At 43.0% G+C, this 57,671-nt stretch carries 50 protein-coding genes and 1 pseudogene (2 of these 51 running past the window's edge); 30 read left to right on the plus strand and 21 right to left on the minus strand.

Annotated elements, in window-relative coordinates; all coding sequences use genetic code 11:
* Positions 1-47 carry the 3' end of an FKBP-type peptidyl-prolyl cis-trans isomerase gene (locus M1L62_RS21175; protein WP_254561625.1) on the plus strand. It extends 820 nt beyond the left edge of the window, so only the last 47 of its 867 coding nucleotides appear in the window; the start codon falls outside the window, past its left edge; its stop codon occupies positions 45-47.
* Positions 48-92: 45 nt separating this feature from the next.
* Here M1L62_RS21175 and M1L62_RS21180 read toward each other — a convergent pair whose 3' ends face one another.
* The 4 genes from M1L62_RS21180 to M1L62_RS21195 are packed head-to-tail and all read right to left on the minus strand — an operon-like array spanning position 93 to position 4,942.
* Positions 93-1,223: a DegT/DnrJ/EryC1/StrS family aminotransferase gene (locus tag M1L62_RS21180; RefSeq protein WP_254561626.1), complete on the minus strand. Its 1,131-nt coding sequence runs from the start codon at positions 1,221-1,223 to the stop codon at positions 93-95.
* A gap of 2 nt (positions 1,224-1,225) precedes the next feature.
* Complete coding sequence (locus tag M1L62_RS21185) at positions 1,226-1,873, minus strand: acetyltransferase (RefSeq protein WP_254561627.1); 648 nt, start codon at positions 1,871-1,873, stop codon at positions 1,226-1,228.
* Positions 1,874-1,876: 3 nt separating this feature from the next.
* Positions 1,877-2,476, minus strand: a complete 600-nt coding sequence (locus M1L62_RS21190; protein WP_254561628.1) for a sugar transferase — start codon at positions 2,474-2,476, stop codon at positions 1,877-1,879.
* A gap of 57 nt (positions 2,477-2,533) precedes the next feature.
* Complete coding sequence (locus tag M1L62_RS21195) at positions 2,534-4,942, minus strand: alpha-ketoacid dehydrogenase subunit alpha/beta (RefSeq protein ID WP_254561629.1); 2,409 nt, start codon at positions 4,940-4,942, stop codon at positions 2,534-2,536.
* A 209-nt stretch (positions 4,943-5,151) separates the two neighbouring features.
* On the opposite strand from M1L62_RS21195, the gene M1L62_RS21200 reads away from it, so the two are divergent.
* Positions 5,152-5,550: a DUF1573 domain-containing protein gene (locus M1L62_RS21200; RefSeq protein ID WP_254561630.1), complete on the plus strand. Its 399-nt coding sequence runs from the start codon at positions 5,152-5,154 to the stop codon at positions 5,548-5,550.
* 687 nt (positions 5,551-6,237) lie between these two features.
* Here the strand turns inward: M1L62_RS21200 and M1L62_RS21205 are convergent.
* Positions 6,238-9,120 (minus strand): putative LPS assembly protein LptD, encoded by a 2,883-nt coding sequence (locus M1L62_RS21205; RefSeq protein ID WP_254561631.1) that lies wholly within the window; start codon positions 9,118-9,120, stop codon positions 6,238-6,240.
* 75 nt (positions 9,121-9,195) lie between these two features.
* Here M1L62_RS21205 and M1L62_RS21210 point away from each other — a divergent pair, with 75 nt between their 5' ends.
* The 3 genes from M1L62_RS21210 (at position 9,196) to M1L62_RS21220 (ending at position 12,837) form a co-directional block, all read left to right on the plus strand.
* Positions 9,196-9,993 (plus strand): N-acetylmuramoyl-L-alanine amidase family protein, encoded by a 798-nt coding sequence (locus tag M1L62_RS21210; protein ID WP_254561632.1) that lies wholly within the window; start codon positions 9,196-9,198, stop codon positions 9,991-9,993.
* A gap of 122 nt (positions 9,994-10,115) precedes the next feature.
* The gene (locus M1L62_RS21215) at positions 10,116-11,084 is read left to right on the plus strand and encodes an MlaD family protein (protein WP_254561633.1); all 969 of its coding nucleotides are present in this window, start codon (positions 10,116-10,118) and stop codon (positions 11,082-11,084) included.
* A gap of 139 nt (positions 11,085-11,223) precedes the next feature.
* A complete protein-coding gene (locus tag M1L62_RS21220) occupies positions 11,224-12,837 on the plus strand; it encodes an acyl-CoA carboxylase subunit beta (protein WP_254561634.1) in 1,614 nt (537 codons plus the stop codon).
* Between the two features lie 68 nt (positions 12,838-12,905).
* Here the strand turns inward: M1L62_RS21220 and purB are convergent, their stop codons facing one another.
* Positions 12,906-14,261 carry an adenylosuccinate lyase gene (gene purB, locus M1L62_RS21225; protein ID WP_254561635.1) on the minus strand — a complete coding sequence of 452 codons (1,356 nt, stop codon included), beginning with the start codon at positions 14,259-14,261 and terminating at the stop codon, positions 12,906-12,908.
* Between the two features lie 159 nt (positions 14,262-14,420).
* Here purB and M1L62_RS21230 point away from each other — a divergent pair, with 159 nt between their 5' ends.
* The 3 genes from M1L62_RS21230 (at position 14,421) to M1L62_RS21240 (ending at position 16,208) form a co-directional block, all read left to right on the plus strand.
* Positions 14,421-15,161: an MIP/aquaporin family protein gene (locus M1L62_RS21230; RefSeq protein WP_254561636.1), complete on the plus strand. Its 741-nt coding sequence runs from the start codon at positions 14,421-14,423 to the stop codon at positions 15,159-15,161.
* A 19-nt stretch (positions 15,162-15,180) separates the two neighbouring features.
* Positions 15,181-15,669, plus strand: a complete 489-nt coding sequence (locus M1L62_RS21235) for a heme-binding domain-containing protein (RefSeq protein WP_254561637.1) — start codon at positions 15,181-15,183, stop codon at positions 15,667-15,669.
* 83 nt (positions 15,670-15,752) lie between these two features.
* Positions 15,753-16,208, plus strand: coding sequence for a hypothetical protein (locus M1L62_RS21240; protein WP_254561638.1), 456 nt, complete (start codon positions 15,753-15,755; stop codon positions 16,206-16,208).
* A gap of 2 nt (positions 16,209-16,210) precedes the next feature.
* On the opposite strand, the gene M1L62_RS21245 is transcribed toward M1L62_RS21240, so the two are convergent.
* The 3 genes from M1L62_RS21245 to M1L62_RS21255 form a co-directional block, all read right to left on the minus strand.
* Positions 16,211-18,394 (minus strand): FN3 associated domain-containing protein, encoded by a 2,184-nt coding sequence (locus M1L62_RS21245; RefSeq protein WP_254561639.1) that lies wholly within the window; start codon positions 18,392-18,394, stop codon positions 16,211-16,213.
* Positions 18,394-19,851 (minus strand): DUF1501 domain-containing protein, encoded by a 1,458-nt coding sequence (locus M1L62_RS21250; RefSeq protein ID WP_254561640.1) that lies wholly within the window; start codon positions 19,849-19,851, stop codon positions 18,394-18,396. Before M1L62_RS21250 ends, M1L62_RS21245 begins: the two co-directional genes overlap by 1 nt.
* 141 nt (positions 19,852-19,992) lie before the next feature.
* Positions 19,993-22,317, minus strand: coding sequence for a PSD1 and planctomycete cytochrome C domain-containing protein (locus M1L62_RS21255; RefSeq protein ID WP_254561641.1), 2,325 nt, complete (start codon positions 22,315-22,317; stop codon positions 19,993-19,995).
* Positions 22,318-22,598: 281 nt separating this feature from the next.
* Here M1L62_RS21255 and M1L62_RS21260 point away from each other — a divergent pair, with 281 nt between their 5' ends.
* From M1L62_RS21260 to M1L62_RS21270, 3 genes are all read left to right on the plus strand, one after another.
* Positions 22,599-23,510 carry a DUF1338 domain-containing protein gene (locus M1L62_RS21260; RefSeq protein WP_254561642.1) on the plus strand — a complete coding sequence of 304 codons (912 nt, stop codon included), beginning with the start codon at positions 22,599-22,601 and terminating at the stop codon, positions 23,508-23,510.
* 102 nt (positions 23,511-23,612) lie between these two features.
* Positions 23,613-23,786, plus strand: coding sequence for a hypothetical protein (locus M1L62_RS21265; RefSeq protein ID WP_254561643.1), 174 nt, complete (start codon positions 23,613-23,615; stop codon positions 23,784-23,786).
* Positions 23,776-24,147 carry a type II toxin-antitoxin system VapC family toxin gene (locus tag M1L62_RS21270; protein ID WP_254561644.1) on the plus strand — a complete coding sequence of 124 codons (372 nt, stop codon included), beginning with the start codon at positions 23,776-23,778 and terminating at the stop codon, positions 24,145-24,147. Before M1L62_RS21265 ends, M1L62_RS21270 begins: the two co-directional genes overlap by 11 nt.
* A gap of 13 nt (positions 24,148-24,160) precedes the next feature.
* On the opposite strand, the gene M1L62_RS21275 is transcribed toward M1L62_RS21270, so the two are convergent.
* Complete coding sequence (locus M1L62_RS21275) at positions 24,161-26,110, minus strand: SGNH/GDSL hydrolase family protein (protein ID WP_254561645.1); 1,950 nt, start codon at positions 26,108-26,110, stop codon at positions 24,161-24,163.
* 172 nt (positions 26,111-26,282) lie between these two features.
* On the opposite strand from M1L62_RS21275, the gene M1L62_RS21280 reads away from it, so the two are divergent.
* Positions 26,283-26,540: a hypothetical protein gene (locus tag M1L62_RS21280; RefSeq protein WP_254561646.1), complete on the plus strand. Its 258-nt coding sequence runs from the start codon at positions 26,283-26,285 to the stop codon at positions 26,538-26,540.
* An 85-nt stretch (positions 26,541-26,625) separates the two neighbouring features.
* Here M1L62_RS21280 and M1L62_RS21285 read toward each other — a convergent pair whose 3' ends face one another.
* From M1L62_RS21285 to proC, 6 genes and pseudogenes are all read right to left on the minus strand, one after another.
* Positions 26,626-29,175, minus strand: coding sequence for an adenosylcobalamin-dependent ribonucleoside-diphosphate reductase (locus tag M1L62_RS21285; RefSeq protein WP_254561647.1), 2,550 nt, complete (start codon positions 29,173-29,175; stop codon positions 26,626-26,628).
* Positions 29,176-29,801: 626 nt separating this feature from the next.
* On the minus strand, positions 29,802-30,302 hold the full coding sequence (locus M1L62_RS21290) for a hypothetical protein (protein WP_254561648.1): 501 nt from the start codon (positions 30,300-30,302) through the stop codon (positions 29,802-29,804).
* 115 nt (positions 30,303-30,417) lie between these two features.
* Positions 30,418-31,017 (minus strand): immunity protein Imm33 domain-containing protein, encoded by a 600-nt coding sequence (locus M1L62_RS21295; protein WP_254561649.1) that lies wholly within the window; start codon positions 31,015-31,017, stop codon positions 30,418-30,420.
* 129 nt (positions 31,018-31,146) lie between these two features.
* Positions 31,147-31,278, minus strand: a pseudogene (locus M1L62_RS29765) (pyrroline-5-carboxylate reductase dimerization domain-containing protein); the annotation flags it as partial.
* 223 nt (positions 31,279-31,501) lie between these two features.
* The gene (locus M1L62_RS21305; protein WP_254561650.1) at positions 31,502-31,999 is read right to left on the minus strand and encodes a YfbM family protein; all 498 of its coding nucleotides are present in this window, start codon (positions 31,997-31,999) and stop codon (positions 31,502-31,504) included.
* A 46-nt stretch (positions 32,000-32,045) separates the two neighbouring features.
* Positions 32,046-32,849, minus strand: coding sequence for a pyrroline-5-carboxylate reductase (proC, locus tag M1L62_RS21310; protein ID WP_254561651.1), 804 nt, complete (start codon positions 32,847-32,849; stop codon positions 32,046-32,048).
* Between the two features lie 376 nt (positions 32,850-33,225).
* Here proC and M1L62_RS21315 point away from each other — a divergent pair, with 376 nt between their 5' ends.
* From M1L62_RS21315 to M1L62_RS21335, 5 genes are all read left to right on the plus strand, one after another.
* The gene (locus M1L62_RS21315) at positions 33,226-36,657 is read left to right on the plus strand and encodes a transglutaminase family protein (RefSeq protein WP_254561652.1); all 3,432 of its coding nucleotides are present in this window, start codon (positions 33,226-33,228) and stop codon (positions 36,655-36,657) included.
* 32 nt (positions 36,658-36,689) lie between these two features.
* Entirely contained in the window at positions 36,690-39,245 is a 2,556-nt protein-coding gene (locus M1L62_RS21320) for a circularly permuted type 2 ATP-grasp protein (RefSeq protein ID WP_254561653.1), read from the plus strand.
* Positions 39,235-40,110: a transglutaminase family protein gene (locus M1L62_RS21325; protein ID WP_254561654.1), complete on the plus strand. Its 876-nt coding sequence runs from the start codon at positions 39,235-39,237 to the stop codon at positions 40,108-40,110. The genes M1L62_RS21320 and M1L62_RS21325 overlap by 11 nt, the downstream gene beginning before the upstream one ends.
* 223 nt (positions 40,111-40,333) lie before the next feature.
* Entirely contained in the window at positions 40,334-41,314 is a 981-nt protein-coding gene (locus tag M1L62_RS21330; RefSeq protein ID WP_254561655.1) for a pyruvate dehydrogenase complex E1 component subunit beta, read from the plus strand.
* A gap of 212 nt (positions 41,315-41,526) precedes the next feature.
* Positions 41,527-41,910 carry a TraR/DksA family transcriptional regulator gene (locus M1L62_RS21335; RefSeq protein WP_256527747.1) on the plus strand — a complete coding sequence of 128 codons (384 nt, stop codon included), beginning with the start codon at positions 41,527-41,529 and terminating at the stop codon, positions 41,908-41,910.
* A 96-nt stretch (positions 41,911-42,006) separates the two neighbouring features.
* Here the strand turns inward: M1L62_RS21335 and M1L62_RS21340 are convergent, their stop codons facing one another.
* Positions 42,007-43,227, minus strand: a complete 1,221-nt coding sequence (locus M1L62_RS21340) for a metallophosphoesterase family protein (protein ID WP_254561656.1) — start codon at positions 43,225-43,227, stop codon at positions 42,007-42,009.
* A gap of 107 nt (positions 43,228-43,334) precedes the next feature.
* On the opposite strand from M1L62_RS21340, the gene M1L62_RS21345 reads away from it, so the two are divergent.
* Positions 43,335-44,123 (plus strand): polysaccharide deacetylase family protein, encoded by a 789-nt coding sequence (locus M1L62_RS21345; protein WP_254561657.1) that lies wholly within the window; start codon positions 43,335-43,337, stop codon positions 44,121-44,123.
* 202 nt (positions 44,124-44,325) lie between these two features.
* On the opposite strand, the gene M1L62_RS21350 is transcribed toward M1L62_RS21345, so the two are convergent.
* The 4 genes from M1L62_RS21350 to M1L62_RS21365 form a co-directional block, all read right to left on the minus strand.
* A complete protein-coding gene (locus M1L62_RS21350; RefSeq protein WP_254561658.1) occupies positions 44,326-45,450 on the minus strand; it encodes an acyltransferase family protein in 1,125 nt (374 codons plus the stop codon).
* 12 nt (positions 45,451-45,462) lie between these two features.
* A complete protein-coding gene (locus M1L62_RS21355; RefSeq protein ID WP_254561659.1) occupies positions 45,463-45,990 on the minus strand; it encodes a KdsC family phosphatase in 528 nt (175 codons plus the stop codon).
* A gap of 62 nt (positions 45,991-46,052) precedes the next feature.
* Positions 46,053-46,859: a Rossmann-like and DUF2520 domain-containing protein gene (locus M1L62_RS21360; RefSeq protein ID WP_254561660.1), complete on the minus strand. Its 807-nt coding sequence runs from the start codon at positions 46,857-46,859 to the stop codon at positions 46,053-46,055.
* Between the two features lie 59 nt (positions 46,860-46,918).
* Entirely contained in the window at positions 46,919-47,635 is a 717-nt protein-coding gene (locus M1L62_RS21365; protein WP_254561661.1) for a 3-keto-disaccharide hydrolase, read from the minus strand.
* Positions 47,636-47,971: 336 nt separating this feature from the next.
* Here M1L62_RS21365 and rplM point away from each other — a divergent pair, with 336 nt between their 5' ends.
* The 12 genes from rplM to murG form a co-directional block, all read left to right on the plus strand.
* Positions 47,972-48,415: a 50S ribosomal protein L13 gene (gene rplM / locus M1L62_RS21370; protein ID WP_254561662.1), complete on the plus strand. Its 444-nt coding sequence runs from the start codon at positions 47,972-47,974 to the stop codon at positions 48,413-48,415.
* 38 nt (positions 48,416-48,453) lie between these two features.
* Positions 48,454-48,840 (plus strand): 30S ribosomal protein S9, encoded by a 387-nt coding sequence (gene rpsI / locus M1L62_RS21375; RefSeq protein WP_090340116.1) that lies wholly within the window; start codon positions 48,454-48,456, stop codon positions 48,838-48,840.
* Between the two features lie 154 nt (positions 48,841-48,994).
* Positions 48,995-49,810, plus strand: coding sequence for a 30S ribosomal protein S2 (rpsB, locus tag M1L62_RS21380; RefSeq protein ID WP_254561663.1), 816 nt, complete (start codon positions 48,995-48,997; stop codon positions 49,808-49,810).
* 203 nt (positions 49,811-50,013) lie between these two features.
* Complete coding sequence (tsf, locus tag M1L62_RS21385; RefSeq protein WP_254561664.1) at positions 50,014-50,850, plus strand: translation elongation factor Ts; 837 nt, start codon at positions 50,014-50,016, stop codon at positions 50,848-50,850.
* A gap of 134 nt (positions 50,851-50,984) precedes the next feature.
* Positions 50,985-51,626 carry an RNA polymerase sigma factor gene (locus M1L62_RS21390; protein ID WP_254561665.1) on the plus strand — a complete coding sequence of 214 codons (642 nt, stop codon included), beginning with the start codon at positions 50,985-50,987 and terminating at the stop codon, positions 51,624-51,626.
* A gap of 3 nt (positions 51,627-51,629) precedes the next feature.
* Positions 51,630-51,812 (plus strand): hypothetical protein, encoded by a 183-nt coding sequence (locus tag M1L62_RS21395; protein WP_254561666.1) that lies wholly within the window; start codon positions 51,630-51,632, stop codon positions 51,810-51,812.
* 51 nt (positions 51,813-51,863) lie between these two features.
* A complete protein-coding gene (locus tag M1L62_RS21400) occupies positions 51,864-52,691 on the plus strand; it encodes a mechanosensitive ion channel family protein (protein ID WP_254561667.1) in 828 nt (275 codons plus the stop codon).
* A gap of 23 nt (positions 52,692-52,714) precedes the next feature.
* Positions 52,715-53,677, plus strand: a complete 963-nt coding sequence (locus M1L62_RS21405; RefSeq protein WP_254561668.1) for a DUF3078 domain-containing protein — start codon at positions 52,715-52,717, stop codon at positions 53,675-53,677.
* Between the two features lie 38 nt (positions 53,678-53,715).
* Complete coding sequence (gene mscL / locus M1L62_RS21410; RefSeq protein WP_254561669.1) at positions 53,716-54,048, plus strand: large-conductance mechanosensitive channel protein MscL; 333 nt, start codon at positions 53,716-53,718, stop codon at positions 54,046-54,048.
* 144 nt (positions 54,049-54,192) lie between these two features.
* Entirely contained in the window at positions 54,193-55,539 is a 1,347-nt protein-coding gene (gene murD, locus M1L62_RS21415) for a UDP-N-acetylmuramoyl-L-alanine--D-glutamate ligase (protein ID WP_254561670.1), read from the plus strand.
* Positions 55,540-55,549: 10 nt separating this feature from the next.
* On the plus strand, positions 55,550-56,704 hold the full coding sequence (locus M1L62_RS21420) for an FtsW/RodA/SpoVE family cell cycle protein (RefSeq protein WP_254561671.1): 1,155 nt from the start codon (positions 55,550-55,552) through the stop codon (positions 56,702-56,704).
* A 7-nt stretch (positions 56,705-56,711) separates the two neighbouring features.
* Positions 56,712-57,671, plus strand: partial view of an undecaprenyldiphospho-muramoylpentapeptide beta-N-acetylglucosaminyltransferase gene (gene murG, locus M1L62_RS21425; RefSeq protein ID WP_254561672.1) — the 5' portion only. Its footprint extends 138 nt past the window's final position; 960 of the gene's 1,098 nt are visible here — the first part of the coding sequence; the start codon lies at positions 56,712-56,714; its stop codon lies beyond the right edge, outside the window.

Below are 57,671 nucleotides of genomic sequence, written 5' to 3' on the forward strand. Positions count from 1 at the left end.
GCATTCCTCCCTACTCTCCATTGCAGTATGAGTTAGAGGTATTGTAATAAGTTATTTACAGTACATCCCGAATACAAGCCCCCAAGAAGTGTCTAACTTCTTGGGGGCATTTTTATGGATGCTGTAATCGCTGAGATATCTGTTATCCCCAAATTGGATCCCGAAGGCAAACAAAGCCCAACCTCAAAAAGCCTCCAGGCCACATTTCCTCCAAAATAAAGTGCGTCTTTAAAAACAGGCTGCAAGTGCAGTGGTTTCCATAACGGACGTGATTCTATATTTTCCTTCTCAAGAAGCAAGCGAATGCTTTCCCGGTTATATCCATTGCCTGTTTTCGGATCGATCAGCATGCAGGTAAGCCATCGATTGGAAAAGCAATCAGCCGGTTCGTTTTGAAATGAAATACCGGGTATATGCCGCAGTTCCTGCTTATAAAACTCGAAGTTTTCCCGGCGCCGTTTTACACGATCTTCGATCACTTCCAGTTGCGCCAGCCCGATGGCGGCACAGATATTACTGAGACGGTAGTTATAACCAATTTCTGAATGCTGGTAATGTTGCGCTTCGTCTTTGGCCTGAGAGGCTAAAAATCTGGCTTTTCGTGTATACAATTCGTTCCCGGATAATAGGGCTCCTCCACCAGAGGTAGTAATAATTTTATTGCCATTAAAAGAGAAAATACTCATCAGACCAAATGCACCTGCTTTTTTACCCTTGTAAACGGATCCCAGCGCTTCTGCCGCATCTTCGATAAGAGGGATCTCATACTTTTGACATATCGTTAATATCTCGTCGAGCTGCATGGGCATTCCATAAATGTGTATGCCAATAACTGCTTTTGGTCTTTTCCCTTTTTGAATAAGATGTCTGATAGCGTCTTCCAAAACATTTGGACACATATTCCAGGTCGTTTCTTCACTGTCAATGAAAACGGGCGTTGCACCGAGATACGTGATTGGATTTGCACTCGCAGTAAAGGTGAAAGTTGGGCAAATGACAATATCGCCGGGACCAATATCCAGGATTTTTAATGCAAGATGTAATGCTGCCGTACCGGAGGAAAGGGCGGTAGCGTGGGTGACACCGGCATAACTTGCCAGTTTTTGCTCAAACGCGTCCACATGAGGTCCCAATGGTGCTATATAATTGCTTTCCAGTGCCTGTTGGATATACCTTAGTTCATTCCCGCTTTGATGCGGAGGTGAAAGCCATATTTTTTCCATCGCTAAAGGGTTAAGATTCTGGCCGGATTTCCTCGCACGGTAGACCCGTCGGGAATGTTTTTGGTAATGACGCTTCCCGCTGCTACGAAACAATTCTTGCCGATCGTCAGACCGGGAGCTACAATACTGCCAATACCTATCAAACAATTTTCGCCGATTTTTACATTGCCAGCCAGGATAACGCCCGGTGCGAGATGGACGAAATTTCCGATGAAACAATCATGGTCAACGGATGCGGAGGTATTGATGATCACATGATTGCCAATCGTTGAATCTGCCTGTATCACAGCACGATGCATCAGACAAGTTCCTACACCCACTTTTACACTTTGATCAACGATGGCTGAGGGATGTATAACGGTTCCAAAGGGATGATGGATCAAACCGGCTATTTTTCTCCGGATTCTATTATTTCCGATGGCAATGATCATTTTTTTGTCAGGGAAAGCCGATACCTCGTAAATACCCTTTACGGCGAGACCGGAGACGGTTTGTTTCGCCACATCATCATCATAAATACAACTGATTTCCTGCCCATTCGCTCTAAGAATGGAAATGATCACTTTTGCATGTCCGCCAGCGCCATAAATGAGCATCGAATTGGGAATTAAAAATGAAGAATTCAGAATAAGAGTTAACCAGAGTATCATCTGTTATCCGGTGAATTTTTCGGGTGTTTTGTTTTGAGTTGTATCGGGTTCAACATGAATTACTGCTTTTTTGAATGTTAAAAACAGAATGTTCAGATCCAGTTGAAAAGATTTGTGGTCGATATACCATAAGTCGTATTCAAACTTTTCAATCCATTCGATGTTGTTTCGACCGTTGATCTGTGCCCATCCGGTAATACCGGGCTTGGTATGATGCCGCCTCCATTGGGTTTTGTTGTATAATGGTAGATATTCTGTCAGTAACGGTCTGGGGCCAACCAGGCTCATATCTCCGATTAATACATTCCAAAGCTGAGGCAGTTCGTCGAGCGAAGTTTGGCGCAGGAATTTCCCAAAACGTGTTGTTCGTTGGAAGTCAGGGAGGAGAATCCCCTCCTTATCCCGTAAATCGCGCATTGTTTTGAACTTTGCAATGATAAAAATCTTTCCGTGCAGACCGGGACGTGGCTGATAGTAAAACGGGAATTGCTTATCCAGAAAGAGAACCAGCAGAGACAGAAAAAGAAATAGCGGAGACAGGATGATTAATCCCGCCGCCGCGAGTATAAGGTCAAAAAGTCTTTTACCAAAGCTGTTGTACATGTCGGAATTTATTAAGTGTGACTAATAAATTTCGGACAAGCAACTTTCAATCAATTGTTAATACAGCGCAGGAAAATGTGATGGATCTGTTTCCCGCATGATATTATAAGCTACTTCAACAACATCATCCATGTTCGGTTTGGTGAAATAATCACCATCGGAACCATATGGAGGTCGGTGCGGTTTCGCCGAAATCGTAACAGGAGCTGAATCCAGCCAACGGTATGCATTTTGCTTTTCGAGTACCTGCTGCATCATAAATGCAGACGCACTTCCCGGCACATCCTCATCCGCAAAAATAACCCTGTTCGTTTTCTTAATTGATTCCAGAATCCGGTTGTCGATGTCAAAGGGTAATAATGTTTGCACATCAATAACCTCTATTTCTATTCCCAGACTATGCAATTGAGCTGCTGCCTCCATCACTATACGGCACATGGAGCCATAAGTAACGACGGTAACATCTTTTCCTTCTTTTAATATTTCAGGCTGTCCAAGCGGGACGCATATTTCTCCAATATTGTCGGGTAGTAATTCCTTTTGACGATAAGCATTAAGCGGCTCAACAACCAGTGCAGGGTCGTCTCCTTTGATCAGGGTGTTATAAAGACCCGCTGCCTGTGTGAAGTTTCTGGGTACGGCAATATGCAAGCCGCGAACACTGCTTAACATCGTGCCCATGGGAGATCCTGAGTGCCATATACCTTCCAGACGATGTCCGCGGGTACGGATAATCAAGGGAGCCTTTTGACCGCCTGCGGTACGATAACGAAGACTTGCAAGGTCATCAGTCAGTGTTGCCAGTGCGTAATAAATATAGTCGAAATACTGGATTTCAACGATGGGGCGCAAGCCACGCATGGCCATGCCTATTCCCTGTCCAATAATAGTCGTTTCACGGATACCTGTATCGGTGATTCGCAGTTCGCCGTATTTTTCCTGTAAGCCTGCCAATCCCTGGTTCACGTCACCAATCATCCCAACGTCTTCTCCAATGGCTACAACACGGGAATCCTGGCCAAATAGAGCATTGAAATAAGAACGGATCACCTCGCGGCCATCCACCGTTATACTTTCATCCGAAAAAACGGGCTCCACCGGCTGAACATGTAATGGTGATAAAGCAGACTCACTGTAAAGCTGACTATTATAGCGTTCGGCATTTACAACAAGTTCGTTCTGAAGCCATTCCTGCATTACAACTCTTGAAGGCGTATTTTCATTTCGTATCACACGTAAAGCCTTACGAACACTCACAAGATTATCGCGGCGAACAGGATAATAGGTTTTACTCAGTTCAGAAGCAATTCCGGTCAGTTCCTCAGAAAAGATACTTTCCTTTGCCGTTTTCTGGATTAATTCAACGGTTTGCTGATGTTCTGTGTCAAGCTCTTTCCGATAAGCTTTCCAGGCACGGTTTCGTGCATCTCTGGCAGTTTCTTTGGCGTCCGCTTCAATGCGTTCCAGTTCTTCATCCGTGGCATAGCCGTTGTTTAAAATCCATTCGCGGAAGCGCACGTTGCAATCGCGTTCATTTTCCCATTGCAGCCGTTGTTTGGATTTATATCTTTCGTGAGAGCCTGATGATGAATGTCCCTGCGGCTGGGTTAATTCGGTTACATGAATTAAAACCGGAACCTGTTCAGTACGAGCGAGGTTCGCTGCTTTTTGGTATGTTTCTATTAACGCCGGATAGTCCCAGCCATTAACAGCAATAATTTCCACGCCGGCCTCTTCTTCATTTCTCTGAAGCCCTGCCAGCGCTTTTGAAATACTTGATTTTGTTGTCTGATATTCTATCGGGACAGATATGCCATAACCATCATCCCATACGGACATAATCAACGGGACTTGCAGCACTCCGGCTGCATTCATGGTTTCCCAGAACATTCCCTGGGAAGTTGATGCGTCACCGATCGTCGCAAAAACGATCTCATTTCCTTTGTTGGAAAACGTGGTCAGGTTTTGAATATCCTTATTGGCTCTGTAAAGTTTTGAGGCGTAGGCAAGTCCTACCGAACGGGGAACTTGGCCTGCTGTCGGTGAAATGTCACAAACTGAATTATAAAGTTTTGTCTGGTCAAGCCACTCGCCCTGATCGTCGAGCCAGCGGGTTGCATAGTGGCCGTTCATCGAGCGTCCACCTGTGTGCGGCTCGTGTGCCAGATCGGCGTGAGCGTACATTTGTGCAAAGAATTGCTGCCAGCTTAAATTACCCAGACAGGCTTCAACCGTCTGATCGCGGTAATATCCTGAGCGGAAATCACCTGGCTTAAAAGCCCTTGCCATTGCAATTTGCACTACTTCTTTTCCATCTCCAAAAATACCGAATTTGGACCGGCCACCCATTGTGTCTTTTCTCCCCAATAAGCTAACCTGCCGACTTTCACAAGCCAGGCGGTAGTCGTCTGTTATCTTTTCTTTATTCAAAACACTGGAACCGGTCAAACTATCATTTAGAAGCATAAGCAAACGTTACGGGTTGAAACCGTAGTTAAGTTACATTTTTTTATAATGCACGCCAAAATTATGCAGGAAAATAATAATCATAACAATGAATCACAATAAGTTTGAAAGCATTGTTAACATACGTTAATGTTTACTAAATTTCGTTTTTATAATTTAATCTTGTTACTTAAATAAAATTTCACACAATTAACATTACCACTACAACTATGAAAGTATTCTTTTCAGCGCTGGTTTTACTTGTTGGTTTAACCACTGTAAGTTTTGCTCAGAAAGGTGTTTTGAAATTCAAAGAAGAAACACACAAATTTGGTAAAGTGCCTCAGGGAGTACCTGTTACAAATGAGTTTGTGTTTACAAATACAGGTACTGATCCGATTGTAATTTCAAACGTAACGGTGTCATGCGGATGTACAACTCCTGTATGGTCAAAAGCACCTGTATTACCAGGAAAAACAGGTATTATTAAAGCGACTTTTAACGCTGCTGCTGCCGGTTCTTTCAACAAACCTGTAACTGTTTTCAGTAACACAGAAGGCGGATCTATTACTTTATATCTTAACGGAGAGGTTGTTGCGAAAGAAGCAGCGAAGACTTCATCTAAGTAACATTTTCTGCAAAAAGCATTATGATAAGGCCGGCTTACAAGCTGGCCTTATTTTTTTGTACGCTACCCGGATGCGGAAAGCAATGTGCTGTTTTTAATTCATCCTGTCAATAGCACGAAACGTTCCTACGGAACGAAAACCATATTGATCTTTCCGAGCTTCTACCAACGAAATGTCCCGATGGGACAAGGATTAGAATGTTTTGGTGTCTTTGTTCCAATAGGAACATTTGGTTGGTAGCAATAATATTGAAATTGCAAAATCAGTTTCTATCAATAAAATATCCTGATGGGAGAAGGACATCAGGATGTTTCGGCGTTTTGTTCCAATAGGAACATTTGGTTGGTAGCAATAATATTGAAATTGTAAAATCAGTTTCTATCAACAAAATATCCCGATGGGAGAAGGACATTAAGATGTTTCGGCGTTTTGTTCCCATAGGAACATTTGGTTGGTAGCAATGATATTGAAATTGCAAAATCAGTTTCTATCAACAAAATATTCCGATGGGAGAAGGACATCAGGATGTTTTGGCTTTTTTGTTCCAATAGGAACATTTCGTTGGTAGCAATGGTATTTAAATTGCAAAATCTCGTTCCTTAGGAACGGCTGGTGTCTTTTGTGCGACAGAAGAAGGTTAAGATGATTTTCAAGAAAATTCTGTCTGCAAGCTCTCACAGCCTTTTCTCAATACGCTGCCCGATCTTGGAATGATCTCCTTCTCGTCAGTTTCAAATCCTGAAGGATGCTTGATTTTACTTTCAGAATAAAGTTGTAGTTACTCACACGTGAGGCACTTCCCGCAAAAGGCGTCCAGCTGAAACTCATATCCCAGCAGTGTAAGTCACGGTAAAGTGTTAAGGTTGTAATAGACGGTTTGAATGCTGTAAAGTCAAAACCGGTTGTCACACTGATTTTAAAATTTGTCGACAAACTCAAATCACCCGTTGCATTAATTGTCTGGATCAGCTGTGCGTTGGAAAGACCCGGTTTGGTCAGTCCGAAGTTATAGTTGATGGAAACATTCCAGGGAATATTAAAATCTACATACATATCGGCATTACGCTGAATAAACTCTTTTTGCTCCTCCGTAACGGTGCTGTTAGGATTGGTATTTTTCGGTTTGTCCGATGCGCCTTTCGGAGAGAAACTGGTTCCAAGCGTGAAACTAAGATTTTGCAGATTGGCAAGTCCCTGTCCTTTGGTGATGGCAAACTGGTCAACTTTGATACCGGTCTGGTTATCCGATTTTACCAACGGATCTTTTACGTATGCGTAAGGATCCAGGTTTGCGTTAAAATTCAGGTTAAGATTTTTACCGATACGGGCATTGGCGTTAACGGTGATGTTCGATAGTTTAAGTGAATCGGCCATCAGGTTGTAGCTACCACCAAAACCAAGGTTATCAAGCAGGGATACTTTCTCAAACTGCGCGGCGGCCGTATCACTTTTTGATTTCAGTTTCATTTCAAAAGAGTTGTTCAAACTGAATGAAATCACACTCGAAGCTTTTCCGTTGCTGACATTCGTCCCAACACCTCTGTATCGCGAAAGTTTTTGCGTTTCTCCCAGCTCGTTAATCTGGACGGTTTGATAAAAACCGTAATTATCACCCGTGAAATCGGGCGTATAGCTATACGATATCGTTGGGATCACCGTATGCCGTATCGCTTCCAGACGTCTTCCTCTGACGAAAAATGTTCCGTAGAAACGCGTATTCATACCGGCACCGAAGGAATAGGAATACTCGTTCCCGACTTTATTGAGTGTATCGATGTGTACCGTATTACCTCCTTTGTAAATATAATTATATTGTTTGGTGTAAATCTGCCCTTGAAGTGACATGCTTGGCGTAAGGTTTATGAACCTTAAAAGCTTGAAGTTCGGAAGCGAGATTGGCAAACTATACCGACCGGTAAATTGCGCATCCTGCGCGAACGCCGATAAGTTTGACAGGTTAAAAGGCAATACCTGCACAACGCCATCACGTAAAGAATCAATCTTGTTATCCACCTTAAAACCAAGTCTGGTGTACGACGTGTCAATAGCCGTCAGTGAGTTGGTAAGTGTGTAATTTCCACTAAAATCAAGTCCTAAACGGAAACTGTCATACCAGCGCGAGCGACCTCCGTTTAACGCAAAAGGAGCAATCTGGTTAACGCCAAAGCTGAAATCTGCCGAGATATTTGTTTTCCCGCCTCTTCTAATGTCGGAAGTATCTTTCTGACCAAAGTTTTGGTTGACCCTTACACTAGCCGCTGCCCGAAGATATTGGCCCATTGTGCGGTTATACTGTACGGATGAACTGGCAACATTGGAAATATATTTGTTGGTATTGGTTTCCTGAAGCTGGTTATAACTGTTGCTGGTAATATTTACGTTCGCAGAAAACGTCGAGTTACCTCTTGGTTTTGGTGCGTGCGACCAAACCAGACTAAAATCATTGGAGCCCCCCTGACCGATTTGTTTTAGTACCTCATCACTGGATTTGTTTTTGTTGAAACGGAACGAAAAATTACCGTTGTACTGATAACGTTTTGAATAAGTAGTGGCAACTCCCAATCCCCAGCTTCCTGTCGCGTAAATTTGGCCGGTTACCTGCGCGTTGATGTATTCGCTGATGGCAAAATAATATCCTCCGTCACGCAGATAAAAACCTCTTCCGTTAGGTTCTTCACCATAGGTCGGAAAAATAATACCTGAGGTTCCGGCTTCTTTTTTCTTTGGGAAAGGGAAAAAGCCGAAAGGGATAACCAGCGGCAGCGGAACATCCGCAATAACCAGGTGAAAAGGCCCGGACACCACAGATTTTTTATCCACCATTTTTATCTTTGGTGCATTGATATAAAAGTGCGGATGTGTGAGGTTACAGGTCGTGTAAATGGATTTTTGTATATAAAAATTGCCCTCAGTGTCTTTTTTTACACGATCTCCGCGCACGTTTCCATCTCCCTGCTGCGTGACAATTCCGCGGATAATGGCCTTTTTTGATTTGAAATTATAGCGGATCTCTTTGGTGTTATACATTTCCGGCCCATCCTGAAATATAGGCTCCCCGATCATTTTTTTTGAAGTGGAATCGTAATCACCGTGCGCCATTACTTCGTTGGTCACCCAGTTCAGTCGAATGTAATTTGCTTTTAGATTAATCGTGCCATAATTTACCTCGGCGTTTCCGTATAAATGCACCTGTTTCAGGACAACATCCATGATTGTGGAGTCTTCTGCGGTGTATTTTACGACACTTTGCAGGTCGTCAGGATTGGATAAAGTATCGTTTGCCAGCGAATCTGTTAAAGCAATGCCATTTTTTAGCTGCAGAGAATCCGCAGCCGTAGAGTCTTTTTTGATGAGCGTGTCCGATTTGGCTATAATTTCACCATTCGGGGTTTTGGCCAAAGCAGACTTGTCTGCCACCGTAGGAGCAGAATTCTTGGTTTTGGCTTTCGACTTAAGAAGATCTTTACCGGATCGTTTTGTGCGTTGCTGAACACATGCCATTGTGCCAAATAATAGAAACGCAACAAGTCCTAACGATATAATAATCGCCTTTTTTTTCAGTTCTAACAAATAGAGTATTTTTGCATAACGAATGTCAAAATTAGCAGAGAAACTCCTAAAGAATAACGCCGTAACTAAAAAATAATGTTAAAAGTTCTTAAAATCTTAATTGCAGCGAGTTGTTTGACCCTAAGTCTCGCTTTTGCCTTTCAAGAAATACCGCCTTCGGGAAAAGTAGACAGCAAGGTTAATGTGGTAGTTATTGACGCAGGTCATGGTGGTCATGACATCGGAACGCGCGGCCGCAAAGCGCGTGAGGCCAATGTTGCTCTGAAAATTGCATTGGCGCTGGGTCATAAAATTAAGCAGGACTCTCCGGAGGTCAGGGTGCTCTACACCCGCGATACCGACGAATTTATCGAATTGTCGGAACGTTCCGCTTTTGCCAACAGAAACAATGCTGACCTTTTTATTTCCATTCACTGCAACTCTACACCGAATTCCCGGTCTGTTAGAGGAACTGAGACGTACGTGATGGGGTTACACAAGACAAACGGTAACCTTGAAGTTGCAAAGCGGGAGAACTCGGTAATTTTGAAAGAAACAAATTACAAGCAAAAGTATAAAGGTTTCGATCCGGATTCACCGCTTGCGCATATCATGCTTGCGAACTATCAGAGTGCATTTATTTCGAGCAGTTTACGCTTTGCGGATAATGTGGAAAAGAAATTCAAGTCGGTATCTGATCGTGAAAGCCGCGGTGTGAAACAGGCCGGATTTCTTGTGTTATGGCGGACAACAATGCCCAGTGTATTGATTGAAACCGGATTTTTGTCAACACCGGAAGAAGAAGAATACCTTAATTCAGAAGAGGGACAGGATGAAGTTGCCCAGTCGATTCTGGAAGCGTTTAAGGTATATAAGAAACAAATGGATCAGTAAGATTCGTTGTTGAAAGTGAATTTGGAATTGGTTTATAAATCATTCGGACAAATAAATTTCTGTAAACATTTACATTATTTAAAGCTTATGGCGCGAGCCGCAAGCTATTTAATACTCACTTCATGAAGCTATCAAAAGAAGCAAAAGTCGGGTTAATGGCAGTTTTGGCAATGGTCATGTTATATTTTGGTTTTCATATCCTTAAAGGCTCCGACGTATTTTCAAGAACATATAAGTACTACGTAATTTACGATGATATTGACGGATTAACCGCTTCCAATCCCGTTTTGCTGAATGGTTTGAATGTTGGCCGGGTGCAGGAAATAAAATTATTGCAGAATCAGAAAAACCACCTTCTGGTCACACTGGATATTCAAAAGGGTATCGTTTTACCAAAAGGAACTACCGCTTTGCTTGCTGACGGAGGCTTGCTTGGGGGAAAAGTGATCCATCTGGCGATGGGCGCGGCTTCGGTGAACTTGCAGGATAAAGATACGCTGGTTGGCAAGAGAGAGGCGGGTATATCCGCGGTTTTACAGGAAAAAGCACTGCCCCTTGTTACGCATGCGGATTCTCTGGTATTAAATCTCGCAGCGGTTGCAGAAGGATTTAAAGAAACAGGAAAAATATTGAACCAGATGATCAGAAATTATGATCAGACTGGTAATACGGTACAGGGGCTTGTTGCTGAAAACCGTAAAAATCTGCTGGTGATGACCACAAATCTTAATAAACTTTCGGAATCACTTGTGGAAACTGAAAAAGGTCTGAAGCCATTGCTTGCTAAAACTGGATCGCTTGCCGATTCGCTGAATGCTTTAAGATTAGGGGAAACGGTTCAGAATGCTAATAAAACAATCTTGGAATTACGCGGGTTATTGGCCGGTGTAGACTCGGGAAAAGGTACTGCGGGAAAACTGCTTAAAGACGAAACACTTTACAACAACCTGAACAGTACGGTTGTAAGTTTGAATAAACTGATGACCAATTTTCGTGAGCATCCTAAGCGTTACGTTCACCTGTCTGTTTTTGGGAAAAAGGATAAAGGACCGGCGGAATCACCACTGGACACGACTACAAGAATAAAATAAGAATTTATTAAGGTTCAATTTACAGGAAGTCGTTTGCCGTAAGGCGGGCGACTTTTTTGCTTTTGGTAGTAAAGGTTCAGATAAATTTCTACCTTGAAATTGAAATAAAATATTGTTTCAATTACATCTTCATCAAGATATGGCAAATCAGCAAAGCACGCAGCAGCTTATTGAAAACCTCAAAGAAAGATATGAAAATGTCAAATTAGGCGGCGGACAAAAGAAGATTGAAGCACATCATAAAAAGGGTAAACTGACGGCCCGGGAACGTATTAATTATTTGCTGGATGACGAAGCCTATTTTCTGGAAATAGGTGCTTTTGCCGGTGACGGGATGTATGAGGAAGACGGCGGATGTCCGTCGGGAGGTGTGGTTGCAGGTATTGGCTACATTTCTGGAAAGCAATGTGTTATCGTAGCCAATGACGCCACTGTAAAGGCGGGCGCATGGTTTCCCATCACCGCGAAGAAGAATTTGAGGGCTCAGGAAATTTCGATGGAAAATCTGCTGCCTATTATCTATCTGGTGGATAGCGCAGGGGTTTATCTTCCCATGCAGGCCGAAGTTTTTGCTGATAAGGAGCATTTCGGTCGTATTTTCAGGAATAACGCAAAAATGTCGGCAATGGGCATTGTGCAGATTTCAGCCATTATGGGAAGTTGCGTGGCTGGAGGTGCGTACTTGCCGATTATGTCCGATGAGGCGCTGATTGTGGAAGGCACCGGTTCTGTTTTTCTGGCCGGTCCTTATCTGGTGAAATCATCCGTTGGCGAAGATGTTGATGCCGAAACTTTGGGCGGGGCGACCATGCATTCTGAGATTTCTGGGGTGACGGATAATAAATATCCTGATGATCAATCATGCCTTGACGCGATCAAAAGGCATATGGATAAAATCGGTCAGTCTGCCTCAGCAGGGTTTGACAAAAAGGCTTCAATCTCTCCAACACGTTTGGTGGAGGAAATTTACAATATTCTTCCTGTCGACAGGCTCAAACCATATGACATGAAACACCTGCTCGAATGTATCACTGATGGCTCTGAGCTGGATGAATACAAACCGGATTATGGTAAGACAATCATTTGTACATATGCCCGGATTGACGGTTGGGCGGTAGGCATTGTGGCCAATCAGCGGAAAATGGTAAAATCCGGGAAAGGTGAAATGCAGATGGGCGGCGTGATTTACGGGGAGTCCGCCGACAAGGCAGCGAGATTTATTATGAACTGCAATCAAAAAAAGATCCCACTGGTGTTTTTTCATGATGTAACGGGTTTTATGGTCGGGAGCCGCGCCGAGCAGGGCGGGATAATAAAGGATGGCGCAAAAATGGTTAATGCCGTTGCGAATTCCGTAGTGCCTAAATTTACTTTTATCGTCGGGAATTCCTACGGAGCCGGTAATTACGCCATGTGTGGAAAAGCTTATGACCCAAGGCTGATTTATGCCTGGCCGACGGCGCAAATGGCGGTTATGAGCGGAGCAACCGCCGCGAAAACATTGGTACAGATTCAAACAGCCACTTTAAAAGCCCAGGGGAAGGAGATTACAGCAGAGGCTGAGCAGGAATTGCTGGATCAGATAACGGATCGCTACAATGAAGAATTATCACCGTACCATGCGGCTGCGCGATTATGGGTGGACGGGATTATTGACCCTGTTGAAACACGGAAAATTATTTCGGTAGGCATTGAAGCAGCCAACCACGCCCCGATCACAGAAAGATTTAATGTTGGGGTAATTCAGGTTTGAGGAAGAAAAAAAGAAGTCAAGTTTTCAAAACTTGACTTCTTTAAGTTTCACCAAAATAAAAATATCAATTACCGTGTCTCCTCAACAACACCCAGATAATTAAATGGAGTGATCTGTCTTAGTTCTTCACGGATGCTTTCAGACACATCCAGGGTTTCAATGAAATGAGACATGGATTCGTGCGTAATTTTTTCGTTCGTACGCGTTAGCGATTTTAGTGCTTCGTATGGTTTTGGATAACCTTCACGACGAAGAATTGTCTGGATAGCTTCTGAAACCACCGCCCAGTTTTCTTCAAGTTCAGATTTCAAAACATCTTCGTTCAGCTCCAATTTGCCCAATCCTTTGATCAAAGAATTAAGGGCAATGGCCTGATGCGCCAATGGCACACCGATATTACGAAGTACCGTTGAATCCGTTAAATCTCTCTGCAAGCGGGAAATCGGCAATTTTTGTGCAAAATGCTCAAACAAGGCAGAAGCAAGTCCCAGGTTACCTTCCGAGTTTTCAAAATCGATCGGATTCACTTTATGCGGCATAGCAGAAGAACCTACTTCACCGGCCTTAATTTTCTGTTTGAAATAACCCATGGAAATGTAAGTCCACATATCCCGGTTAAGGTCGGTTAAAATGGTATTGACTCTTTTCAGGTTATCAAAAATGGCGGCCAAATTATCGTAGTGCTCGATCTGTGTTGTATGACGGCTGCGTTTCAGACCTAAGCCATCAACAAAATGATTCCCGAAAGCCATCCAGTCCTGCTGTGGATAAGCCACGTGGTGCGCGTTAAAGTTACCTGTTGCACCACCAAATTTTGCCGAATGCGGGATTTTTTCCAGCATTTCCAGCTGACGCTCCAATCTTTCAACGAATACCAGGAATTCTTTCCCAACGCGTGTCGGAGAAGCTGGCTGTCCGTGCGTGAAAGCAAGCATCGGAATATTTTTCCACTCGATGGACATCCTCTTAAGTACAAAAAGAACCTGACGGAAAAGCGGCTTAATGGTTCTTTCCAATGCATCTTTCAGGGAAAGAGGAATGGCTGTGTTGTTGATATCCTGAGATGTAAGACCGAAGTGAATGAACTCCTGATAAGCCTCAATACCCAGTTTTTCGAATTGTTCTTTGATAAAATATTCAACCGCCTTTACGTCGTGGTTGGTTTCCTTCTCGATATCCTTGATATGCAAGGCATTTTCCTCATTAAAATCTTCGTAGATCTTACGTAAAGAAGGATAGAGTTTCTTGTCAAATTCTGATAACTGAGGAAGTGGAATTTCACAAAGCGCTATGAAATATTCTACTTCTACGTATACTCTGTAATAGATAAGAGCGTATTCAGAAAAATAAGCGGAAAGTTCAGATACTTGCTTATAGTAGCGACCGTCGACCGGCGAAATAGCCGTAAGTTGATTTAATGACATGATTTACAATGCAAAGAGATAAATTTTAGTGCAAAGTTAGTAGAATTCACGAGCACAAACTGGTATAATCGTTACGAAATATTCTTTTTGGTATTTGTCTAGGTTATTTTAATACTATTTACATATTTGCCAAACAATCTTTATCCCTATTCCATCCTTATGCAGCAAACCCCATTCATCGGAGAATTAATCGGTACCATGATAATCATTTTGTTAGGAAACGGAGTGGTTGCCAATGTGGTTTTGAAACAGACAAAAGGAGAAAATGGAGGATGGATTGTGATCACAGCAGGCTGGGCCTTTGCTGTAACCTTTGGCGTTTTTGTGGCCAACGCATTCGGAAGCCCGGGTGCGCATCTGAATCCCGCCGTGACGATTGCGTTTGCTGTTCTGAAAAGTGATTACAGTAATGTCGTATCATTTATTTCTGCGCAGTTAATAGGTGCATTTCTGGGCGCGGTTCTGGTTTGGCTGCAATATCTGCCGCATTGGAAAGCCACAGAAGATCATGGGAGCAAACTGGCTTGTTTTTCAACCAATCCCGCTATCAACTCTCCGATTGCCAACTTTCTTAGCGAATTTATAGCAACTATCGTACTGATTATCGGTATTGCCGCCATTGGTTTTTCTGGAACCTCCGACGTTCAACGCGGACCGATTCCTTCCGGTATTGCCCCTTATCTTGTGGGTTTGCTTGTTTGGAGCATTGGCCTCTCTTTGGGCGGGACCACAGGGTATGCGATTAATCCCGTCAGAGATTTGGGGCCGCGGATTGCACATGCGATTCTCCCTATTCCCAACAAAGGATCGTCGCAGTGGGGATATGCCTGGGTTCCGATCGCCGGGCCCGTTTTGGGTGCCATTGTGGGAGCTGTTATCCTGCGCATGTTTTCATTTTAACCAATAAATTCCTTGCACCATGGCCAAGAAAATTCTTATCGGTCTGTTGGTTGTTTTGGTTCTGATTCAATTGATCAGACCAACCCGGAATGAGTCGACTGCGATGTCGGCAAACCACATCGAAAAACAGTACATTGTTCCGGAAAATGTCAAACTGATTTTAGGTAAAGCCTGCGGGGATTGCCATTCAAATAATACGGTCTATCCATGGTATGCGCAGTTGCAGCCGGGTGCATGGTTTATCAACCACCATATTGTTGATGGTAAAAAACATTTTAACTTATCAGAGTTTGCTGATTATGATCCAAAAAAAGCCGATCATAAACTGGATGAACTGGTGGAAGAAATCGAGGGGCACGGCATGCCTCTGGAATCCTATCTCTGGCTGCATCCGGATGCAAAACTGACAGAAACGGAAATCACGGAGGTAGTGGATTGGGCAAACGGAATCCGCAAGGAAATCCAGACCACTTATCCCGAAGCTTTTGTAAAAAAGGATAAAGAATAAAATGACAGTATTCAACGAATTTTAAACAAAACGAGCGCGGATAATATCAAACTAATTTGCTCTAATTTCACAACAATATCACGATGAGATTTGACTACATCTTCAAAGATGCTTTCGATACGTTTAAAGTTTTTCAAAATCTGACCGTTGATCAGGCCAACGAGCTTCCTGAAAACGCACCGCAAAGTATCTGGCAGATTCTAAATCATCTGGCAATTTTACAGGAAGAGGAGTTGACAATACTTAATGATATGAACCAGAAAAGTGCTGTAAAAGAATCAGAATCGTGGGTTGAACAAAAGACAGTCGATGACCAGACGCAGCTTGACCGCATTTTGGTACAATTGAATAAACAAATAATGTCTGTAAAAGCCAAGGTATCTGAGCTGAGCATTTCGACAAATAATCTGGAACAAAAATTAATTGCTGTTCAAAATTTTTCAGTGCACTTGTCTTTTCATTTAGGAGAAATCGTTTTAATCAGACGAATGAACGGAAGTTATCCACTTGCCGCCGATATGAAAGATTTTCTGGCCTAGATCTAATTCACAAACACTTCGTCAATAAATACCCAGGCTTTTTCTCCTTTTCCGGGATGCCAGGACGGTAACTTTGATAAAGGTTTGGCTATAACTTTCAAACAGCCTATTTCCTGTGTGCCGAAATCAAAATCAAATACCAGATTTTCTGAATTGGAAGTTGTTTTTACAGGCGTCTCAGGATTAAGTACCTTTAATAACTTCATCTGCTTTTCATTCGCACCACCCCAGACTTCAATACGAACCGGTGGGAAGATATATCCGCCAACATTGCGCAACATACTCAGCGTCACACTTTGTGCCTTAACAGGTTTGTTAAAATACAAATAAGCCTGAAAATCTACATCGCGGTAACCCAGCCATTTACCACTCGAAGTGGATTGATCGCTTTTTACACCATCGTACAAAGTTTTCGCACCCTGCGCCGGATATTTAATATCGGTCTTGGTAATCAACCTTGCGCTATCCGCATGGAAAGTGGATTTGAAGAAAAACTTTTCGACAGTCTTGCTACCATACCAGCCTTTTTTGAATGCCCTGGCTTTGATTTTTGTGTTTTTTGCGGCAGGAAAAGGCTTGTTATAAACAAGCGACGTCGTGCTGTCCGGCTCCGAACCATCGAGGGTGTAGCGAATAACCGTTCCGGGAATCTGGTGTTTCAGCCGGATTTCCGTATTTCCTGACAAAATCTGGCTTTCATTTTCTATAACAGGCGGGTTGAGGTTCAGCACCAGCGTATCACCGCGAAACCCGGTTTCATAATTTATTCCGGCCGACTTTTTCAAGGTTATCATTTCATCCGGTGTCAATTCGGTATTCCAGACAAATACATTTTTCAGGGAAGGTATCTGTGAAAGTGCCTGAACCTGGGCAAGTTTTACTTTTGTGCCGCTCAACGACAGACTTCTCAATTTTGGCAGTTTTTTCAACTCCTGCAATGTCGAGCCGGTAATATCGGTAAAATTCAGGATCAGTTTTCGTAACTCCGTAAACTGGCTTATCGTTTTCAGATCCTCGTCTTTGACCGGCATTTTACTCAAATCCATTTGGATGATCTGGCCTTTCAAAGGAGCCAGCGCACCGATATCCTCCGCTTTAAAATTGGCGCGGTTGTAGAAATTGACTGCCAAAGCAGGAGATTCCGCCGCCACCGACTTAATCAGACGATAAGTAGAATTCAACTCCTTGATTTTGTCGGCACTGGCTGCGCTAAACGCATATTTTTCCTCAGCCTCTCCACTAGCCAGCACATTTTGTGCATAACTATACATCGGGCTCTGCGGATTAAGCGATTTAACCATCAGATCAAATTTCGAACCACCTTTGATCCATGCTTCCAGCAATGCTATTTCCTCGTCTGTCAAAGGCACTTTTCCTCTCGGCGGCATGTGTTTTTTGTCGTCCAGCGGCAAATGCACCCTTGTTAATAACACGCCCAAATCTACTTTGGTCGTATCCCAGGGAGTGCCTTCTTTTCCGCCTTTTGCAAACAGCTCTTTGGTCTGCATCTGCAAATCTCCTTTTGATTTCTGGGCATTATGGCACGAAATACATTTTTGTTCTAGAATTGGCTCCACCAGATCCGTATACACATTCGCTTCTTCGAAAGTTACCTTGTCATTTTCAACCATAGCGAGTTGCATCGGGGCCGTTAAAAAATCTTCTCCATGGGTAAGATTTCCGCCCAAATGGCCTCCTATTAATAACATAACCAGCAATGAAACCGATATTAGCTTCGCCGGCAGTTTCCAGGGCGGCAAATATTTTTTGAAGCTGTACCAGACGATACTGCAAAGCGAAATGATAACTCCCAGCCATTTGTGCCAGAAAAGGGCATCTGCTTCATATCCTTCTTCGCGGGATAATACAAAACCGGAAAACGCCGCCACAACGGATGTCAGTGTCCCGATCAGTAATAAAGTATCCGCCAGGTTTTCATTCCACTTACCAGAATCTTCTTTTTCGACGAGGAGAATCCAGATCGAATAGAGCATCAGCACAACCAGTGGAAAATGCAAAACCAAAGGGTGCATACGTCCGAATGATTGCATCCAGACCGGCACCACAAACCGGTTTTCAAAAAGTAAAAGAAAAACTAAAAGGCCATTCAGAAAGAAGGCAAAATTATAAACCCATCCCTTCCAATCTGAAAAAGAACGGCCGTCTGGTCGTGATGCTGACTCCATTAAACAATAATTCCTTTTACTAATTTGCCAGCAACATCAGTCAGTCTGTATCTGCGTCCCTGATGCTTGTAAACTAATTTTTCGTGATCCAAACCTAACTGATTTAATATGGTAGCATGGAAATCATGCACATGAACCGGGTCTTTTACAATGTTATAACCAAATTCATCCGTCTCTCCATAGACAATGCCAGGTTTCACGCCACCACCAGCCATCCAGACTGTGAAGGCACGCGGATGATGATCGCGACCGTAATTATCCTTAGTCAAAGTACCCTGACAATAGTTCGTACGTCCAAATTCTCCTCCCCATATTACCAGTGTTTCATCCAGCAGGCCCCGTTGTTTCAGGTCGGTGATCAGTGCAGCCGATGCCTGATCGACATCCATACACTGTCCTTTTATTTCGTTTGGCAAACCACCATGGCTGTCCCAGCCCTGATGATAAAGTTGTATAAAACGAACGCCCTGTTCAGAAAGCTTTCTTGCTAAAAGACAATTTGCAGCATAAGTCCCGGGCACCAAACACTCCGGTCCGTACATTTTCACGATTGATTCCGGTTCCCGGGTCATATCCGTGATTTCAGGAACGGCCGTTTGCATCCGATAGGCCATTTCATACTGCTGAATCTTGGCCGTAACTTCCGGATCTCCGAATTCATCAAATGTATTTTGATTCAGCTGAGAAAGTTTATCCAGCATTTTTCGTCTTTCCTCCCGGTTCATACCATCTGGATCATTCAAATACAGTACAGGATTTTCTCCGCTGCTGAATTGTACGCCCTGATGGACAGAATCCAAAAAGCCATTCGTCCACAATTTTGAATAAACTCCTTGTCCGTTTCCTTTTCCCCTTGACAACAGCACACAAAAACCTGGCAAATTCTGGTTTTCGCTGCCCAAGCCATAACTCAGCCATGCGCCCATACTGGGCCGGTTTCCTACCTGAGCCCCTGTCTGAAAGAATGTCAGTGCCGGGTCATGGTTTATCGCCTCCGTATTCAGGGTTTTGATAATACATAGGTCATCGACGATCTTGGACATATGGGGCAATAATTCGCTCATCCAGGCGCCCGATTTTCCATATTGCGCAAAATTAAAAACAGAGCCTGCCAAAGGAAACTTAGCCTGATTTGCCGTCATACCGGTCAGGCGCTGACCCGCACGAATGGATTCAGGTAAATCCTGACCATGCATTTTATTGAGCATGGGCTTATAGTCAAATAAATCCAGCTGCGAAGGCGCTCCGTTCTGAAAAAGGTAAATAACCCTTTTCGCTTTCGGGGCAAAATGTGGCAAACCCGCCATGAGGTCATTCACATCGCTTTCCCCTCCGCCTTTAAAAATGTCAGGTATGAGTAAGGAACCCAAGGCAGCACTCCCCAAGCCCAGACTAAGCTTGGACAAAAAGTGTCTTCGGTTTGTGTTTAAGCCAAAATCAAAAATAGGTTTTTCCATAGGGAATCGGTTTTGGCTATCAGCTGTTGGCTTTTAGCTAAGTCCAGGGTAATAATTTCTTCTTAATAAAACGACATTAAATTCTACTTCTAAAAACCTTGGATCGAGCCAGGCCTAACCGCTAATAGCCAACAGCTGGACTTACGATTTTGTAATCGTTTCTTCCATATTATAAAGCGTGTTAATCACCCGCATGAGCGCTGCCGCTTCATTCTGATTTACCTTTAATTCATGCGGATGTTCGCCCACATTTAAAATTTTGTGCGCCTGGTTTTTGCTTTTTTCTATGATAGCAAATTCATCTTTATAATATTCAGTAAGCAGCTTGACTTCCTTATCCGACGGTTTCCGGCACACAATTCTTTGAAATGATTCGATAATTTTTTGCTCGGGAGATAAAGATTTCAAAGACATTTTTTCCGCTAAAACCCTCGAAGCTTCCAAAACCGCAGGATCATTCAGCATCACTAACGCCTGCAAAGGGGTATTGGTTTTCGAACGTTTTACTTCACAATGATCCCGGTTACTGGCATCAAAAATGATCATCGAAGGAGGTGGAACCGTGAGTTTGATAAAAGTGTAAATCCCCCTGCGGTAGAGCGCATCGTCGTGATCCTGATTATATTTGGCCAGCTGGCCCCTTCCCGACGTGGCTGCTTCCCACAGTCCTTTAGGCTGATAAGGTTTGACACTCGGTCCGCCGATTTTTGAATTAAGTAAACCACTGCTCGACAAAACAATATCGCGGACGGATTCTGCCGGCAAACGGTATCTCGGCCCTCGTGAAAGGTAAATGTTGTCGGGGTCCTGTTTTTCTTTTTCCTTCGTAAGTTTCGCCGACTGCTTGTAAGTGTTTGAGGTCACAATCTGCCTGATCAATCGTTTGATATCCCAGCCATGATTCATAAAATCGACTGCAAGCCAATCGAGCAACGCCGGATGTGTCGGCAGTTCTCCCTGCATCCCGAAGTCGCCGGTACTTTTCACAATACCCCTGCCGAAAAACTCCTGCCAGATCTGGTTTACAAAGACCCTGGCCGTCAACGGATTTTGTTTGCTGGTGGTCCAGCTGGCTAATCCCAGTCGGTTTTGAGGAATTTTTGTCGTGTCAAATTTCATAACGGACGGCAGTCCGGAGGCTGATACCACCTTTCCAGGTGCGTCATAAACACCCCGGTTCAGGATATGTGTTGGGCGCAGAGTATCGCGCTCACCCATTACGGAAACCATCAAACGGTTGGTATCCGGACTATTTATAAAAGTCAGAATGCTCTTTGCCTCCGCATCCGAAATGGTCATGATCGGATTTTTTGCCGGTTTCGACTGCGACACGTCGCCTTCATAACCGACCTCCTTGGTGTTGTTGAAAAACGCGAACAAACGATAATAATCTTCCTGAGAAATCGGGTCATACTTATGGTCGTGGCACTGCGCGCATTCCACCGAAAGACCCAGAATGCCCATCCCATACGTTTTCGTTTTGTCAATATTATATTCAATCCGGTATTCTTCCGGAATCACCCCACCTTCCTCGGTATACTTATGGTTTCTGAAAAATGCAGTAGCCAGAATTTGCTCTTTGTTGGCATTTGGCAGCATATCGCCGGCAATTTGCCAGGTCAGGAATTTATCGTAGGGCAAATTTTTATTGAAAGCACTGATCACCCAGTCACGCCAGGGCCATTGCGTACGGATTTCATCATCCTGATATCCATAAGAATCCGCATAACGCGCGACGTCGAGCCAGTGAAGCGCCATTTTTTCTCCATATGTTTTCTGGCGAAGCAATTCGTCGACTATTTTTCCATAGGCATCAGCACTGTTATCAGCCGCAAATTTGTTCTGAAGTTCAATCGAAGGCGGTAAACCTGTCAGGTCCAGTGAAGCCCTTTTCAGCAGGTTATTTTTATCCGCCTCTTCATTCGGTTTGATACCCAGACTTTCCATTTTATCCAAAACGAAATAATCAATCTCGTTTTTGGGCCAGTCTTCCTGGTTGACCTCCGGTATTTTGGGCAACACGGGCGTCGTAAATGCCCAGTGTTTTTCATACTTTGCACCTTGTTCAATCCATTTTTTTACCAGGCCGATCTCTGACTCGTTCAACAGACCCAAATGAGATTCTGGTGTTGGCATCTGGATTTCGGGATCGAGCGATGTGATCCTTTTATACAACTCCGATTGTTCGGGTTTTCCGGGGAAAATAGCGACGGCACCCTTACCGTCCTTCAATTTGGCGTATGCACTTTCAGCCATATCAAGCCGCAAACCGGCTTCCCGTTTGTTAGCATCCGGCCCGTGACAGGCAAAACATTTGTCAGATAAAATCGGGCGGATGTGGAAATTATAACTGACAACTTCCTCCGAAGACTTTTTTGTGGCACTACCATTCTTTTGAAAACAGGAAATCACCCCCATTACAATCGTGAGAACTGTTCCGCCCAAAAAGAAGAGTCGCTTCTTCATTTATTTATTACGTTATTGGTATAAAATTCGGTCAGGGTATACTACCAGATAAAATAGAGCAGGATATAATTATACTCTAAATATTTCAAGTTATTTTAATAAAACATTCAAATATACTGATTATGTATGGACATTTGCAAAATAAATGTTTTTTTAATAATACATAATATAAATTTTAATAGATAACCACTTGGCAGAATATAATATTAAAACATACTATTAATCAAAAGAATAAAACAAAATCGTTTGTAATCAAGACTGAACAATAAACTTTTCATTTTATGCCCGCTTCAATTCAAAATACAGCGAAATTAGATATCGTTTTGAACGGCTTAATGCGCCGCTACAAAGAGCGTGTCCCGGATGTAAAAAAAATCCTGGATGCGATGGTTTCCGAGGGAATAATTAAGACGCAAGAAGATGTCGAAAACGATCATATTGCATTCCGGACTATGGGCGTGCCTCAGCTCGGGATTTCCTCTTTCGAAAAAATATTTCTTCCCTATGGTTATGAAAAACGGGATCATTACTTTTTTGAAGGGAAAAAACTGGATGCCTGGTGGTATAGCCCGGCGAGAGAACGAGATCCTCGTATTTTCGTCAGTGAGCTTCGCGTAGGAGATCTTTCGGAGGAAAGTCAGCGCATCATTAAAAGTTATACCGACGAAGTTGTCGGTGATCCTGTGGATAACCTGGATTTGAACGATGCAGATGCTGTGGATCAGTTTTTACACACACCGCTTTGGCGAACACCCACGCTGAGTGACTACCTGACTTTGCTAAAAGAAAGCGAATACGCTGCCTGGGTTATCTACAACCGATATTATCTTAACCACTTTACGATCAGTGTGCATAATTTGCCAAAAGGTTATGATACCGTCGCCGACTTCAATGTGTTCCTTGAAAAACACGGGATAATGCTGAATACGTCCGGCGGAAAAATCAAGACAAGTCCGGATGGCGGTTTGATACAAAGCGCAACGGTGGCAGAAATGATCGACGCCGAATTTGTCGGTGGCGAAACATACAGGATATCCGGCTCCTATGTTGAATTTGCGGAGCGAAGGGTTTTACAACAATTTTCAGGTTTATCGTCACCCGAAATTTCAAGAAAACACCGTCGCGACGGATTTGAGGCTGCCAATGCCGACAAGATTTTTGAGAGCACTTACACGACACAAACGGGAAAGTAAAGGGGAATTTTATTCAAAGTTGTGGTACGGCGATTTTGGTCATTGCTAATCAGATCAAAATTCATAAATTAGTTGTTACTAAGGCAGATAAAAAATGAAATCATGGTTGTAGTCATAAAAAAAGACGCCCCGCCTTCTGCAATTCAGGATGCGATGAAGGCTATTGCGGAGGAGAGATCTACCCGAAAAGGGTTTGATGCCAAAAAATATGCGGGGAAGCTAAAACGAGGCTTAGATGGCTTAACTTATCAAAAAGAGTTAAGAGATGAATGGTGAAAAAATTCTTGCTGATACCAATGTATTTATAAACCTTGCCGAAGGGAAAGAAGGGATTGAACCGCATTTACAGGGCAAAGAGATATTTGTTTCAGCCATTACCGAGATTGAATTACTGGGGTATTACCAAATTACTGAAGCTGAAAAAAACTATTTCAAACTACTTTTAAATGATTGCTCGATCTTGGAGCTAACTGACGCTATAAAGCAACGTGCTATCGATCTAAAACAAAAGCATCGGATAAAATTGCCTGACGCTATTATTGCGGCTACCGCGCAGTTTTTGAAAGTTGGATTTGTAACTTTTGATAAAGGATTTTCAAATATCCCCAATCTCGATTTGATTCTTCTTGAATTTTAGGGGCGCTTTACAATCACTCATTCACCAAAAAATAAACCACCCGGCAAGCATTCCCGATACTTTTTTCGTTTTTATCCTGGACAGCAGTCAAACGCAAAGTATGCTTACCTGATGAAAGCTCATCCGACAGCATCAGATACCAGGGTAAATGAAGCTGGTTGCTCCATGGTGTGAATAAGTCGAGACTTTTTGCTTTTTTACCATCAATAGAATAAGAAATTTTCCCTGCGTCAGGCCCGGAAATAATAGCGATCCCGACTGCACGTCCTTTAAATTCAAATTCAAACGAACCATTCGCACTTTCACTGACTAACATCGGGACATTGACAAAACCCGGTCTTGTAGAAACTTTATCAATCGGTTTCCAGTCCGGATCAATTTTGAAACCATTCAGTTTCCGCGCTTCTGAAACCTGATGATAACTTGCCTTTTCATAAGAAAACTTGTCAATAGCGGGCGGTAATTTTATCATTCCGGCAGCATTGTTATCCGGCGTCCGTTTTAACAATTCCTTGATCGTTTGAAAATAGACCTCCTGTCCGTAGGGAGAAGGGTGTAAATCCTTAAAATCATATTTCCAGGAAAATTCTCCTGCCTGAATCCGATCATAGACTTCCCTGGCAAGATTGATATAAGCCGCTCCGTAATATTTGGCTATTCGCTGGTGTACAGCCACTTCCAGCGGCTCTTTTCCATTGTCATAATCCGTGTTTTTGGTTGGTTCGGCAAATGCCATCAGTACAACATTTGCTTTTGCATTTTTAGCGTACATCTGGCGAATTATTCCTTCAAGCCCCTTTATCTGAGCCTGTTCGCTGAAACCATTACCGCGGTCATTCACTGCAGACTCAAGAAAAAGAAGATCAGGCGTGTCTTTATCCAACACGTCGCGCTGAAAACGGAAGGCGTGTGGTGTGCTGCCAAGCGACGGAATTCCTGCCGTTATAAACGTAAACTCCGTTTCAGGAAAATGTTCCTGAAGGTATTGTGCTGTTTTGTTCCTCCATCCGGGATTATGCGTGATTGACCCTCCAAGAAAAGCTACCGTGCCTTTTTTTGTAGTGCTGAACTTCTCATAAGCATTACTCAGGCCGCGGTTCAGTTCGATATAGGGCGTATGAGGCAGCGGTTTCAGTACGGGAACGCTGTTATCGTAAATAAAATCTGCGAACTTTTCAGGATGTTCGATTGGGAAATGATGCCCTTCCAAAGCTTGTTCACCGCGTGTCATGGGATAAACGGTTGCCGGCCCTCCAAGTTTCAAATAGTTTTGAACCAGAATGTCCGAATTTTCTGTCGGTGGTACAATTTTATCTTTCAGCCCGATCACGTGCAAAATGGGCACTTTAAATGATGCCAGACCAGCCAGATCATTCAGGGGGATATCTTCAAATGTTTTCGATGTTTCTTCGGTAAGGTGGTTAAGTTCGAGCCAGCTTGTCCAGTCTTTGGGAGAGCCTTGTCCGGTACCTTTCCCTCCCGGCCAGCTTTTCGGATCACAAACCGGCGCTTCCGCGTAAATGCAGCTAACCTTATCCGGGTTACGTTTGGCCCATCCGTATACATACAAACCGCCGCGACTGACGCCTTCCAGTGCAACCTTCGGAGCGAATTGTTTTTCCTTCACCAGATAATCATAAAATGAATCCCAAATCTGCATTGCTTTGGGGTGTGCGAAAAGATCATTCGTATTTACATAGGCGACATGGAAACCACGACTTAATAAAATACTATCCATTTCAGTGTGCCAGGTTGGAAAATGCGCACGCCAAACCCAGGGATTGCCAGCTAGCGCCTGTTTCGGTTTTACATACCAGGCTTTTGTATTTTGAAATGAAAACTCGACTTTATCAAATCCTTTCCAATTCGTTGTTTGCTCACTCGTTTGCGCTATCAGTTGGTTAAAAGAACTTATCGCAATGAACAAGAAAAGGGCGCGGAGGTAATACTTTATGTCTTTCATACTGATACAAAGACCGGAATCGCTTTTCTCTAACTGATGTGTAACTGGTAAATTTATTTTTTCGGACCGCTGATCCTAAGGGAGCGCTAAACGCTATTGGTACGATATTTTATCCATTTGATTATCAAACAATAACTTGAGACTTATGGATAAGATTGAAAAGTTTAAATCAATGGAAAAAATTCTTCGTGAGATCGAGGATTTAAAAAACAGTGAAACGGCCGTAATCAAGAAAATAGGCCAGGTTGAGACTGAAAATATGAATGTGAACGTGCAGGATCTCGACAAATCTTTAAATCAGATTTACGATGGCGCTTATAAAAACCTGGAAAATATCGAAGCCCTGCATATTTCTTTTGTAGACAAAGTTTCCGATTTTAAGGAAAAAAATAACATCACGGATGATATGCTGCTCGAAATAAGGGGCTAACTAAAACAAAATGTATTGAGCTTAAGTCAAAAAGAAGTCAACCTTTTAAAGGTTGACTTCTTTTATTTTAAAGTGAAATTTCTGATCATCCGCACTTTGAAGAACCACAGTCCTTACATGTCAGACATCCTTCCTGATAAAGCAGATTGGTAGAATTACAGTTCTGGCATTTTTGTTTTTTAACTTCGGTGCCATCCGGGACATAACGTTTCAGCGCACGCGCCACACCATTTTTCCAGGTATTGATGGATTCATCCAGTTGTAAACTGCTGATCAGGTCGACTACTTTTTCAATCGGCATACCGTGACGTAATGTACTGGAAAGCAATTTTGCATAATTCCAGTATTCCGGATTGAATTTGTGTGATAACCCTTCGATGGTTGTTTTGTAGCCACGTGTGTTTTTATACTGGAAATCGTAACGCGAGCTTCCATCAGCTTCACGATTTTTGATGATCAAACCTTCGTTAACCCATCTTGGAATCAGAATCCCGTCTTCATCATCGGCAAAACCTGTGAAAATTTCATAAGGTCTGTTGTCGATCAAACCGATAAAGGCGATCCATTTGTCTTTTTTATTCTGGAAACGAACAATTTCGGCGTCCAAAGTCTGTGGGCGGATCGTTGGGAAAGGGGTGTTATTGATTTTATCTTCCTCTTTCTTCTCTTCATTGGAAATTAAAACCCCCGAACGTGAGCCGTCCCGGTAAACGGTAACTCCCTTACATCCCGCTTTCCAGGCTTCCAGATAACATTCACCAACCAATTCTTCCGTTACATCATTCGGCATGTTAATAGTCACACTGATCGAGTGATCAACCCATTGCTGGATAGCGCCCTGCATTTTTACCTTTTTCAGGTAATCTACATCATTGGAAGTGGCTTTGTAATACGGCGATTGTTTTACCAGATCATCCAGCTCTTTCTGTGCATAGTTTTTGGTCAGGTCGTGGCCGTTTATCTCCATCCATTGTTTGAAACGATGGTGGAAAACCACATATTCTTCCCACGAATCGCCTACTTCATCCACAAAATCCACACGCGCGTCCTGATCGTTCGGATTTACCTTTCTTCTTCTTTTGTAAACCGGCATAAATACCGGCTCAATACCCGAGCTTGTCTGCGACATCAAGCTGGTTGTGCCTGTGGGTGCGATGGTCAATAACGCAATATTTCTGCGCCCATGTTCCAGCATTTCATAATAAAGCTGGGCATCTGCTTCCTTCAAACGAAGCATAAACGGGTTGTTTTTTTCTCTGTCGGCATCAAAAATGGTGAATGCGCCGCGTTCTTTCGCTGTATTCACAGAGGCGCGGTAAGCAGCCAATGCAATTGTTTTGTGAATTTCAACGGAAAATTCGGAGCCTTCGTCGCTTCCGTAACGCAAGCCAAGTGCAGCAAGCATATCCCCTTCGGCGGTGATGCCAATACCCGTTCTTCTGCCCTCTCTTGCTTTGGTCTGGATATTCAGCCAGAGATTTTTTTCTGTACGTTTGATTTCATCACCTTCCGGGTCTTCGTCGATTTTTTCAAGAATGGCATCAATTTTTTCCAGTTCCAGGTCGATGATATCGTCCATCATACGCTGAGCAGCGTTGATATGTTTTTTGAAAAGATCCCAGTTAAATACAGCTTTGTCTGTAAACGGATTTTCTACATAAGAGAATAAATTGATTGCCAGCAAACGACAGGAATCATAAGGACATAACGGGATTTCACCACAAGGATTGGTCGAGACCGTTTTGTAACCCAGGTCGGCATAACAATCCGGCAAAGATTCTCTGATAATGGTATCCCAAAACAAAATCCCCGGCTCGGCTGATTGCCACGCGTTATGAACAATTTTTTTCCACAAAGCCGTCGGGTCAATCTCTTTTGAATACAGAGGCGTTTTGCTGTCGATCGGGTATTGCTGGGTATAAGGCTGATGCGCTTCAACGGCGCGCATGAAAGCGTCGTCAATCCGAACGGAAACATTGGCGCCGGTTACTTTGCCCTGTTCCATTTTTGCATCAATGAAATCTTCCGAATCCGGATGTTTGATCGCCACGGATAACATCAGGGCGCCCCGTCTCCCATCCTGCGCCACTTCGCGCGTCGAGTTGGAGAAACGCTCCATGAAAGGCACAATTCCCGTTGACGTCAGCGCGGAATTCTTAACCGGCGAGCCTTTCGGACGAATGTGCGACAGATCGTGTCCAACGCCCCCGCGTCTTTTCATCAGTTGAACCTGTTCCTGATCAATTTTCATGATCCCGCCGTATGAGTCAGAATCACCATTATTTCCGATCACAAAACAGTTGGACAAAGACGCGATCTGGTATGGGTTGCCAATGCCTGTCATCGGACTTCCCTGCGGAATGATATATTTGAAATCCCTGATCAGATCAAAAACCTCATCCTCGCTCATCGGGTTTGGATATTGTTTCTCAATTCGGGCAATTTCGCTGGCGATACGTCGGTGCATATCATTGGGTGTAGCTTCGAAAATAGCTCCGTAAGAATCTTTCAGCGCATATTTGTTCACCCAAACGCGGGCTGCAAGGTCGTCTCCTTTGAAATATTCGAGAGATTGCTGATAAGCTTCATCTGAGGTGTAGGTCGTCTGATTTTCAGATGGATTTGCAACTTTCATGTGATATATTTTTAGCTTTTTTGATGTTGAACGCAATCTTCAAAGTTAATTATTTGTTAAGTTTTATATTCATTAAAATTGAAAAAGTTTTCGAAAAAATTCTATAACATGTTGTTATTCAAAAAATTAAATTTTGTGTAGTGAGAAAAAGTTTACAAATATTTATTTAACGTAAATTTTATCATTCAAAAATTATTTCCGGATTTTTTTATAATCCTATTTGTCTGATTCAGTTTTGTTTAAAGAAATTAATAGTAATAAATTAGTTATTAAAGTGAAATTTTGGTCTAAAAACAGCAAAATCCCACACCGGCTGGCATGGGATTTTATTGGTTGTTCTGAGAATCAGGTATTGTCTCAGGCAAAGTCATAAAAGGCTATAACACCCCTGCAAAAAAAGCCTTACTTAGCAATATGGATTCGTCGCACGGAACAGCGAACTAACACCGATTTGTAATCGTTGCGGGCCGCGTAGGGTTGTTTGTATTAGCGTTTTTAACGCTTAGTTCAACAATTGAAATATGTAAGAATAATTACTTTGTTAAGAAGGGATCCGTTTCCGGGTACATGTGCTTTATTTATGTATCCTATTCCAGCGTTACAAACGCTAAACCAAAAAACACCGATTACAAATCGGTGTTAGCATGCTGCAAATGTTTTTTATGAAGTACATCAAATAGCCAACTTAAAAGTATAATAATCGGAAGAGCAATCCAACCAAAGAAAATTATTTCCAATCCATTCTGTCCGTCTGTTACATAGCAGAGTTTGATTGAGTTAGAATAAAATAATGCTAACCCTCCTTGAATACATGTATACTCGGCAATATTGAAAAATATTAACCGCATTGACATACCCACTTTGGTAAAGTGAGACTTTGCGAAATATCTAATGAAGAAATACGGCATTGTCAAAGCACCGAGAGCAGAAATTGAAAAAACTATTTTGTAAGCAAGAGAACATTCAACTCCTAAATTTGTCAAAAGCATTTGGAAACCAAGAAGAATAATTGCGGTAAAACCAGGAATGAAAAAACCAGCGATCAAAAAATACCCTGTCTTACCAACAAAACTAAATGGCTTTATTCGTCTAACAATCTTCGGTATTGGTTTTATTCCTTCGTCCATAATTAGTGTTTATTACTTGCAGTCAGTTTGATGTTAGCAGGTTCCCAGCGTCACAAACGCTACACCAAGAAACCCCGATTACAAATCGGTGTTAGCATGGCTTTTTTATTCGTTCTTATATTTTTTTAAGTTTTTCGTCATACCAAATGTCCTCGTAGTCTTTACTGTCAGCTAAAAATCTATAACCGATGTCAAGTCCTAAATACTTAATTATTTCTGGTCTTTGTTGTAATAAATGTTCTGCACAAATTGGTAGGAAAAAATCTTCTGCTTCGGAATATTCACCTGTCCATATAAACCAACCTGTTGTACCTTTTTCTGATGGATGTCTTAGTCCGTTAATTGGGTCTTTTTCAAGGTTTGTCGAAACTCCAATTTTTAATTTCTTATTGATTGGTTTCCAAGTTGAATTATTTTGTTCGCAAATTTCTTTTTGTCTATCAATATGTGAGTTCCAATTATTGTAAATCAGTAAGTCGTCTCTCTCAGTCAATAAACGTTTTTTCCAAAGTGAAACGTTTGTTTTATTAATTTCAAAATTTATGTCTTCGTTATCCCACTCAAATATTGTGTCCGAAATAATTTCGTCTTCGTCCCACTCAAAATCATCATCACTAATTGCTGTCGACGCAAAATTTTGAATTACGGTTTTGTCAATTTTGTTGCCCAGAAAATTATCGCAAAGTTCAATTAAATTTTGTCTTGTTACTTTCATTCGTGGGCGTTCTAAAATTACTGCTAACTCTATAATATACGAAAGTTTTGTTTCAGTTTCCTTATTTATATAATTACGACATATTGTTAGGTTTTGTAATTGTAAATAGTAGGAAAAAAACTTTCTATATCACCCCTTCGACAACTCACTCGACCTTACCTCTGCCGCCAAAATCCCATCAATCAAAGTCTCATCCAAATGCCCCGCTTCAAATTGTTTCAGAGCAGCCTCGGTAGTACCGCCGTTGGAAGCAACCGCTTCCGCTCAATTCTGTTACTGCGTTTAATTCTTCTTCTTCCCAAAATAAAGAGCGTTCTGGGACAGTGATTAAATTTTCAACCTGTTCCAGTTGTTACAAACGCTAAACCAAGAACTCCCGATTATAAATAGGGAGTTCTTGATCCATGAATATTGAACAAAAAGATGAGCAATTATCCGTCTACCATCATAGCAAAAATTCCAACTTTGTCAGCTTTTTGTCAGTCTAGTTTATAAAAGTAATAATGGCTTCGTCGTTCTTAGCAGCCTCGGCGTATACCTCTTGAATTGTCTGAAAGTATTCAGTTAAGTAATTTACCTCGTCTTCGCTATCCCAAATATTAGGATACACTTCGAGTTCGGCCATCTTTTTTGCGTCATATTTTTTACTTAATTCCTCAACTGATATTTTCGAAATTTGTTCATTTACTTCTTTTACTTGTTCGGGTATTAAATATTGTCCGGGCCCATAACCTAAGTCTTGTTCTTCATCTATTATTTGACCACTGAATAAAACTCTTGTAAGTGGATGATTAGAATTTTCGAAATTTTGTCCAGTAAGCAGAAAAATTATTCCATCCCACGATTTGTCAATGTCTATCAGATTAGGGTCTACATCGTCGGTTTCGTCGTTGTATATTCTACTTTCTAATAGTGAACTGTCTTTTAAATATTCTTCAAGTTCATTTTTTGTTACTCGAAGTAAATTGCCTATCATACTCATAAGTCCAAGTATATTTGTGGTATAAAAGATTGTCAATTATTGCTAATCACCCCTTCGACAACTCACTCGACCTTACCTCTGCCGCCAAAATCCCCCCAATCAAAGTCTCATCTAAATGCCCCGCTTCAAATTGTTTCAGAGCAGCCTCCGTCGTACCGCCTTTGGAAGCAACCGCTTTGATTAATTCGTCCAGCGATTTATCGGCCGTGTTAATAAGGTGGAAAGAGCCGAGCATCGTTTGTTTTACCAAAAGTGCAGCCACAGATTCTTCAAAACCCATTTTCTTTCCTGCTTCGATCATCGCTTTGACTACGTAGAAAAAGTAAGCCGGTCCGCTTCCGCTCAATGCTGTTACGGCGTTCAATTGTTCTTCTTCTTCCAAAAACACGGAGCGTCCTGTCGCATTGATCAGGTTTTCAATTTTACGAAGCTGGTTGATATCCACCTCTGGGGATGCGGTATATGCCGTGATACCCATACCCAACATGGCAGGCGTATTTGGCATGGCACGGATCACGGCTTTGTGATCCAATACTGTTTGAATATTGGCAATGGTTACACCGGCCATGATGGAAAGTACCACCTGTTTTGGCGTAATCACGGCGCGCAGTGCTTCCTGTACCGATGCAAAATCCTGTGGTTTTACCGATAAAATAATCAGGTCATACGTGCCGATCTGCGGACTTATCACGCCGGTAATAACGCCGGGCTGGAAGCTGCTTAGCTTTTCCATGCGGTCGTCACTTTTTTCAACCAATAAGAAATCTTCTTTTTTAACCAGATCAAATTTCAGGAATGCGCGTGCAAAGGCGAGTCCCATGTTGCCGCAGCCGATAATTGCAATTTTCATTTTAACAGAATGTATTTGGGTAATTATTTCGGGGTAATAAGGAATTAGAACATTGCGAAAACCTGGCAAAAGTGCGTTGGTATTTCGCAATACTCATGGCGAATTTCGCAACTTTTAGCTAAATATTAGATTATCAGGAGTAATTAGATGGAAATATCAGGAATGAATTATGCGGGCAACACGTTTCCTTGTTTATCTTCTTAACTTCGACTTCGGTTTTGAGATCTTCCGTTTAGTTTAAAATGCGCTCGAAGGATATTCTGTAAAAATAAATTCTTGTAGAAATATATTTTGAAAAATACGTATTATACATTTTTTTAGAGCTAAGAAGACTCATTGCCGCCAAATTATCATAGATTATTGTAATTCTCCAATTATGGCTATAAAAGTTGCTATTTCACACAAGACCAAGTACAAGTTTGATCGGAGTGTTGCATTGTCACCGCATATTTTCAGATTACGTCCTGCGCCGCATTCCCGTACGGCGATCGAAGGATACTCTTTTAAGATTACGCCCGAAAATCATTTTATAAACTGGCAACAGGACCCTTTTGGCAACTATCAGGCCAGGGTTGTGTTTCCGGAAAAAACAACAGAATTAAGCGTAGAGGTTGAGGTGATTGCCAAAATGCAGGTCATCAATCCTTTTGACTTTTTTGTGGAGGATTATGCGGATATGTTTCCATTTCAGTACGATGCGTCGCTGAAAAAGGAACTGGGTCCTTATCTCGAACCGAGAGAGGCCGGTCCTTTGCTTTTGGAGTGGATTGAACAGAATAAGGTAAATTATGATATAAAAACGGTCGATTTTCTGGTTCATCTCAACCAGAGGCTTTTTAGCTCGATCAATTATAACATTCGCATGGAAGCCGGCGTGCAGTTATGCGAAGACACGCTGACGATAAAAAGCGGCTCCTGCCGGGATTCTGCCTGGTTATTGGTGCAGATTCTTCGCCATCTGGGTATTGCGGCACGTTTTGTTTCGGGTTATCTGGTCCAGCTGACTTCGGATATCAAATCGCTTGACGGTCCTTCGGGTCCGGAAGAGGATTTTACGGATTTACATGCGTGGACTGAGGCTTATATCCCCGGAGCAGGCTGGATTGGGCTTGATCCAACTTCCGGACTTTTTGCCAGCGAAGGCCATATCCCCCTTTGCTGTACGCCCGATTATGCAAGTGCAGCCCCGGTTTCCGGTGCAACCGACGTTTGTGAAGTCACTTTTGAATTCGATAACAGCGTTTTCAGGATCCATGAAGATCCGCGGGTCACGAAACCTTATACCGAAGAACAATGGGGCAAGATCATGCAGGTCGGCCATGATGTAGAAAAAGATTTGCAGGAAGGAGATGTGCGGATGACCATGGGTGGTGAGCCGACATTTATTTCCATTGATGATTTTGAAGGTGCGGAATGGAATACCGCGGCCGACGGGCCATTAAAAAGGCAGCTGGCTTACGACTTGTCTTTACGACTGAAAAACCGCTTTGCCCATGGTGGTTTATTGCATTTCGGACAGGGAAAATGGTATCCGGGCGAGTTGTTTCCCCGGTGGCAATATGCCCTTTACTGGCGCAATGATGGCTTGCCGATGTGGAAAAATGACGCGTTGGTAGCCAAGGAAGGCCAAACAAAGTATACTTTTCATGAGGCGGAGTTATTTGCCAAAGAGCTGACAAAATATCTGGGTATTGATACCAACAATATTACGCCGGCTTACGAAGACCCGGTTTACTGGGCCTTGGAAGAGGGCAAATTGCCTGTTAATATCGATCCGTTACAGGTGAATCTTAAAGATTCCATTGAAAGGCGGACCTTAGCTCAGTTACTACAAAAAGGCCTGAATAACCCCACTGGCTATGTTCTGCCTTTGAAATACAATATTCCGGGTGAAAACTGGGTGAGTTGTGCCTGGGAATTCCGTCGGAAAAATTGTTTCCTGATTCCGGGAAATTCGGCCATTGGTTTCAGGCTTCCGCTGGATTCTCTTCCTGAAATAGCAAAAGATAAGAGAGAGCAGCCGATTGAAAGAAGCCCGTTTGAAGATTTACCACCTTTGGGTGATTATAAATCGGTCGTGGAGGCAAGATATGGCACGGTTGCGCCTGAATATATTCCGCCGGTGAACAAAGTGATCGAGGACGAGGACGAAGAAAAAGATAAAAAGATAAAGAAGGAAAAGGAGGCTGAGCAAGCATTGCTTTTTGAAGTTCCGATCATTAAAACGGCACTTTGCGTAGAAGAACGCGACGGGATTATTTACGTTTACCTGCCGCCAACGGATTATCTGGAACATTATCTGGATTTGATGGCTTCCATTGAAGCGACGGCCGAAAAATTGCAAATGCCTGTCAGGATTGAAGGATATCCTTCACCTTCCGATTATCGCGTACAGAAACTGATCGTTACGCCTGATCCGGGTGTGATCGAGGTAAATATTCATCCGGCCAAAAACTGGACAGAACTGGTTGATAACATCAGTGCCTTATACGAGGAGGCATTTTTCTCGCGTCTGGGAACCGATAAATTTATGGTCGATGGCCGCCATACCGGAACAGGCGGGGGGAACCACGTAACCATTGGTGGTGCAAAACCGGCGGATAGTCCGATTCTGCGCCGACCTGATTTATTGAGAAGTCTGATCACGTACTGGCAGCATCATCCCGCGCTTAGTTATTTGTTTGCAGGTCCGTTTATTGGCCCTACGAGCCAGGCGCCACGGATTGATGAAGGGCGCGATGAAAAATTATATGAAGTAGAAATTGCATTTGACCAGATTCCGGACGGAGAAGAAATCCCGTTCTGGATGGTGGATCGTATTTTCAGGAATTTACTGGTTGATATTACCGGTAATACGCACCGCTCGGAATTCTGTATGGATAAGTTGTACTCACCGGATTCGTCAACGGGCCGACTGGGTATCCTTGAATTCCGTGCTTTTGATATGCCGCCGCACAAGCATATGAACCTCGTTCAAACGCTGCTTATCCGTGCGCTTATCGCCAAATTCTGGAAAGAACCTTACAAACATAAACTGATCCGCTGGGGTACCGAATTACATGACCGTTTCCTGTTGCCGCATTTTGCTTACATGGATATGGTGGACGTTGTAAATGACCTGAAAGATTCAGGGTATCATTTTGATATCTCCTGGTTTGATCCTTTCTTCGAATTCCGCTTCCCCTATTATGGCGGCATTACGGTTGATAATATCCAGCTTGAAATCCGCCTGGGTATTGAGCCCTGGCATGTTTTGGGTGAAGAACTGACAAATTCGGGGACCTCTCGTTTTGTAGATTCATCGTTGGAAAGGATTCAGGTTAAGGTCAGCGGTTTTGTAGAAGGTCGTCATATTCTGGTTTGTAACAGTTGCCGGGTGCCATTGAGGAGCTCGGGTGTGAAAGGTGAATTTGTAGCCGGAGTCCGTTATAAAGCCTGGAATCCGCCATCCGCCCTGCATCCGACGATCGGAGCCGATGCACCTTTGGTGTTCGATATTGTAGACACATGGAATAACCGTATCTTGGGCGGCTGTACATATTTTGTTTCACATCCTGGCGGTCGTAGTTTTGATACACATCCTGTCAACAGCTTTGAGGCAGAGTCCAGAAAAATCAGTTTGTTCTGGGGTTTTGGACATACACCTTCTGCTAATCAGGAAGTTCCGATTTTGGATCGGTCGACACCAGCGGTTTCCCGTTTTGTTGCCGAGACTAAAAAAGAGCTCAAAAGTGATACGCCGATTGAATTGATCGATCCGGAATATCCGAACACTTTGGATTTGAGAAAATACTGGAAAGCAAAATAACGCCTCCATCTGAAAAATTATTTAGTTGAATTATGCTTACTGAAGCTTCCGTGAATCTTTTACAATCATATCGCAGCGGGCTGAACTCGTATGATGAAATTCTGGATGTAAAAGGTCGTGTGAAACCACATTGGCAAGCCCTGTTTGCGACGCTGGAAAAGCTCGGTATCGACGAATTAAAAACCAGGAATCAGGAAATTATTGACAAACTCCGTGAAAACGGGGTGACTTATAATGTTTACGAGGGCGTGGACGGTCTTAACCGCCCCTGGCAGCTCGACCCGATTCCGTTTTTAATTGAACAAAAGGAATGGAATTTAATAGCAAAGGGCCTTCAACAGCGGGCCCTGCTGCTTGATTTGATACTTCGTGATATTTACGGTCCGAGAAATCTGGTTCGGGATGCGGTCATTCCGGCTGAACTGGTTTTTGACAATGTAGGATTTTCACGCCCCTGCGCAGATTTGATCTTACCGGCACCCAATCAGCTTGTCATGTATGCGGCGGATATTGCCCGCGGGCCTGACGGGCAGATGTGGATCGTTGACAACCGTACCCAGGCTCCATCAGGGTCAGGATATACGCTTGAAAACCGGATTGTGATGAGCAAGCTGCTGCCGGAACTCGCGGACGGTATGTATGTGAGCAAATTGTCTCCTTTTTTTAACAGCGTTCAAAACACCGTTTCCAGGTTATCCGGAAAAAATAAGGAGGCACCCAACATTGTTTATCTCACGCCGGGGCCAAACAACGAGTCCTATTTTGAGCATGCTTATCTGGCATCTTATTTAGGCTATACACTGGCGCAGGGGGATGATTTATTGGTTCGTGACGGTTATGTCTGGCTGAAATCCATTGAAGGTTTACAGCGTGTCGATGTGATCATCCGCAGAATCGACGATGACTGGTGCGACCCGCTGGAACTTCGCGAAGATTCCAGACTGGGTGTTCCCGGACTGCTTCATGCCATTCGTAAAGGAAATGTAAAAGTGCTGAATCCGCCGGGTACCAGTGTGCTGGAAAATCATGCGTTTCTGGCATTTATGCATAATATCTGCCGGTATTTTCTGGGTGAAGATCTGATTATGCCTTCTGTCGCGACCTGGTGGTGCGGACAACCCAAAGAACTGAATTTCGTTTTAAATAATATTGATAAGCTGATCATAAAAAAGGCTAACCGTAAATCAAGGTTCCGGTCAGTTTATGGCAGACTTCTCACAGCAAAAGATAAAGAAGAATTAAAAAAGGCGCTGATCCAGCGGCCGCATGAATACATTGCGCAGGAAGAAGTAAGTCTTTCTACGACGCCTTCTCTGGTTGACGGACTGATCGAACCGCGTTATGCTGCGATACGGGCATTTTTGGTTTCGGATGAAAAAGGTTACCACGTGATGCAGGGCGGGTTAACGCGGAGTTCGCCGGTAAAAGACCGTTTTGTGATTTCAAACCAGCATGGCGGGTTATCGAAGGATACCTGGGTGGTTTCGGATAAGACTGATGATGTGCAGGAAAAAATTACCATTCCGGTAACGGCGTCGGTTAATAAACAACCATCATTGCCGAGCCGCAGTGCCGAAAACCTTTTCTGGGTTGGACGTTATTGTGAGCGTACCATGGCGGTGGTCAAGTTTATGAACATCGTGATCAATGTGCTTAATCTTGACAGAAATTTCGGCGGCTCTTCCAAACAGGAACATATAAAAATATTGCTTCAGTCGCTGACACATCTGTCCTCGACTTATCCCGGTTTTCTGGGTGAGGATAGTCAGGAGCTGCTTAATAAACCTTACAAGGAAATCATTGACCTGGCTTCCGACGTGAACAGACAGGGATCCGTCGCTTCGAATGTCGATTCTTTTTTACATGCCGTCGGCGCAGTCCGGAACCAGTGGGATATTGAAATCTGGCATATCGTTGACCTGATCGAAAACAGTTTTCATGAAATGAAAAACAGGTCTTCGATGAACAGCAGCAATATTCAGAAAACACTGGATAAACTCTACACAAGCATGCTGACGTTCCTGGGGGTGATCTCGGAAACGATGCCGCGTGACAACAGTTTTTTACTACTCGATACGGGGAAAATAATCGAACGTATTCTTTCCAAGATCAGCATTATCCAGTCGAATTTTGGGGTAAAAAATGAAGCCAATGTTGAAAACGAGCTGATTGAAGCGACCTTACTGAATCATCATTTACTGGTTAATTACAGGCTTGTTTATAAATCCCAGCTGAATCTGGAAGCGATGCTGGATATGGTTTTATTTGAAAAATCGTTGCCGTATTCGATCGTTTATCTGCTGGATTCATTAAAGGCAAATCTTGATAAATTGCCTGAAACGAGGGGAGAACGCCTGAATGATGCGCAAAAAGCAGTGCTGGAAGCATCGACGCTGATTAACCTTGCAAGTGTTTCATCATTAAGTGAATATGACAAAGTTTCATTGGATAGAAAGGAATTGTTCAATCTGATGTCGAAGGTTTCCAGGTTAATTTCGTCGGTTTCCATGACACTGACGAATATGTATTTCAGCCATACGGTCATGCAGCATTCGTTTTTCAAACCCACAGAGAACGATGAAATATAAGCTAACGCATTTAACGGAATACAATTATGCGGAGCCGGTAAGCACCTACCACAGCCTCGTTTGCCTGACACCGCGAACGCTGCCGAAACAACTTTGTCAGGGTTTTTCAATTGAAGTGTCTCCAACGCCGGCCGAGATTATTGAGCGGGTGGATTTTTATGGAAATACAACACATTATTTTTCGCTGCACGCACCGCACAAAAAGCTTACTGTAAAGACAACCAGCATTGTGGAATGTCTGATCGAAACAACCGGGGCGCCGATCCGCTCGGATGTTACCTGTGCGGAAGCACGGCTGCGTTTTATGCAGGATCGCCCGCTGAAAGTTTCTTTGCTGGAATATTTGTTGCCAAGCCCGCTGATCAAATGGGATCCCGCGATTGTTCATTTTGCAGAAGATTGTTTTCAGGACGACCGGCCGCTTTATGAATGTGTGCACGCTTTAAGCCGGAAGATTTTTACCGAATTTGATTTTGTTCCGGATTTTACAACCATTCACACACCGATTCGTGAAGTATTGGCGGCAAAAAAAGGTGTTTGTCAGGATTTTTCACATTTGGCTATTGCTTGCCTGAGGAGTTTCGGGTTTGCAGCCCGTTATGTGAGCGGTTATCTGGAAACGCTTCCGCCTCCGGGTAAGGCAAAATTGCAGGGTTCCGATGCGTCTCATGCCTGGATTTCGGTTTTTATACCCGATTATGGCTGGTGTGATTTTGATCCTACCAATAACGTGGTGCCGGGCGAACGTCACATTATTACGGCCTGGGGAAGAGATTACAGCGATGTCCCGCCACTGAAAGGAATAATTTTCAGCTCAGGAAAACATAGTTTATCTGTGGAAGTGGATGTAATTCCTGTGGATTAACACTTAAAATTGTAATATCTTTTTAGTTTTCACAGAATGCTTGTTTAAACAATTTGAGAATTGACCTTGTTTCTCTAATTTTACCACATCATTTTAGAAACCAGTATAGATAACCTTATTTTGATGAAACCAGGCGAAATTGAATTTAACCTCCTTCGGATGAATTTGTCTGGCTACATCCCGGTGGGGAACCACGGACCATTAAATAATCATAAAATTACGGATGAAAGAAATAGCATTTAGAGATGCCATTCGCGACGCCATGTCGGAAGAGATGCGCCGGGATCAAAGTGTATTCCTTATGGGCGAGGAAGTTGCGGAATATAATGGCGCCTATAAAGCCAGTCAGGGAATGCTTGATGAATTTGGACCGGAACGTGTGATTGATACACCGATCGCCGAATTGGGTTTTGCAGGAATTGGAGTTGGAGCAGCCGGAAACGGTCTCCGTCCTATCATTGAATTTATGACATTCAACTTTTCGTTGGTTGCGATTGATCAGATCATCAACAGCGCTGCGAAAATTTTATCTATGTCTGCCGGACAGTACGGTGCTCCTATCGTATTCCGCGGACCAACTGGAAATGCAGGTCAGCTGGGTGCGCAGCACTCGCAGAACTTTGAAAACTGGTTCGCTAACACGCCAGGTTTGAAAGTGGTTGTTCCTTCAAATCCATACGACGCAAAAGGACTTTTGAAATCAGCCATCCGCGATAACAACCCGGTTATCTTTATGGAATCGGAAGTAATGTATGGCGATAAAATGATGGTTCCTGAGGAAGAATATCTTATTCCATTGGGAAAAGCAGATGTAAAACGTCAGGGAAAAGATGTTACCATTGTTTCTTTTGGTAAAATGATCCCACGTGTGGTAATGCCGGCTGTTTTGCAACTGGAAAAAGAAGGTATCGACGTGGAAGTAATCGATTTGAGGACGGTTAAGCCTATTGACTATGCGACCGTTGTAGAATCTGTAAAGAAAACAAACCGTTGCGTTGTTGTTGAAGAAGCATGGCCGTTGGCATCTATTTCAACTGAGATTGCTTATCATATCCAGCGTAATGCATTTGATTATATGGATGCACCGGTAATCCGCGTAACCAACCGCGATGTGCCGCTTCCATACGCGCCAACGCTTATTGAAGAAATTTTACCAAATGTTAAGCGGGTTGTAGAGGCAGTGAAGACTGTTCTTTATAAATAACTTAACAATAAAGTAACAAAGCCATTTCCCGCCGCAGGTTGTGGCTTTGTTTTTTGATTGCCAGTGCTTTGTCCTACTAGTTGGGTGGACTTTATGAGTGATTTCAATAGGAAGGGGAGCTTTTCCCGGAATTTATTGTTCAGAAGTAAACTGATTACTATTATTTTTGTTTTATAAAGGGGCCTTAATACAGATTCAAATCAATTAAGATTATGCAAGAAGAAAGGACTAGATATTCTGAGGAGGAATTGAAGGAATTTGAGATACTTATCCGTGCAAAACTGGAAGGAACTCTCGATGAACTTAACTATATTAAGGGAGGTCTGAGCAAAAAGAACGATAGCGGTACAGATAATACGGCGAGCACAGCGAAGTCTATCGAAGACGGTGCTGATGCAAGTGAACGTGAAAATCTAAGCCAGTTGGCGGCCAGATTACAGAAGTATTCAATTCAGCTGGAAAATGCACTGGTACGCATTAAAAATGGTACATACGGTGTTTGTATTGATTCAGGTAAACTGATTCCAAAAGAGAGGCTGCGTATTGTACCTCACACACAACAAACGATTGAAGCAAAATTGAAACGGGTAAACTGATTTCGTCTGAAAAAACTTTACTCCTTTGCTATAAAAAATTGAAGGCAAGCATACTGTTCCGGTGTGCTTGCCTTTTTATCTATACAGTAACAGGATTTATTCCTCTGTTCCCAACACTTCCCGGAAAACATTCAGTAAGCCTTCCGAAGGTTCCTGTCCTTTATTTTTACTTTTGAAATATTCCTGAAAAAGACTTTCCATACTCAGAGTAAGATCAATACCTGAGGAACCACCCTCTTCCACGATCTTTTTAATTTGCGGGATAATCTGCACGAGACCTGCATGTGCCTCTGTCAGGCGTTTTTTATCAGCTGCTTCCAGATAGTTATCCGAAACGATCGTAAGCTCAACCAGATCCTCCGGATGCTCCTGAAGCCAGATAATGGCTTCATCAATCGAATCAAATTTTCCGCGGCGAAGTTTCTTTCCTTTCGTCAGTTCGATAGCCCGATAATTATTCAGTTTCCCTGCCTCTGCGTCAAGGAGAATGACATACTTCGTCTGGTTTGCTTCTGAAAAACTATAAGCCAGCGGACTGCTGGAATAAACGGATGGCGCCGGCATTTTATCCACGCGGTGATAACGGTGCAAATGACCCAGCGCGATGTAATGAATTTGCTCGGGGAAATTTTCAGTGTAAATGGCCTGCGCCCCGCCGATATGTAAAATCGGTCTCTCTTCATCTGGTTCTTCTTCGGGAGCCGGATCCCCTTTTTTCATGACATACAGATGTGTGACGAGCAGGTTAAAACCGTTATCGTCCAGATATTTTTCAGCCAGCTCCTGCCAGTGTTTTTGTAAATGGGTTCGCAGGTTTTCTTCCGAATCTTCCAGGCCTAAAAAGGTCTTAAGGCGCTGCTCATTGGCGTACGGTGTGTGCAGGATACGCAGCGGGATTTCAGATTTCGGGAGTTTGATTTCAATAAATCCCTTGTCAGATTTAACGATTTCCAGTCCTGCCTGGGTTTGAAATGGTTTTATTTCCGCATTGGGGAAACCCACAAAAATAATCCCGCAGACCTTCGCCAGGGCATCGGGCACCTCAATACGCTCGGGGGAGTCGTGATTGCCGGCAATCGCGATCACTGCGCGGCTGCCATGGGCGGATAATCTGTATAAGGTGCTGTATAATAGTTCGGTAGATTCGGAGGATGGGTTAAAGTTATCGAACAGATCGCCGGCCACCACCACAGCATCAACTTCTTCCTGATCAGCAATTTCACAAATTTCATTTAACACGAGCCTTTGTTCTTCCAGTCTGGAAAAGTTGTCAAGCTTTTTTCCGATATGCCAGTCTGCGGTGTGGAGAATTTTCATTTTGGGTAATTATTTTAGCGAAAATAATACTTCGTTTGGATACATTTGAAATATTTAATCGAACTCCATTGATCTATCGCTTCCAAAAAATATATAAAAACATCAGGATGCTGGCATTCTTTGCCCCCATCGCACTGTCGATAATCTCCTGCCGTGAAAAACCCGCTGATTCGGAAAAATCCGGCATCGCCATTTCTTTCGATGACCATTTTATCAACGATTGGTATGCATTAAGGCCACTTTTTCAAAAATACGATGCCAAAGTCACCTTTTTTCTGACCTGCCCTGATACGCTTACTCCTGACGAAATTATCAAAATAAAACAACTGCAAAAAGACGGACACGAAATCGGTTTTCACGGAACGATACACGGCAATGCCACAGAAATGTTAAAATCTCATGGTCCCGAAAAGTATATCGAAACCGAACTAAAACCGGGGTTAAAACATCTGGCACAAATCGGGATAAAACCGACTTCCTATGCGCATCCCGGCGGAAATCATACAGATGAGGCGGATTCAATCTTACTGGCAAACGGATTCAAAATTCTTCGGGATGTTGCGCAGGCGGAGCGGGAATTATTTGGGATCCCCGTCTATCATTTGGCTCCAAGAATCATGCGCTGGATTTATTATCCGTTCAATAAAAAGCGGATCGTAGATGCGCTGATGATTGACGAAGGGACGAATATTAGTGAAAATGAAATAAAAGAAGCATTAAAAAGGGCAAAAGAAACAAATACAGCAGTTATGCTTTTCGGTCATCAGCCATTATATGAAAAACCAAAAAACGGCCAATACGGATTCAGCGTAGCATTTTTGGAAACAATCCTTAAGGAAGCAAAATCTCAAAACCTGAAATTCTACACCATGTCCGAACTCCAGGACTCAAAATAGACTCTCCTAAAACCTTCAATAAACGCAGAGGTAGGTGAGTTTTGCGCGGAGTTAAAGGAGTTGTTTATTTAACAAAAACGAATGCCTGACCGGTCGGCGGCCGGTCATTTTATTAACTCATTTCCTGAAATTAAAAACACCTCCCCAAACACCGCGTAAAACCGCGCGGCGGACCGAACCCAAACTCTGCATTTAACACAAACTATCGTCCGAAATGTCGATCCTTAAAAGCTAACAAAGGTTTTTCGAAATAGTTATAGGAAAGTGCCGTCACGCCTACCGACAATACCAGCGTGAGCACGTACAGGATGATGTGATAACCCGTGCCCGATATTTGCGGCGAAAAAGTTCTTAACGTATTGATTATAATGACAATGACAAAAACGTGGTAGATGTAAAGTCCATAAGATATCTTGCCCAGATAACTCATGACTTTATTTTCCAGGCTGATGATCGTATTTTTATTGCAGGATACATTCAGTACAAAAAAGCTGAAAAAGAGCGCGTACAGTTCCAGAAATCCGGTAAAATGTACTCCTGAGAAAAACAGCACTGCCAGCAAGGTATACACGACAATCTGAACGTCTTTTCTGAAAACAAAATCGAGAATCGTGGTCTTTTTTGTATAAACCAGATATGCGCAAAGTCCGCCAAGTGCCATGGTCTGGATACGAAACTGGCCCAGGAAAGTGGTAATTGCAGATATTTTCTCTTCATCTGTTTTATCAAGAAGATATGCTCCGCCGAACAAAAGAGCAGCCGTAACGAAGAGAAAAAGGAAAAGAATCCGGCCGCTTTTCCTGGGATACTTGATAATCCAGGGCCACAGATAGTAAAACTGCTCTTCCACGCCAATGGACCAGGTCTGTGCGCACCAATACGGAAGGTCGTAAAGTACGAACGCATAATTGGGCAGGACGAGAAACAGCAATGCCAGTCGCGGAGCGACGTCATGTGTCAGTTTTTCGTTTGCATCTGGGAAATAAAGCAGGTCAATATGGGGGAATACAAAAAACGATAAACCAATGATCAGAAAATAAATAGGCCAGATCCGGAATACCCTGCGCAGGTAGAATTTTTTTGCGTCCACATCACCGAAACGCCCTTTTTCTTCGAGTAGCAAATAGGTTATCAAAAATCCGCTTAATACGAAAAACAAACCTACGCCCAGCCTGCCGGCATGTTTTATGATTGTTACATCATAAAAATTGTCAATACCAAAAGCATGTTTGGCCTGCTCCAAATGATGAAAAACCACTAAAAGTGCTGCAATGCAGCGAATGCCATTCAAATTGGGAAAGTAACGCTTGTTTTCCGAGTGTGCCACTTATTTCTATTCTTACTTCGATTCAAACCATGACATCCATTTTCCTTGCGCGCGCATTACCTGCTCGATTACGTCACGTACAGCGCCGTAACCGCCTTTTGCAGGAGACACATAATCTGCGATCGCAAGAATTTCCTGGTCAGAGTCAGCAGGACAGGCTCCGAGAACACTCGTTTTCATTACTTCATAATCCGGAAGATCGTCACCCATGAATACAATCTCGTCCTCGGTAAGGCCGCGTTCCAGAAGATATTTTTTGAAGATGGGTAGTTTTCCGTCTGGTGTGGTGCCAATGAAGATATCTTTCACACCCAGGTATTCCAGTCTTTTACGGACACCCACCTGATTCTGAGCTGAAAGAATGGCAACATTATATCCCAGTCTGACAGCTCGGTTGATGCCATATCCGTCACGAACATTGAAAATACGAGGCTGCTCACCGCTTTCGAGTGCAATAACACTGCCGTCGGTCATGACGCCGTCAACATCAAAAATAAATGTGGTAATCTTTTTGAAACGCTCTTCTAGGGCTGAACTCATAAAATTTCAAGATTGGAATTGTGTGCAAAGATAGTCTAACTTTTTTCCCGGCGAAGTACCGCCTAGTCATTTCCTATATGACGGCTTCTTATTCTTTCGGTCATCAAACGATAAATATCGGTCCATTCCGGATTAACTTCCTGAAGATATTCAAGATGCCGGTTGGTGGTATTCCAGTCTCCCCGTCGGGCCGGGCCTGTCTGGCCCAAAGCCGGATCTTCGGACTGCAAAGCCTTGTCAACTGTCGTTCGGATAAGCGGTTTCAGGAGATCGAAGCTGAGCTGCTCTCTGGCCAGCAGGTCGTTTGCGATACTTAATAAATGATTGGTGAAATTACTGGCGAAAACGGCTGCCACGTGCAAAATAAACCTTTCATCGGAATCGGCATGGCGGACATAATTGCTGACGCTTTCGGCAAGGTCGTTGAGCCGGGTTTCAACAATATCGCTGGTGCCTTCGATACAAATGGGTAATTGTTTGTAATCCATCGGGACCTCCTTTGTGAAAGTCTGGAGAGGATAAAACACGCCGGTTTGCACAGGAACATCACTGTAAATTTCCAGTAAATTTTGAAGTTCGGCCAGGGAACGCGTGCCAGACGTATGTACCACAATAACGCCTTCCGGCAAGACAATTCGCTCAATAACCGATTTCAGAGCGTCGTCGGAAACGGTTATAAAGATAATTTGTGCTTCGCTTTCCGAAAAGTTGAGGTCGGGCTGTATTGTCGAGTCGTAAAGCAATGATACCAGCTGACGGGCTTTTTGCGTATCACGACTGTAAACTTCACAAATAACATGACCGGCATCTTCAAATGCCTGAGACAGATGCCATGCAACGTTTCCGGCACCGATAAAGGAGATTTTCATTTTGTAATGGACATTGTGATAACCTGCGTAAGTTATTAAGGCATAGCCAACTTCACAAATCAGTTTACAACCGGCGCCGTTTGTTCCGCAGACGTGATCCCCGAAGGCAGTTCCATGATACGCATATTACGGAAGTGAATTTCAGCACCTTCGGCTTCCAGGCAGATGTATCCTTTCTTACGTTCTGAGGCGCGGAGCCCGTTTACAAATTTTCCATTGACGGATAGTTTTACCGTACCATCCACGCAAACGACCACATATTTGTTCCATTCTCCTTTTCCCTTGCACCGTTTTTCAATGGATTTGCTGCGGATTCCTCTCGGGTTATCGGGAATGGCGGTCATGCCCATGGTGGGGAATAACTCTCCGTGAACGTAGTCGTCGGTGGCATTATGCTGTCTGGCATAGTCCAGTTCCAGCATTTGTACTTCTATGGCCTTTGTCAGGGGATCCTCTTTAAATTGTGTGCCCTCACTCCAGATGAAAATTCCCGAATTGCCGCCGGCTGTCATGTGTTTCCATTCGACTTCCAGAATGAAATTTTCATATTGTTTGTCCGACCGCATCACCCCTATTGGTAATCCCGAACAAATCAGCGTACCATTTTTTACCTTCCAGGTTTCTTTCGACGTATTGACATCAACCCAGCCATCCAGATTTTTTCCATTAAAAAGCGGTCTGAAACCCAATGTTTCTGACGACTGGGCCTGTGAATGTAGGGTAGAAAGAGCTAACAAAAGTGTCAGCAGGGCAAATCTGATCCCTGAAACATTCATTTTTGGCGTGTAATTTTTAAAATGCATAATCAGGAAGTGCGAAATATTGGGCGTGGGTTTATGAATGAATATTATTTGATTAAAGTATTTTTCGTTTTCTTAATACTTGTTTACTGGCTGATAGTCACCGGAAATCTTTGAAATCTGCCCGAATAAAGCAATTTTTTTGATCAATCTCCCATATCATAAGTATTACAAAATGAGCGGTATCCGGGAAAAATTACAAACATACTTGTAATTCAATTTGTTAAACTCTATATTTGCACTCCCATTTTGCGATGGGACTGTTCTTATACAGTGTAATTTATTGAAAATCAATTAAAATTTTTGTTAATCGTGGATACGTTAAGCTACAAAACCATCTCGGCGAACAAAAACACAGTGAACAAGGAGTGGGTTGTTGTGGATGCCAAAGGTGCAGTTCTTGGTCGTTTGGCCAGTGAAGTTGCCAAAATTATCAGAGGCAAGCACAAAGCAAGTTATACTCCTCATGTGGACTGTGGTGATAATGTTATCATTATCAACGCCGATAAAGTAAAGTTGACAGGTAAGAAGTTGACAGACAAAGTTTATGTTCGTCATACAGGATACCCAGGAGGTCAGCGTTTTCAAACTCCTCGCGAATTGCTTGAAAAACACCCAGAGCGTGTAATCGAGAAAGCCGTGAGAGGTATGCTCCCAAAAAGTCGTTTGGGACGTCGTTTGTTTACTAATTTGTTCGTTTATGCCGCTGCGGAACATCCGCATAGTGCTCAACAACCTAAAGAAATACAGTTTTAAGCCGTTGAGGTTTAAAACTGATAACGCAAAAGCAATTCATGGAAGTTATCAACACAATTGGTAGAAGAAAAACAGCTGTGGCGCGCATCTACCTAACGCCAGGTAAAGGAGAAATCAAAGTAAACGGCCGCGATTATAAGGAGTACTTCCCTTTCGAAGTTCACCAGATCGTTTTGCAAATGCCTTTCGTTACGATTAGCGGTAACAACGGATACGATGTTAAAGTAAACGTTAGAGGCGGTGGAATTTCAGGACAAGCTGAGGCTGTTCGTATGGCTATTTCACGTGCATTGGTTGAATACAACGGAGAATTCCGTGGTGCGTTGAAGAAAGAAGGATTCCTTACTCGTGACCCTCGTATGGTTGAGCGTAAGAAATACGGTCGTGCTAAGGCTCGTAGAAGATTCCAATTCTCGAAACGTTAATATTTTCCGGGCGATTGAGGGTTTTGAAAGTAGGTTATTCTTCATTCATATATCCGTTCATTCTTCCCTGGAAAAAGTCCAGACAGTACTTATCGTGCCCGATGTGCTGTGCTGCGTAAAAAATTATTAAAATCTTATAAATTCAAATTTGGCAATGGCACAAATAGAATATAAAGACCTATTGGATGCAGGTGTGCATTTTGGTCACCTTACCCGCAAGTGGGATCCCCGTATGGCTCCATATATTTTTATGGAAAAAAACGGTATTCACATCATTGACCTGAACAAAACACTTAGCTGTGTAGAATCAGCTGAGGCTGCTTTGAAACAGATCGTTCGTTCAGGACGTAAGATCATGTTTGTGGCTACTAAAAAACAAGCGCAGGAAATCGTAACGGAAGAGGCAAAACGCCTTAAAATGCCTTACGTAACTGATCGTTGGTTGGGTGGTATGCTTACAAACTTTGGCACTATTCGCAAGTCTTTGAAAAAAATGCAGACTCTTGAGAAGATGCTTAAAGACGAAACCACGGTTAGCAATATCGCGAAAAGAGAACGCCTGATGCTTACACGTGAAAAGGACAAGTTGGAAAGAGTTTTAGGTGGTGTAGCTGACCTTACTCGCCTTCCGGCAGCACTTTTCATCGTTGACGTGAAACGTGAACACATTGCGGTAGCAGAAGCAAAAAGATTGAACATCCCTATTTTTGCAATCTGTGATACAAACTCAAACCCTGAATTGGTTGATTTCCCTATCCCAAGTAATGACGATGCTTACAAAGCTATCTCATTGATCACTTTGGCGATCGGTAAGGCAATCGAAGAAGGTCTGATGGAACGCAAGCAGGATAAAGACGATCAGCGTCTTGTAGAGGAAGAAGAAGCCAAACGTCAGGTAGACAAAGGCAATGAGGAAGCTGCTGCAGCACCACGTGCTGAAGTTCCAGCTATTGAAAGCGACGAAGAGTAGTCAGGGCGATATGAACCGGGTTAGTTAATAACCCAGTTCTTTCTGATAGATAAAGTAGCCCATAGCCATTTGCTATGGGCTACAGTTTTTTAAAATTCAAATTGAAAAATAGTTTACAACCGATTCGTTAACATTTACTTAATCTGTTAATCAACGGAATTGAACTGTTTTGTAAAAAGTTTTTAACCATTTAGAAATAAATCATGGCAATTACCGCTCAAGATGTAAATAAACTACGCCAAATGACTGGCGCAGGCATGATGGATTGTAAAAAAGCACTTCAGGAAGCTGATGGTGATTTCGAACAAGCTGTTGATATTCTACGTAAACAAGGTCAGAAAGTAGCTGCAAAACGTGCTGATAACGAAGTAGCAGAAGGAACTGTATTGGTATCAATCAGTGCTGACGGAACTAACGGAAAACTTGTTGCTTTCGCTTGCGAAACTGAACCGGTTTCAAACGTTGAAGATTTCAAAAATCTTGCGAAGAGCATTTTGGATAAAGCTGTTGCAGACGATATCCAGGATAAAGAAGCTTTGCTTGCTGCGACTTTGGCTGACGGCCGTCCTGTAAGTGAAAACATCGTTGACCTTGTTGGTAAATTGGGAGAGAAATTGGTTATCGCTGCTTACGAAAACGTAACAGCTGATCAGGTTGTCTCTTACATCCACTCAAACGGTAAACTTGGTGTATTGGTAGCGTTCGAAGGAGTTAACGGAACTGACGTTAGCGAACTAGGAAAAGACGTTGCAATGCAGATTGCTGCAATGAAGCCGGTTGCTCTTGACAAAGACGGTGTTGACGCTGCAACAGTTGAGCGTGAAATCGAAGTTGGAAAAGAACAGGCGCGTGCAGAAGGCAAGCCAGAAGCTATGCTTGAAAAAATCGCTCAGGGTAAATTACAGAAATTCTACAAAGACAATACTTTGTTGAACCAGGAGTTTGTGAAGGATTCTTCATTGACAATCCGTCAATTGGTAGAAAAAACTGCTAAGGGTTTGACTGTAAAGTCGTTCAAAAGAATCGCCATTGGCGCATAATTGAAAGATTTCCTGAAAAAAAATAAAAACAACGCTTGGTACATACTTGTATACCAAGCGTTGTTTTTGTTATTTGCCAAAGAAAAATATTTTTTACACACCACTTAGGCCTCGCTCCGTTACTTTTTGCATGTATGGCGGTCAAAACGTTTAAAGAAGATTTAAAAGAGAATAGTTATACCGACGAAGAGTTGGTAAAATTATTTGTGGATACCCAGCGTAACCAGTATTTCGAGAAACTGTACGGGCGATATGCCGATAAGGTATATCATAAATGCCTGTCTTTTGTAAAGGATTCGGCAAAGGCTGAGGACCTGACACACGATATCTTTTTAAAGCTGATTTTTAAGCTGGGTACCTTCAAGGAGGACGCCAAATTCTCTACGTGGCTGTATTCGATCACATACAACCATTGTATGGATCAGCTGCGATCTAACAAAAAGAGGGGTGAAGTTTATCAGGACGAACCTATGGAAGTTCCTGATGACATTGATCTTAATAACCTTTTCGACGGGGATGATATAGAGGCCAGAAATCTCAAAACGGCTCTGGACCATTTAACTGTTGATGAAAAGGGTATTTTATTTATGAAATATACCGACGACCTGAGTATCCGGGATATCGCCGATATATTTAAAATAACAGAAAGTGCAGTAAAAATGCGTCTGCTGAGATCGCGGGAAAAGCTTCGTAAGAAATATCTGGAGACGATGATTTTCCTTGGTATATTCTTTATCAAAATAATAGAATTAATTAAGTATTTGATAAACAGCTGAGATATGCCTTCAGGAAATTCAGTTTTAAAGGAATTAGAACCTACGGATGAGGTCCCTGAATACTTAAAAAGGGCATTAGTTTCCGAGGTGAACACCATCCGGGATACTATGAATGTAGTTACTCATTTTACAGAGCATTTTTTAAATGCACTGGCCGTAAGTCTGTCCTCGATCGACACGGAATGACGAGCCCATTCCGGGATGTCACAATAGCAAGCACACATTTTACTCTCTCATATGAACAACCTCCCCAATATTTCTGAAATTTTAATCAATACGTTTAACACGTTAATCAATCAATTTGTAATTTTTGTACCGCGTGTTATTGGTTGTTTTATTATTATTGCCATTGGTTACCTGGTCGCAAAAGGTATTACCATTGTGATTCGTAAAGTACTTGTCACCATCGGATTTGACCGTATCGGTGATAAACTGAATGAAATCGGTCTGATCAAACAGCTTAAAACTGAGATCAGATTAAGTGATATTGTAGCCAAAGTGGTCTACTATTTCATATTATTGATTTTCCTTACTGCTGCGACGGAAACGCTGGGCGTGGATGCCATCACAAGCATGGTATTGTCGCTGGTTAATTTCATTCCAAAGCTGATTGCTGCTGCAGTGATGCTTCAGATTGGCATCATGATTTCCGATGCAATCAAAGGAGCTGTTGTGGCTACGTGTAAATCTTTTAATATCCCGTCTTCAAAACTGATCGGAAACATTGCCTTTGTCTTTTTCCTGATCATCACCTTCATCAGTGCACTTGGCCAGATCGGTATCGAAACTACCCTGCTGGAATCGAGTTTTATTCTTGTGATTGGCGGCGTTATCCTGGCGTTCTCGCTGGGTTACGGTATCGCCTCGAAGGATGTGCTTTCCAATATTATTTCATCGTTTTACAGCCGGAAAAATTACAGGGAAGGTCAGATTATCAAAATCGACGATATCAAGGGTGTCATCACCAAAATTGATAATACCACAGTGACCATTGTAAATGATAACACCACTACCATACTGCCATTACAGTTTTTTCAGACCCGGCAGGTGGAAATTTTTAATTAACTACGTTACTAATTTGTATGAGTATGAGCAAAAAGATGAAATTTGCCCCGTTTATTATCGGTCTTCTGTCGCTGGGTTCTTCCCTGGCTTTCGCACAGGATGATATTAAAAAAAAGGTTGATCTGTCCAATTCGCTTAACAGTGGAATACTAAAAGTGAAGGGTGATACCGCCTGGAGGAAAATAGAATTCGGGGTTAATCTTACGCAGGGTTCTTTCAGTTCAAACTGGACGGGCGGGGGTGTAAGTTCCATTGCTCTCGGCGCGTTATTCAACGCATTGAGCGAAAAAAAGAAAGGGAAACATTCGTGGAGAAATGATTTCCAGTCGCAATATGGTATTGTGAAAAATGAATCCCAGGGAAGCCGTAAAAATCTCGACCGAATCTTTTTTGATACAAAATACAACTACGCATTATCGGATAAATGGAGCCTGTTCGGGAACTTAAACCTTTTGTCACAGTTTGCCAATGGTTATAATTACTCGTCTTCAACACATCCGGATTCTATCAATTTTAAAACCAAGGTTTCGGGCCTTTTTGCTCCCGCGTATGTGACCGAAGCGATTGGTATTGAATACCGTCCCGTTCCTTATTTCTTTATAGACCTTGCTCCGGGTGCAGTTCGCCAAACCATCGTGTCTGATAACAAGTTGTATCTAAATGTAGATGGAAATTATGGAGTGAAACCCGGAAAGAGATTTCGCAATGAAGTGGGTATCGCACAGCTTGTAGCGAATTTTGATAAGGATTTGGCAAAAAATGTAAACTTGAAATTCAGATATCTGCTTTTCACGGCTTACAACAGAAATCAGGTAACCGACAAAAAAGAATTTAAAAATGACCACCGTCTTGACGCTATGCTGACGGCTAAAATCGCTAAATATTTCAATGTGAATTTAGGTGCGATCCTGGTGTACAACAAGTCTCAGGTCGATGATATTCAATTTGCACAGGGATTAAGTATTGGTTTTTTATATACGTTTTAGTTAGATTTAACCAACGTTACATCTTAACTACAAACTTTATGCTACAGGAATTTAAAACCTTTATTGCCCAGGGCAACGTCTTGGATCTGGCTGTCGGTGTTGTCATCGGAGCTGCTTTTGGAAAAATCACCACCTCGCTGGTTGAGGATATCATCAATCCTATTCTGGGGATCATTATCGGTGGCGTGGATTTTACCCAACTAAAAGTTGTTTTGAAGGAAGCGGTGGGAGAAACACCGGAAGTTGCCATCAAGTATGGTAATTTTATTCAGACCATGATTCAGTTCCTGATCATCGCATGGGTTATTTTCCTAATCGTTAAGGCGGCAAATCGTTTAAAGCTTTCAGAGTCAGCGAAGAAAGACGCATAAAATATTTACAACCATAAGCAGAGAAAGAGGTATGATTTCATGCCTCTTTTTTTATGCGTAAGATTTTTTCAAGAAAGCGTAAAAAATTCTTCATTGGAAGGGATTAATCTGCGTACTTTACTCCTTTAGTTAAAATGTGAAAATATGGTGCAGAAAAAACTCGTCGTATTGGGTGGTGGAGAGAGTGGCATTGGGGCGGCAATACTTGCTAAATTAAAAGGGTTCGAAGTTTTTTTGTCGGATCGCAGTCCGATCAGTGAGAAATACCGCGAAGTTTTACTTCGTGAAAATATAAATTTTGAAGAAGGACTTCATACGGATTCGCTTATTCTGGATGCGGATGAAGTGGTTAAAAGTCCGGGTATTCCCGACAAGGCTCCGATCATCGTGGCACTTGTCTCAAAAGGGATTCCGGTTATATCGGAGATCGAATTTGCGTCCCGTTATACCGATGCGAAACTGATTGCGGTGACAGGTAGTAACGGTAAAACAACAACGTCTTTGCTCACCTATCATCTTCTGCGTGAAGCCGGGCTGAATGTTGGTCTTGCCGGAAATATCGGTGAAAGTTTCGCGTGGCAGGTAGCGGAAAAGAATTTTGATTACTATGTATTGGAAATCAGTAGTTTCCAGTTAGATAATAGTTTTGAGTTCCGTCCGTCCGTTGCGGTATTGCTGAATATCACGCCCGATCACCTGGACCGGTATGACTATAATTTTCAGAATTATGTCGATTCGAAATTCCGGATTATTCAAAAACAAACGGCTGAAGACGATTTTATCTATTTTGAAGACAGCGATGTGATTGTTTCAGAGCTGGAAAAACGGTCTGTTTCTTCGAGGAAATGGGGGATTTCATTAAAAGATACTTTGGCACAGGGCGGTTATTTAAAAGGGCAAACACTTACAGCCAATAAAGGTGGTGTAAGTTATGTGCAGAATTTTCCAGAATTGCCTATAAAAGGTCCTCACAATGCGGTTAATGCACTGGCGTCGATATTGGTTGCGCAGTGTGTGGGATTGAGCCCGGAAGCTATAAAAAGCGGTCTGTTATCATTCAAAAATGCACCGCACCGTTTGGAGCAGGTGGCTGTAATCGACGAGGTGACTTATGTCAATGATTCGAAGGCGACCAATGTAGATTCTGTTTTTTATGCCCTGGGAAGTTTCGATCAGCCGATTTTGCTTATCGCCGGTGGTGTGGATAAGGGCAATGATTATAGTCAGATTGAAGAACTTGTTCGCCAAAAGGTAAAAGCGCTGATTATCCTGACACCGAAATTCGAGAAACTGAAAGAATATTTTGGCGCCATCGTGCCACAGATTTATGTGACTGAGGATGTTCAGGATGCCGTAAATCAGGCACAAAAATGGAGTGCGCCGGGAGACGTTGTATTGCTCTCACCCGCCTGCGCCAGCTTCGACCTGTTTAAGAATTACGAAGACCGAGGTGACAAATTTAAGCAGGCCGTTATCAATCTAACCAAATAGCTGGTTCACCATGGACGCTTTTCAGAAATTGAGGGAAGATACGCAGGCATGGTTCGCGGGCAACCTTAAGGGCGACCGCTGGATCTGGGGTATCTGTGTGGGGATGTTACTTTCGAGTATCGTGGTGGTATATAGCGCGAGTGTGAAGGACGCGTACAGTTTGAAAAAGGGTGATACAGAATATTATCTTTTTAAACATTCTGTGCTGTGCGTACTGTCGCTGCTGATCATGTTCTGGATTCATAAAATCCCGTATATCAAATTTGTTTACGTAACGCGAATGGCTGTCTGGAGCTCTATTTTGCTCCTCATTTTCGCGATGTTTTTCGGCCGGTCGGTAAACGAGGCGTCGCGGTGGATTGAAATACCCATCATCGGGCAACGCTTTCAGCCGTCAGAATGGGCGAAAGTGGCGTTAATTGCACATTTGTCGCTGATTTTAGCCCGGCATATCAAGGGCGGCTGGAATACTCGGGAGCTTTTCATGGAACCGCTGGCTTTGGTCGGTGTGGTTTGCGGACTGATTTTTACCAGCAATGTTTCGACGGCGATTATGCTTGCCGGAATTTGTTTTTTGCTGATGTTCGTAGGCAAGGTGCCGATCCACTATCTGTTTTTTACCGCGTTGGGACTGGTTTTTTTCGCGGGTGTTGCGATCCTGCTGAATTCAACGCAGCGTTCGGGAACAGCACAAAACAGGATCAGTGCTTTTTTGGATAAGGATGTCGTGGTTTATCAGTCGCAGCAATCTTACATGGCGATGGCCCGGGGCGGATTGTATGGAGAAGGTCCGGCGAAAAGTCGTCAGCGGAGGTTCCTGCCCGAGCCTCAAAAGGATTTTATTTTTGCTGTCGTTGTAGAAGAATACGGAACATTGGGAGGCGTGGCATTGATGATCGCCTACCTCATTTTATTATATCGGGGACTTAAGGCCATTGAAGCGACGAAAAGACCTTTCGGCGGATTGTTATCTGCCGGGTTAACCTTCGTTGTGGTGAGCCAGGCATTTTCTGCCATGGCGGTAACGGTTGGTTTGGTCCCTGTAACCGGTCAGACGCTTCCTTTTTTCAGTCAGGGCGGGACATCATTGCTTTTTACAGGTGTGGCAATGGGCATGATCCTCAGTGTAAGCAGAGGTGAAAAAATGGATGAGCAAAAGATTTAAAAATTTTATGTCTAAACGAGTAATCATTAGCGGAGGAGGAACTGGCGGACACATTTATCCGGCCATTGCCATAGCCAACGCCCTTAAGGAAATTGAACCGGGAATTGAGATCCTTTTTGTAGGTGCCCTTGGTAAAATGGAGATGGAAAAAGTGCCCCGCGCCGGATATAAAATTGTTGGTTTGCCAATTGTGGGTATCAAAAGAGAGATTTCTCTGGATAATCTCAGTTTTCCGATAAAGTTGACGAGGAGTTTGTGGAAAGCCAGGTCGGTGATCAAAGATTTCCGGCCGGATGCAGCGGTCGGCGTGGGTGGTTTTGCCAGCGGTCCTTTGTTGATGATTGCATCGCTGTTAGGCATTCCGACGCTTTTACAGGAGCAAAATTCCTACGCAGGCGTCACCAATAAACTTCTGGCTAAAAGGGCCAGTAAAATATGTGTGGCTTATCCGGGAATGGAAGCATTTTTCCCGGGTGAAAAAATCAGGCTTTACGGGAATCCTGTCCGCAGTGATATCGTTGATGTCAGTTCCAAACGAAAGGAGGCATTGGCACATTTCGGGTTTCAGGAAAACCGGAAAACGCTTTTCGTGATGGGAGGAAGTTTGGGGGCCAGGTCAATCAATGAAAGTTTGAACGCAGGGCTGGCCAGTCTGGTTGAGGCGGGTTATCAGGTGTTGTGGCAGACTGGAAAAGGTTTTATCAGTACTGCGAATGAAACGGTTGCTAACCTGAAATCGGATCAGGTCAAAGCATTTGAGTTTATCTACGAGATGGATCTTGCATATGCCGTAGCCGACGTAGTTGTTTCGAGAGCAGGCGCATTGTCCGTTTCGGAATTATGTCTGGCGGTAAAGCCTTCGATTCTGATTCCCTTCCCGTTTGCGTCGGAAGATCATCAGACGAAAAATGCAATGAATCTGGTGGAACAGGATGCTGCCGTTTTTATCAAGGATGCCAACGCAGCG

Origin of the sequence: Dyadobacter diqingensis, from assembly GCF_024220585.1 — a bacterium.
Taxonomy (GTDB): Bacteria; Bacteroidota; Bacteroidia; order Cytophagales; family Spirosomataceae; genus Dyadobacter; species Dyadobacter diqingensis.

Excerpts from the sequence above, each read along its gene's own strand:
- M1L62_RS21260 (WP_254561642.1), top strand. The coding sequence starts at position 22,599 with ATGCCCGCTTCAATTCAAAATACAGCGAAATTAGATATCGTTTTGAAC.
- M1L62_RS21180 (WP_254561626.1), bottom strand. The coding sequence starts at position 1,223 with ATGGAAAAAATATGGCTTTCACCTCCGCATCAAAGCGGGAATGAACTA.
- M1L62_RS21405 (WP_254561668.1), top strand. The coding sequence starts at position 52,715 with ATGAGCAAAAAGATGAAATTTGCCCCGTTTATTATCGGTCTTCTGTCG.
- M1L62_RS21230 (WP_254561636.1), top strand. The coding sequence starts at position 14,421 with ATGCAGCAAACCCCATTCATCGGAGAATTAATCGGTACCATGATAATC.
- mscL (WP_254561669.1), top strand. The coding sequence starts at position 53,716 with ATGCTACAGGAATTTAAAACCTTTATTGCCCAGGGCAACGTCTTGGAT.
- M1L62_RS21200 (WP_254561630.1), top strand. The coding sequence starts at position 5,152 with ATGAAAGTATTCTTTTCAGCGCTGGTTTTACTTGTTGGTTTAACCACT.
- purB (WP_254561635.1), bottom strand. The coding sequence starts at position 14,261 with ATGTCATTAAATCAACTTACGGCTATTTCGCCGGTCGACGGTCGCTAC.
- M1L62_RS21365 (WP_254561661.1), bottom strand. The coding sequence starts at position 47,635 with ATGAATGTTTCAGGGATCAGATTTGCCCTGCTGACACTTTTGTTAGCT.
- M1L62_RS21195 (WP_254561629.1), bottom strand. The coding sequence starts at position 4,942 with ATGCTTCTAAATGATAGTTTGACCGGTTCCAGTGTTTTGAATAAAGAA.
- tsf (WP_254561664.1), top strand. The coding sequence starts at position 50,014 with ATGGCAATTACCGCTCAAGATGTAAATAAACTACGCCAAATGACTGGC.
- M1L62_RS21340 (WP_254561656.1), bottom strand. The coding sequence starts at position 43,227 with ATGAAAATTCTCCACACCGCAGACTGGCATATCGGAAAAAAGCTTGAC.
- M1L62_RS21245 (WP_254561639.1), bottom strand. The coding sequence starts at position 18,394 with ATGGAGTCAGCATCACGACCAGACGGCCGTTCTTTTTCAGATTGGAAG.
- M1L62_RS21270 (WP_254561644.1), top strand. The coding sequence starts at position 23,776 with ATGAATGGTGAAAAAATTCTTGCTGATACCAATGTATTTATAAACCTT.
- M1L62_RS21255 (WP_254561641.1), bottom strand. The coding sequence starts at position 22,317 with ATGAAGAAGCGACTCTTCTTTTTGGGCGGAACAGTTCTCACGATTGTA.
- M1L62_RS21250 (WP_254561640.1), bottom strand. The coding sequence starts at position 19,851 with ATGGAAAAACCTATTTTTGATTTTGGCTTAAACACAAACCGAAGACAC.
- M1L62_RS21285 (WP_254561647.1), bottom strand. The coding sequence starts at position 29,175 with ATGAAAGTTGCAAATCCATCTGAAAATCAGACGACCTACACCTCAGAT.
- M1L62_RS21395 (WP_254561666.1), top strand. The coding sequence starts at position 51,630 with ATGCCTTCAGGAAATTCAGTTTTAAAGGAATTAGAACCTACGGATGAG.
- proC (WP_254561651.1), bottom strand. The coding sequence starts at position 32,849 with ATGAAAATTGCAATTATCGGCTGCGGCAACATGGGACTCGCCTTTGCA.
- M1L62_RS21330 (WP_254561655.1), top strand. The coding sequence starts at position 40,334 with ATGAAAGAAATAGCATTTAGAGATGCCATTCGCGACGCCATGTCGGAA.
- M1L62_RS21280 (WP_254561646.1), top strand. The coding sequence starts at position 26,283 with ATGGAAAAAATTCTTCGTGAGATCGAGGATTTAAAAAACAGTGAAACG.
- M1L62_RS21400 (WP_254561667.1), top strand. The coding sequence starts at position 51,864 with ATGAACAACCTCCCCAATATTTCTGAAATTTTAATCAATACGTTTAAC.
- rpsI (WP_090340116.1), top strand. The coding sequence starts at position 48,454 with ATGGAAGTTATCAACACAATTGGTAGAAGAAAAACAGCTGTGGCGCGC.
- M1L62_RS21315 (WP_254561652.1), top strand. The coding sequence starts at position 33,226 with ATGGCTATAAAAGTTGCTATTTCACACAAGACCAAGTACAAGTTTGAT.
- M1L62_RS21295 (WP_254561649.1), bottom strand. The coding sequence starts at position 31,017 with ATGAAAGTAACAAGACAAAATTTAATTGAACTTTGCGATAATTTTCTG.
- M1L62_RS21265 (WP_254561643.1), top strand. The coding sequence starts at position 23,613 with ATGGTTGTAGTCATAAAAAAAGACGCCCCGCCTTCTGCAATTCAGGAT.
- M1L62_RS21335 (WP_256527747.1), top strand. The coding sequence starts at position 41,527 with ATGCAAGAAGAAAGGACTAGATATTCTGAGGAGGAATTGAAGGAATTT.
- rpsB (WP_254561663.1), top strand. The coding sequence starts at position 48,995 with ATGGCACAAATAGAATATAAAGACCTATTGGATGCAGGTGTGCATTTT.
- M1L62_RS21240 (WP_254561638.1), top strand. The coding sequence starts at position 15,753 with ATGAGATTTGACTACATCTTCAAAGATGCTTTCGATACGTTTAAAGTT.
- M1L62_RS21320 (WP_254561653.1), top strand. The coding sequence starts at position 36,690 with ATGCTTACTGAAGCTTCCGTGAATCTTTTACAATCATATCGCAGCGGG.
- M1L62_RS21275 (WP_254561645.1), bottom strand. The coding sequence starts at position 26,110 with ATGAAAGACATAAAGTATTACCTCCGCGCCCTTTTCTTGTTCATTGCG.
- M1L62_RS21390 (WP_254561665.1), top strand. The coding sequence starts at position 50,985 with ATGGCGGTCAAAACGTTTAAAGAAGATTTAAAAGAGAATAGTTATACC.
- M1L62_RS21220 (WP_254561634.1), top strand. The coding sequence starts at position 11,224 with ATGGCAAATCAGCAAAGCACGCAGCAGCTTATTGAAAACCTCAAAGAA.
- M1L62_RS21360 (WP_254561660.1), bottom strand. The coding sequence starts at position 46,859 with ATGAAAATCTCCTTTATCGGTGCCGGAAACGTTGCATGGCATCTGTCT.
- M1L62_RS21355 (WP_254561659.1), bottom strand. The coding sequence starts at position 45,990 with ATGAGTTCAGCCCTAGAAGAGCGTTTCAAAAAGATTACCACATTTATT.
- M1L62_RS21215 (WP_254561633.1), top strand. The coding sequence starts at position 10,116 with ATGAAGCTATCAAAAGAAGCAAAAGTCGGGTTAATGGCAGTTTTGGCA.
- M1L62_RS21190 (WP_254561628.1), bottom strand. The coding sequence starts at position 2,476 with ATGTACAACAGCTTTGGTAAAAGACTTTTTGACCTTATACTCGCGGCG.
- M1L62_RS21420 (WP_254561671.1), top strand. The coding sequence starts at position 55,550 with ATGGACGCTTTTCAGAAATTGAGGGAAGATACGCAGGCATGGTTCGCG.
- M1L62_RS21345 (WP_254561657.1), top strand. The coding sequence starts at position 43,335 with ATGCTGGCATTCTTTGCCCCCATCGCACTGTCGATAATCTCCTGCCGT.
- M1L62_RS21305 (WP_254561650.1), bottom strand. The coding sequence starts at position 31,999 with ATGAGTATGATAGGCAATTTACTTCGAGTAACAAAAAATGAACTTGAA.
- M1L62_RS21235 (WP_254561637.1), top strand. The coding sequence starts at position 15,181 with ATGGCCAAGAAAATTCTTATCGGTCTGTTGGTTGTTTTGGTTCTGATT.
- M1L62_RS21325 (WP_254561654.1), top strand. The coding sequence starts at position 39,235 with ATGAAATATAAGCTAACGCATTTAACGGAATACAATTATGCGGAGCCG.
- murD (WP_254561670.1), top strand. The coding sequence starts at position 54,193 with ATGGTGCAGAAAAAACTCGTCGTATTGGGTGGTGGAGAGAGTGGCATT.
- M1L62_RS21210 (WP_254561632.1), top strand. The coding sequence starts at position 9,196 with ATGTTAAAAGTTCTTAAAATCTTAATTGCAGCGAGTTGTTTGACCCTA.
- M1L62_RS21185 (WP_254561627.1), bottom strand. The coding sequence starts at position 1,873 with ATGATACTCTGGTTAACTCTTATTCTGAATTCTTCATTTTTAATTCCC.
- M1L62_RS21290 (WP_254561648.1), bottom strand. The coding sequence starts at position 30,302 with ATGGACGAAGGAATAAAACCAATACCGAAGATTGTTAGACGAATAAAG.